The sequence below is a fragment of the Shewanella waksmanii genome, assembly GCF_043643685.1.
GTDB classification, from domain to species: Bacteria; Pseudomonadota; Gammaproteobacteria; order Enterobacterales; family Shewanellaceae; genus Shewanella; species Shewanella waksmanii_A.
The window spans coordinates 115,343-173,013 of record NZ_JBHZSN010000008.1; the positions used below are offsets into that span (position 1 = coordinate 115,343).

The 57,671-nt window shown below is 45.2% G+C and carries 51 protein-coding genes (2 of these 51 running past the window's edge); 28 read left to right on the forward strand and 23 right to left on the reverse strand.

Annotated elements, in window-relative coordinates; genetic code table 11:
• A protein-coding gene (locus ACHUFW_RS13730) for a metalloregulator ArsR/SmtB family transcription factor (RefSeq protein ID WP_394203909.1) crosses the window boundary here: on the forward strand, positions 1–265 show its 3' portion. The gene continues 92 nt to the left of window position 1, outside the view; the window shows 265 of its 357 coding nt (coding positions 93–357); its start codon lies off the left edge, out of view; it ends in the stop codon at positions 263–265.
• 97 nt (positions 266–362) lie between these two features.
• Here ACHUFW_RS13730 and arrB read toward each other — a convergent pair whose 3' ends face one another.
• The 3 genes from arrB to ACHUFW_RS13745 all read right to left on the reverse strand — a co-directional run bounded on the left by arrB (position 363) and on the right by ACHUFW_RS13745 (position 5,266).
• Positions 363–1,067 (reverse strand): arsenate respiratory reductase iron-sulfur subunit ArrB, encoded by a 705-nt coding sequence (gene arrB, locus ACHUFW_RS13735; RefSeq protein ID WP_394203910.1) that lies wholly within the window; start codon positions 1,065–1,067, stop codon positions 363–365.
• An 11-nt stretch (positions 1,068–1,078) separates the two neighbouring features.
• Positions 1,079–3,640: an arsenate respiratory reductase molybdopterin-containing subunit ArrA gene (gene arrA, locus ACHUFW_RS13740; protein WP_394203911.1), complete on the reverse strand. Its 2,562-nt coding sequence runs from the start codon at positions 3,638–3,640 to the stop codon at positions 1,079–1,081.
• Between the two features lie 708 nt (positions 3,641–4,348).
• Positions 4,349–5,266: an SMP-30/gluconolactonase/LRE family protein gene (locus ACHUFW_RS13745; RefSeq protein WP_394203912.1), complete on the reverse strand. Its 918-nt coding sequence runs from the start codon at positions 5,264–5,266 to the stop codon at positions 4,349–4,351.
• Between the two features lie 292 nt (positions 5,267–5,558).
• Between ACHUFW_RS13745 and ACHUFW_RS13750 the strand changes: the two genes are divergently transcribed.
• The 11 genes from ACHUFW_RS13750 (at position 5,559) to ACHUFW_RS13800 (ending at position 18,091) form a co-directional block, all read left to right on the forward strand.
• Positions 5,559–6,851 (forward strand): amino acid deaminase, encoded by a 1,293-nt coding sequence (locus ACHUFW_RS13750; RefSeq protein ID WP_394203913.1) that lies wholly within the window; start codon positions 5,559–5,561, stop codon positions 6,849–6,851.
• 11 nt (positions 6,852–6,862) lie between these two features.
• Positions 6,863–7,726, forward strand: a complete 864-nt coding sequence (locus tag ACHUFW_RS13755) for a MurR/RpiR family transcriptional regulator (RefSeq protein ID WP_394203914.1) — start codon at positions 6,863–6,865, stop codon at positions 7,724–7,726.
• Between the two features lie 4 nt (positions 7,727–7,730).
• The gene (locus tag ACHUFW_RS13760; RefSeq protein ID WP_394203915.1) at positions 7,731–9,269 is read left to right on the forward strand and encodes an N-acyl-D-amino-acid deacylase family protein; all 1,539 of its coding nucleotides are present in this window, start codon (positions 7,731–7,733) and stop codon (positions 9,267–9,269) included.
• Positions 9,269–9,655 (forward strand): RidA family protein, encoded by a 387-nt coding sequence (locus ACHUFW_RS13765; protein WP_394203916.1) that lies wholly within the window; start codon positions 9,269–9,271, stop codon positions 9,653–9,655. The genes ACHUFW_RS13760 and ACHUFW_RS13765 overlap by 1 nt, the downstream gene beginning before the upstream one ends.
• A 61-nt stretch (positions 9,656–9,716) precedes the next feature.
• Positions 9,717–11,171: a sodium:solute symporter family protein gene (locus ACHUFW_RS13770; protein ID WP_394203917.1), complete on the forward strand. Its 1,455-nt coding sequence runs from the start codon at positions 9,717–9,719 to the stop codon at positions 11,169–11,171.
• Positions 11,171–12,094, forward strand: coding sequence for a sugar kinase (locus tag ACHUFW_RS13775; RefSeq protein WP_394203918.1), 924 nt, complete (start codon positions 11,171–11,173; stop codon positions 12,092–12,094). The genes ACHUFW_RS13770 and ACHUFW_RS13775 overlap by 1 nt, the downstream gene beginning before the upstream one ends.
• Positions 12,095–12,165: 71 nt before the next feature.
• Entirely contained in the window at positions 12,166–14,598 is a 2,433-nt protein-coding gene (locus tag ACHUFW_RS13780; protein ID WP_394203919.1) for a family 20 glycosylhydrolase, read from the forward strand.
• Positions 14,599–14,919: 321 nt separating this feature from the next.
• Complete coding sequence (locus tag ACHUFW_RS13785; RefSeq protein ID WP_394203920.1) at positions 14,920–15,423, forward strand: DUF6795 domain-containing protein; 504 nt, start codon at positions 14,920–14,922, stop codon at positions 15,421–15,423.
• 275 nt (positions 15,424–15,698) lie between these two features.
• Positions 15,699–16,238, forward strand: a complete 540-nt coding sequence (locus ACHUFW_RS13790; RefSeq protein ID WP_394203921.1) for a DUF6795 domain-containing protein — start codon at positions 15,699–15,701, stop codon at positions 16,236–16,238.
• Between the two features lie 62 nt (positions 16,239–16,300).
• Positions 16,301–16,888 carry a DUF6795 domain-containing protein gene (locus tag ACHUFW_RS13795; protein WP_394203922.1) on the forward strand — a complete coding sequence of 196 codons (588 nt, stop codon included), beginning with the start codon at positions 16,301–16,303 and terminating at the stop codon, positions 16,886–16,888.
• A gap of 222 nt (positions 16,889–17,110) precedes the next feature.
• Positions 17,111–18,091: a lipase family protein gene (locus tag ACHUFW_RS13800; protein WP_394203923.1), complete on the forward strand. Its 981-nt coding sequence runs from the start codon at positions 17,111–17,113 to the stop codon at positions 18,089–18,091.
• Between the two features lie 73 nt (positions 18,092–18,164).
• On the opposite strand, the gene ubiA is transcribed toward ACHUFW_RS13800, so the two are convergent.
• A complete protein-coding gene (gene ubiA / locus ACHUFW_RS13805) occupies positions 18,165–19,025 on the reverse strand; it encodes a 4-hydroxybenzoate octaprenyltransferase (RefSeq protein WP_394203924.1) in 861 nt (286 codons plus the stop codon).
• Between the two features lie 111 nt (positions 19,026–19,136).
• Entirely contained in the window at positions 19,137–21,302 is a 2,166-nt protein-coding gene (gene uvrD / locus ACHUFW_RS13810; RefSeq protein WP_394203925.1) for a DNA helicase II, read from the reverse strand.
• Between the two features lie 299 nt (positions 21,303–21,601).
• Here uvrD and ACHUFW_RS13815 point away from each other — a divergent pair, with 299 nt between their 5' ends.
• Positions 21,602–22,033, forward strand: coding sequence for a hypothetical protein (locus ACHUFW_RS13815; RefSeq protein WP_394203926.1), 432 nt, complete (start codon positions 21,602–21,604; stop codon positions 22,031–22,033).
• Positions 22,034–22,603: 570 nt separating this feature from the next.
• On the opposite strand, the gene ACHUFW_RS13820 is transcribed toward ACHUFW_RS13815, so the two are convergent.
• Both ACHUFW_RS13820 and ACHUFW_RS13825 read right to left on the reverse strand, forming a co-directional pair.
• Positions 22,604–22,963, reverse strand: a complete 360-nt coding sequence (locus tag ACHUFW_RS13820) for a hypothetical protein (protein WP_394203927.1) — start codon at positions 22,961–22,963, stop codon at positions 22,604–22,606.
• The gene (locus ACHUFW_RS13825) at positions 22,963–23,985 is read right to left on the reverse strand and encodes a hypothetical protein (protein ID WP_394203928.1); all 1,023 of its coding nucleotides are present in this window, start codon (positions 23,983–23,985) and stop codon (positions 22,963–22,965) included. The genes ACHUFW_RS13820 and ACHUFW_RS13825 overlap by 1 nt, the downstream gene beginning before the upstream one ends.
• A 947-nt stretch (positions 23,986–24,932) precedes the next feature.
• Here ACHUFW_RS13825 and ACHUFW_RS13830 point away from each other — a divergent pair.
• Positions 24,933–25,766: a class I SAM-dependent methyltransferase gene (locus ACHUFW_RS13830; RefSeq protein ID WP_394203929.1), complete on the forward strand. Its 834-nt coding sequence runs from the start codon at positions 24,933–24,935 to the stop codon at positions 25,764–25,766.
• A 212-nt stretch (positions 25,767–25,978) separates the two neighbouring features.
• Here ACHUFW_RS13830 and ACHUFW_RS13835 read toward each other — a convergent pair whose 3' ends face one another.
• Both ACHUFW_RS13835 and ACHUFW_RS13840 read right to left on the reverse strand, forming a co-directional pair.
• Entirely contained in the window at positions 25,979–27,016 is a 1,038-nt protein-coding gene (locus tag ACHUFW_RS13835) for a DUF1214 domain-containing protein (protein WP_394203930.1), read from the reverse strand.
• A gap of 609 nt (positions 27,017–27,625) precedes the next feature.
• Entirely contained in the window at positions 27,626–28,759 is a 1,134-nt protein-coding gene (locus ACHUFW_RS13840; RefSeq protein ID WP_394203931.1) for a DUF1254 domain-containing protein, read from the reverse strand.
• A gap of 209 nt (positions 28,760–28,968) precedes the next feature.
• Between ACHUFW_RS13840 and ACHUFW_RS13845 the strand changes: the two genes are divergently transcribed.
• On the forward strand, positions 28,969–29,250 hold the full coding sequence (locus ACHUFW_RS13845; RefSeq protein ID WP_394203932.1) for a hypothetical protein: 282 nt from the start codon (positions 28,969–28,971) through the stop codon (positions 29,248–29,250).
• Between the two features lie 169 nt (positions 29,251–29,419).
• On the opposite strand, the gene ACHUFW_RS13850 is transcribed toward ACHUFW_RS13845, so the two are convergent.
• From ACHUFW_RS13850 to ACHUFW_RS13865, 4 genes are all read right to left on the reverse strand, one after another.
• Positions 29,420–29,731 (reverse strand): hypothetical protein, encoded by a 312-nt coding sequence (locus ACHUFW_RS13850; RefSeq protein WP_394203933.1) that lies wholly within the window; start codon positions 29,729–29,731, stop codon positions 29,420–29,422.
• Between the two features lie 125 nt (positions 29,732–29,856).
• Complete coding sequence (locus ACHUFW_RS13855; RefSeq protein ID WP_394203934.1) at positions 29,857–30,045, reverse strand: hypothetical protein; 189 nt, start codon at positions 30,043–30,045, stop codon at positions 29,857–29,859.
• Positions 30,046–30,723: 678 nt separating this feature from the next.
• Positions 30,724–31,725, reverse strand: a complete 1,002-nt coding sequence (locus ACHUFW_RS13860; RefSeq protein ID WP_394203935.1) for a DUF4382 domain-containing protein — start codon at positions 31,723–31,725, stop codon at positions 30,724–30,726.
• Positions 31,726–32,190: 465 nt separating this feature from the next.
• Entirely contained in the window at positions 32,191–32,541 is a 351-nt protein-coding gene (locus tag ACHUFW_RS13865) for a RidA family protein (RefSeq protein ID WP_394203936.1), read from the reverse strand.
• A gap of 177 nt (positions 32,542–32,718) precedes the next feature.
• On the opposite strand from ACHUFW_RS13865, the gene ACHUFW_RS13870 reads away from it, so the two are divergent.
• A complete protein-coding gene (locus ACHUFW_RS13870) occupies positions 32,719–33,627 on the forward strand; it encodes a LysR family transcriptional regulator (protein ID WP_394203937.1) in 909 nt (302 codons plus the stop codon).
• 46 nt (positions 33,628–33,673) lie between these two features.
• Here the strand turns inward: ACHUFW_RS13870 and ACHUFW_RS13875 are convergent, their stop codons facing one another.
• Positions 33,674–34,213, reverse strand: a complete 540-nt coding sequence (locus tag ACHUFW_RS13875) for an outer membrane beta-barrel protein (RefSeq protein ID WP_394203938.1) — start codon at positions 34,211–34,213, stop codon at positions 33,674–33,676.
• A 355-nt stretch (positions 34,214–34,568) separates the two neighbouring features.
• Here ACHUFW_RS13875 and ACHUFW_RS13880 point away from each other — a divergent pair, with 355 nt between their 5' ends.
• The 5 genes from ACHUFW_RS13880 (at position 34,569) to ACHUFW_RS13900 (ending at position 43,524) form a co-directional block, all read left to right on the forward strand.
• Positions 34,569–35,660, forward strand: coding sequence for an efflux RND transporter periplasmic adaptor subunit (locus ACHUFW_RS13880; RefSeq protein WP_394203939.1), 1,092 nt, complete (start codon positions 34,569–34,571; stop codon positions 35,658–35,660).
• Positions 35,660–38,713, forward strand: a complete 3,054-nt coding sequence (locus ACHUFW_RS13885; RefSeq protein WP_394203940.1) for an efflux RND transporter permease subunit — start codon at positions 35,660–35,662, stop codon at positions 38,711–38,713. Before ACHUFW_RS13880 ends, ACHUFW_RS13885 begins: the two co-directional genes overlap by 1 nt.
• A complete protein-coding gene (locus ACHUFW_RS13890; RefSeq protein WP_394203941.1) occupies positions 38,700–40,181 on the forward strand; it encodes an efflux transporter outer membrane subunit in 1,482 nt (493 codons plus the stop codon). The genes ACHUFW_RS13885 and ACHUFW_RS13890 overlap by 14 nt, the downstream gene beginning before the upstream one ends.
• 95 nt (positions 40,182–40,276) lie before the next feature.
• Entirely contained in the window at positions 40,277–41,233 is a 957-nt protein-coding gene (locus tag ACHUFW_RS13895) for a DUF3187 family protein (RefSeq protein ID WP_394203942.1), read from the forward strand.
• 122 nt (positions 41,234–41,355) lie between these two features.
• Positions 41,356–43,524, forward strand: a complete 2,169-nt coding sequence (locus ACHUFW_RS13900) for a patatin-like phospholipase family protein (protein ID WP_394203943.1) — start codon at positions 41,356–41,358, stop codon at positions 43,522–43,524.
• Between the two features lie 270 nt (positions 43,525–43,794).
• Here ACHUFW_RS13900 and ACHUFW_RS13905 read toward each other — a convergent pair whose 3' ends face one another.
• From ACHUFW_RS13905 to udp, 6 genes are all read right to left on the reverse strand, one after another.
• A complete protein-coding gene (locus ACHUFW_RS13905) occupies positions 43,795–44,199 on the reverse strand; it encodes an NUDIX hydrolase (RefSeq protein WP_394203944.1) in 405 nt (134 codons plus the stop codon).
• Positions 44,189–44,689, reverse strand: a complete 501-nt coding sequence (locus tag ACHUFW_RS13910; RefSeq protein WP_394203945.1) for an AraC family transcriptional regulator — start codon at positions 44,687–44,689, stop codon at positions 44,189–44,191. The genes ACHUFW_RS13905 and ACHUFW_RS13910 overlap by 11 nt, the downstream gene beginning before the upstream one ends.
• Before the next feature lie 187 nt (positions 44,690–44,876).
• Positions 44,877–45,818, reverse strand: a complete 942-nt coding sequence (locus ACHUFW_RS13915) for an SPFH domain-containing protein (protein WP_394203946.1) — start codon at positions 45,816–45,818, stop codon at positions 44,877–44,879.
• Positions 45,815–46,732: an SPFH domain-containing protein gene (locus tag ACHUFW_RS13920; RefSeq protein WP_394203947.1), complete on the reverse strand. Its 918-nt coding sequence runs from the start codon at positions 46,730–46,732 to the stop codon at positions 45,815–45,817. Before ACHUFW_RS13920 ends, ACHUFW_RS13915 begins: the two co-directional genes overlap by 4 nt.
• 21 nt (positions 46,733–46,753) lie before the next feature.
• Positions 46,754–47,218, reverse strand: coding sequence for an NfeD family protein (locus tag ACHUFW_RS13925; protein ID WP_394203948.1), 465 nt, complete (start codon positions 47,216–47,218; stop codon positions 46,754–46,756).
• 181 nt (positions 47,219–47,399) lie between these two features.
• Entirely contained in the window at positions 47,400–48,158 is a 759-nt protein-coding gene (udp, locus tag ACHUFW_RS13930) for a uridine phosphorylase (protein WP_394203949.1), read from the reverse strand.
• A gap of 426 nt (positions 48,159–48,584) precedes the next feature.
• Here udp and ACHUFW_RS13935 point away from each other — a divergent pair, with 426 nt between their 5' ends.
• Positions 48,585–48,809: a YdcH family protein gene (locus ACHUFW_RS13935; RefSeq protein WP_394203950.1), complete on the forward strand. Its 225-nt coding sequence runs from the start codon at positions 48,585–48,587 to the stop codon at positions 48,807–48,809.
• A gap of 95 nt (positions 48,810–48,904) precedes the next feature.
• Here ACHUFW_RS13935 and ACHUFW_RS13940 read toward each other — a convergent pair whose 3' ends face one another.
• Positions 48,905–49,360 carry a hypothetical protein gene (locus ACHUFW_RS13940; RefSeq protein ID WP_394203951.1) on the reverse strand — a complete coding sequence of 152 codons (456 nt, stop codon included), beginning with the start codon at positions 49,358–49,360 and terminating at the stop codon, positions 48,905–48,907.
• 204 nt (positions 49,361–49,564) lie between these two features.
• On the opposite strand from ACHUFW_RS13940, the gene ACHUFW_RS13945 reads away from it, so the two are divergent.
• The 4 genes from ACHUFW_RS13945 to ACHUFW_RS13960 all read left to right on the forward strand — a co-directional run bounded on the left by ACHUFW_RS13945 (position 49,565) and on the right by ACHUFW_RS13960 (position 53,781).
• A complete protein-coding gene (locus ACHUFW_RS13945) occupies positions 49,565–50,398 on the forward strand; it encodes a mechanosensitive ion channel family protein (RefSeq protein WP_394203952.1) in 834 nt (277 codons plus the stop codon).
• Positions 50,399–50,682: 284 nt separating this feature from the next.
• Entirely contained in the window at positions 50,683–51,708 is a 1,026-nt protein-coding gene (locus tag ACHUFW_RS13950; protein WP_394203953.1) for an outer membrane beta-barrel protein, read from the forward strand.
• A gap of 196 nt (positions 51,709–51,904) precedes the next feature.
• Complete coding sequence (locus ACHUFW_RS13955) at positions 51,905–52,840, forward strand: LysR family transcriptional regulator (protein ID WP_394203954.1); 936 nt, start codon at positions 51,905–51,907, stop codon at positions 52,838–52,840.
• Complete coding sequence (locus tag ACHUFW_RS13960) at positions 52,837–53,781, forward strand: LysR family transcriptional regulator (RefSeq protein WP_394203955.1); 945 nt, start codon at positions 52,837–52,839, stop codon at positions 53,779–53,781. The genes ACHUFW_RS13955 and ACHUFW_RS13960 overlap by 4 nt, the downstream gene beginning before the upstream one ends.
• Here the strand turns inward: ACHUFW_RS13960 and ACHUFW_RS13965 are convergent.
• Both ACHUFW_RS13965 and ACHUFW_RS13970 read right to left on the reverse strand, forming a co-directional pair.
• Positions 53,776–54,660, reverse strand: a complete 885-nt coding sequence (locus ACHUFW_RS13965) for a radical SAM protein (RefSeq protein ID WP_394203956.1) — start codon at positions 54,658–54,660, stop codon at positions 53,776–53,778. The genes ACHUFW_RS13960 and ACHUFW_RS13965 overlap by 6 nt on opposite strands.
• 455 nt (positions 54,661–55,115) lie before the next feature.
• The gene (locus ACHUFW_RS13970) at positions 55,116–55,577 is read right to left on the reverse strand and encodes a GNAT family N-acetyltransferase (protein WP_394203957.1); all 462 of its coding nucleotides are present in this window, start codon (positions 55,575–55,577) and stop codon (positions 55,116–55,118) included.
• A 198-nt stretch (positions 55,578–55,775) separates the two neighbouring features.
• Between ACHUFW_RS13970 and ACHUFW_RS13975 the strand changes: the two genes are divergently transcribed.
• Together ACHUFW_RS13975 and ACHUFW_RS13980 are read left to right on the forward strand one after the other, a co-directional pair.
• Entirely contained in the window at positions 55,776–56,504 is a 729-nt protein-coding gene (locus tag ACHUFW_RS13975) for a YebC/PmpR family DNA-binding transcriptional regulator (protein ID WP_394203958.1), read from the forward strand.
• A gap of 336 nt (positions 56,505–56,840) precedes the next feature.
• A protein-coding gene (locus ACHUFW_RS13980) for a DUF4382 domain-containing protein (RefSeq protein ID WP_394203959.1) crosses the window boundary here: on the forward strand, positions 56,841–57,671 show its 5' portion. Its footprint extends 204 nt past the window's final position; 831 of the gene's 1,035 nt are visible here — the first part of the coding sequence; it begins with the start codon at positions 56,841–56,843; the stop codon falls past the right edge of the window.

Below are 57,671 nucleotides of genomic sequence, written 5' to 3' on the forward strand. Positions count from 1 at the left end.
TGTGTGCGAATTTAGTGAAGCCCTCAACGAAATTCAACCTAAAATTTCCCGAAACCTTGCCTTGCTAAAAACCGCTGAAGTGGTGGTCAATCGTCGTCAAGGTCAATGGATTTATTACTCCATTAATCCCGACCTGCCGCAGTGGGCCGCGGAAATCATTGCGGAAACATTCAACGCAAATCAACAGCTAATCGCCCAGCCGCTAAGTATTCTTAAGGCTGTAGGTGATACTGAAGATCGCCCGACTATTTTGTGTAAAAAATAGCGCTGTCTGAAGTCGCTTTATGGCGGAAATCACGTTAGCCGCTGAACATTAAATAAGACCACGCGATGCCGGATTAGGGCATCGCGCTGAGTTGAGGTTAATAAATCGTTTTTACGTTGAAACTACGAATGTAGTAAACATTAGGTTTAGTGCCTGCTTCAACATTCATCTGCTTACCACCATGCATGCTGATCAAGCGTGACACTTCGCTACTAGGATCATCAAAGTCTCCCACTACGCGCGCGCCAGACGGACAAGCCGATACGCAAGCCGGCTGCAACCCGTGATCCAATCTATGGTCACACAAGGTGCACTTTTCAGTGGTTCGGCGTGGACGGGTTTCAGGGTAAGTATCGCCACGCTCAGGATTCACATAAGGCGTCGATTTACTGCCTGTTTGCTTAAGCAGTAAGTGTGGTGACGCAGTCCCTTTAGCAACCAGTTCACTATCATCTTGCCACTCGCGATGGGGAACCTGTCTGTTATAACTGATCACCCCATAAGGACAGGCACGTTGACACTTCATGCAGCCAATACACTTATCATTGTCCTGTAGAGTAAGGCCTCGTTCATCCTTGTACATTGCACCAGTTGGGCATACTTTAACGCACGCCGCATCGCTACAGTGGTTGCATAAGGTCGGTACATAGCTGTATTTCACATCAGGGAAGCGCCCTTCTGTTACATTGATATGATTTGACCACTTCACGCCATCTGGCGTGTTGTTTTCTGTTTTACACGCTAAATCACACCCGCCACAACCAACACATTTTTGAAGGTCGATAACCATTCCTAATCTCATAATTTACTCCTTCAAACTTTGCTAACTTGAACACGGATATGACCATAGAACGCGGATGCACCGCTGAGTCTGTCATATCTGTCGGCGATAATGTCGTTATTATTACCACCCCGAGCTTGGCGGCCAAACTCTGTACTGGCATGACGACCGTAAGCCCAATGGCCCTGACCAAAACACTTGGCTACAGTACCAGGACGCACCCCTTCCCAAAGTGCCGCTGTGCAGCTAATTTCTCCAACAGGGCTCGATACTAAAATCTTGTCGCCATCTTTAATGCCCAGTTGCTGCGCATCAATGGGGTTAAGCTTGGCCGTATCGGCTTCAACCTTGTCACCGGGATCGACATCTTTAAATTCGTAGTACCACGGCGTATTCGCCGAACGCCCCTCTTTGTTTAGGCGTGACTTTTGATCCACCAATAACAATGGGAATTGCTTGGCATCACCGAAACGGTAAGGCGTTTCGTAGTGAGGCACGAATGCCAACTTGCCGCGGGCTTCGTATTCACACGCCTGCATCACGTCATCAATGCCGACGCCATGTTTATCTGCGTGCTTATGCAGCGCTTTTTCTAAGGTTTTACTGTAAAACTCAAACTGCTTGGTTTCTGTTTTGAACTTTCCCCAGCGGCTCTTAATTTTATAAGGGTGACTATTCCAAACCCCAGCATCTACAAACTTGTCCCAAGAACCTAGGTCTTCACCATATTTATCGGCACCTTTTTGCCATAAAGGTGCCGTCACGTAACGAACCAGCAATTTGCCAAACTCTTGCTCGTTTTTAGCTGGCTGGTTCGTTTCTGGGTCTAACAGTTGCTCGTTAATATAGCGCCATGGTTTATCAAAACCTTTCTCGGCTAACTTCTTAGCCAACAAGTAAGGAATCTCTGATTCGTCATCTTTGCTGTTCCACAAACGATCAATCGAAGGTTGCTGTACTGACACCTGATGCACGCCATTACCAATAGAATCCAGTACCCCCCACTTCTCAAACATATGATGGTTGGCAGGTAAAATAATGTCAGCAAACCAGCTAAATTCAGAGATATTGGTGGTGATGTGTGCCATAAATTGCAACTGACTTAACGCCTCATTCCAGCGCTGCCCTTCAGGTGATGAGAAGTTAAAGTTGTTGAAATAAGCCAGCATGACTTTAATGTCATAAGGATCAGCACTGAGCATGCCATTTGGCGCATTACTGGTGATCACGCCGCCACCAGACTTGCCCTTTTTAAGCGCAGGGAATGCCAAAGTGCCGCGCTGATCAATCTTGGGCATTTTGACTGTCTTTTTAGCGATATCATCAAGATACGGCTTAGAATCTGGGAACTTCTTATTGAGCTTGATTTTATTACCTGGGAACACCCCCCCTTGGTTATCGATACCACCAAATAAGCCATTTAGTGCATGACATGCAAAAGAGGTATAAGTACCGCGGGTGTGCATAACCGCACCACGAGATGTCCATACTTGAACAGCCGGTGCAGCAGCGGCCATGTCTTTGGCAATACCGGTAATCACATCAGGATTAATATCGGTTTGCTTTGCTGCCCACTCTGGCGTGCAGTCTTTTAGCGTCAGGTTCCACCAGTCAATCAAGCCATGAGTATACTTTTCATCAAATTGGCTTGCATCAATGGTTTTACCAGCAACAAACTGATTTTTGCCATCTTTAAAATCACCGACAAACGGTTTGTGCCAGCCACCTTCAACTAGCGCAACATGGGCAATAGCCAAAGCCAATACGCTGTCTTTTGCCGGTTCAATTGGAATCCACTTATGGGCTTTACTTGCCGATGCTGACAATCTTGGATCCACCACCACAACTTTGGCTTGATCTAAGGCATCACCCCAAGTTTTTGAGTAGTAAGACACCTGACGGTTACTGGCAATTGGGTCAGCACCAAAAGAAAGAATGAACTTGGCATTTTCAACATCATATTGGTTATAACCCCAGTTACCATCTTGGTAATAGGGTCCCATTTTATGGGCTTCAGCACATATTGAGCTGTGTGAGATGTTATTTGGCGAACCAATCATATTGGTTAAATGCTTATAGACAAACTCATTGATATGGGAGTAACGGCCTCTCAATAAGGCATACTTATTGGCTTCACCGTTATTACGCAGATTAATGATTTTATCCGCCAATAAATCCAACGCCTCATCCCATGAAATAGGCTTAAACATCGGATCATGTTGTTGGCCTTTTTTAGGGTTGGTTCTGATAAGTGGCGTGCGCACACGGTCAGGATCGTATACTTGTTGCAAGCTAAGATGTTGTCTTGGACAACTCGATTCACCATGCACCTTTGAGTTAACGTTGCCACGGACCTTAGTTACGCGACCATCCATCACGTAAACTTGCTTAGCGCACCAAGAGGTACAGCCTTGGCAAGTGGTGCCGACCCATTTGCCCGTACCTGTCAGTGCATCCGATTTCGGTAACTCATTTTCAATGGCTTCAACCATTGGTTCAACAGAAGTCGTACTACAACCAGCTGCAGATAAAGCTGCTGTGGCTGCACTGGACTTCAATAATGCTCTACGGCTTATTTTTATTTTATTACTCATATCATCACCCTTGACGAACCCTATATACACAAAACTGCATATGCGATTTATCGTATGTATACACCTAAATAGGCAGGCCGAGTAGTTTACAAACGTGCTTTTGGTCACAATTAGACAATTTAGCGTTGGCTAATTAATTACCGCAGATAGTGGGTATATAGGGTAAAAGTAGGGGCTCATCCCATAGGAATTCTGGCAGCTTAAAATAACATTAAAACCAATATAAACAACAAATTAAAACAATAAGAAATGAAAGAAATATCGCGAAACCCTGTCAGTGACGTTGACCAGTTTGTAGAGAAAATAAACAGGTCTATTTTGTGCTGTCCGTCACTGTCAGTAGTTGAGTAAATTAATCAGAAATATGTCATTAAATGGTAATACCAATCGGCATAAGAAAGTGATCTACTCAGAGCTATTTTTGGCAAACTAGTTCGAGACGAATAACTTAAGTAATAGTGGTTCTATTGGGAAGTTATTCAACGAAGAAGTAGGCAGCCAAAAAAGCGCCCAAAGGGCGAGTTTTAGCACTTCTGATACTGTGTAAACGAACTTGAACGTAGAGTCACTATGCCCTTCATTCGTTGCCTTGTCTCACAAGCGCTAAACTCTCGCTGAGTGATCACATCTTTATGCCGATTGGTATAATACTTAAGTGATAGCGATCGCATTTACCATTCAGCCAATCAGCTACCACCTAACGAGATATTAGAAGTAACGCCCAGGCACTGCCACACGTACTTTCTCAATAGCACCTCGTTTTTGCATAGTAATAAATAAGGTTTTGCCATCGTCACCACCAAAAGCAACATTGGTGGGATGTTGCCCGATGAGCTTAATTGTGTGCAATAGCCTACCGGCTGGAGCCACCACAGCAATTTCACCTGCACCATAACGGGCGATGTATAAGTTGCCCTGATTATCAGTGCGCATCCCATCTAAACCATGATCATCAAAACTGATGAGTAAACGCTTGTTACTAATTTCACCGGTACGGCTTAAATCATATTGCCAGACTTTGCGCTGTACACTCTCATTCACATACAAGGTTTGGTTATCAGGGCTAACTTCTATACCGTTAGTGGTGCCCATTGCCGCTTCTAAACGATGAGTTTGACCTTGGGTATCGATTCGCCATAACTGCCCTGAGCTTTCAGCCCAATTAGGGTCGCTCGCAAACAGCACACCATTATCCATAATGGCAATATCATTAGGCTGGTTCATCTCGGCATTATGTGCAAATACCGACACTTGCTGACTATTGGCAGCGACTTTTAAAATGTTATGTCCGGTATAATCCGCGATATACATGTTTTGCTTGCTATCAAAACGAATACCGTTACCTATTGAGCCTTCAGGCAAAGTAATAAACAAGCTAGCATTCCCCTGCTTATCTACCTGGCCTAACGTGCCCTCTTTAGCAAAATTAACCGCGTACAAATTGCCTTGTTGATCAACCGCCGGCCCTTCAACACCCTGAGTAAAGGTCCCTTCAGCCACCCACTCCACACTATGTAATTGCTTAAGTTGATTAGCCTCTTTGCTATGCAGTGGCGCTTGTGCAGCCAAACCTGCAAACACGATGACGCTGAAAGCGAGTTTATTGATTGAAGCTGTTTTGATCATTTACTCACACCTTTTTCATGATTAGGCAATATTGTGTATCGGTAATGTCACTGTGATGACCCGGTCATCTGTGACGCATTAGCAATGAATTAGTCGCGTTATCGCTATTAACTAAAACTGCCCCTGAACACTAAACGCTGGCTACTATGAACACTAAAAACTGGCTACTAAATAGACTAAACCACTAGCCTAAAAGTTACATAGTAACATCAAATGTTATTGATTTGTGTTATTTTATAACATAGGATAAACCTAACTTGTTTCACCCGAAAACTCAATAAGCACAGATAAAATGTCTAATCTTTTCAATCAGTCAAACGCTACACTGCAAGCTGCCAATGGTGCCAAAAACCGCATCCACAAAGGGTTAGGGGATCTCGCAACGCTGGAAAAAGGCTGGCAAATATTGAAAGAACAGGTCAGCCTCCCCTGTGCCACCTTGGCGCGAAGTGCCATTGAAAACAATCTCAACTGGATGCAAAGATTTGCTGATAAAGCGAATGTAAAATTGGCTCCCCACGGTAAAACGTCGATGTCACCTGAACTGTTCAGCGCCCAAATCGCCAGTGGTGCTTGGGGGATGAGTGTGGCAAATGCACAGCAAGTAGTAACAGCTCACCACGCTGGTGTTAAGCAGATTATTCTTGCCAACCAATTAGTTGGACGACGTAACTTCGACATCGTTGCGACTGTACTCAAACAACATCAAGGTAAAATTTATGTTTTTGCCGATAGTCAGCAAAACTTAGCCGCCATCAATGATTTCTTCGCACCACTCAACCTTGATATCAACGTTCTTATTGAAATGGGTGTCGATAATGGCCGTTGTGGCGTGCGCACCCCACAGCAAGCTGAGCAATTAGCACAATATATTGCCAGTGCGCCGGCACTGAAATTGGCAGGATTAGCCTTCTATGAAGGGGTCATTCATGGTGACGATGCCGCGCAGAATATTGCCAAGTTTGTCGCGCAAAATGTTACCTTGGCCAAACAGCTCGCCAATGACCTGCTAAAAGACAAGCAAACTGATACCCAAGCAGAATTCCTTATCACTGGGGCAGGCTCTGCTTGGTACGACATTGTCAGCGAGCACATCAGCCTGGCTAACGCCCAAGAGATACTCACAGCAGTGATTCGCCCAGGATGTTACTTAATCCATGACACTGGCATCTATGAGCAAGCCCAACAACACGTTATCGAGCGCAGCCCGCTTGCTTGTGATATCGATAGCGAATTAATCAACAGTTTGCATATCTGGGCTTATGTTCAGTCAGTGCCGCAGCCTGGTATGGCGATTGTTGGGCTAGGTAAACGCGATGTGGCATTTGATGCCGGTCTGCCGACACCTGAACAACATTTTCGCCCTTCAGATACCGCGCCGACCAAAGTCACTGGTGATTGGCAAGTCACGCGAATAATGGATCAACACGCTATGCTCAGCGTCCCTGAAAATAGCGATATTCAACCGGGCGATATGATCTGCTTAAGCACTTCTCACCCCTGTTTAACGTTAGATAAATGGCGATTTGTTGGCATTGAAGATGACAACTATTGCATTAATCAAATTATCGAGACTCACTTTTAATGGCCACTGCAATGGATAATAGAATGGATATTGTTAGCTGCATCAAACAGCGCCTACCCGCTTTAAGGCCGTCAGAGCAAAAAGTGGCTGAATTTATTCTGGCAAACCTCAGTTATGCCGCCCATGCTCCTATCGGTGAGCTATCGGAAAAAATTCAAGTGAGCCATGCCAGCATCACCCGCTTAGCCAAGGCATTAGACTGCACCAATGTGCGCGATTTAAAGTTTAAATTAGCCCAGTCGAGCGCAGTGGGAGAACGCTTTACCTCCGACACTAAGGTTGAAAAAAAGGACATCCCAGCCATCTATCAATCGATTCATGATGCCCTATCACGCAACGCTGGAATGATTGATGAGCATAGTATTCAAGCTGCCTGTCAATTGGTCACCCAGGCAAGGCAGTTGCTGATCTTAGGTGTCGGCGGTGGTAGCAGCATTATGGCGCAAGAGTGTCACAACCGATTTTTTAGATTAGAAGTGATGAGCAACGCCTACAGCGACCCGATGCTAATGCGCATGGCGACTGCGACCGTCGACAAACAAGATGTGATTTTATGTTTATCCTTAGGTGGCGTAAGCCCCGATGTTCAGCACAGTGCCACGATTGCCAAAGAGTATGGCGCTAAGGTCATTGCAATTTGTCCGCCAGGGCCACTTGCAGAACTTGCCGATGTCCACCTTGTTATCGAAACCGATGAAAGTGACTACATTTTCAAACCCAGCGCCTCACGGTATGTGATGCTGGCAGCTATCGATATTTTAGCCAGTGAAGTCGCGGTGCTGAATCAGCGTAAATCACGAGAAAAATTACGCCGAATCAAACTACATCTTGATGATCATCGCCAAAACGATGGCCGACTGCCGTTAGGAGATTAACCCTGTGAGCCAAGCCGCCATCCTCCCCGAAATCACCCTGATCCAACATGCCACTGTCTACGATGGTGACAACAGCGTGGGACAACAAACTGACGTCGCCATAGAGGGCGATCGTATTATCTGTGTTGGGGATTGCAGTCACCTAAACCCAACCCAAATGATTGATGCCTCAGGCCTCGCGCTTGCACCGGGGTTCATTGATGTGCATACCCACGATGACTTGGTGGTTATGGATAACCAAGCCATGTTGAGCAAATTGTCTCAAGGTGTCACCACCGTTATCGTCGGTAACTGCGGTATTAGCGCAAGTCCTGCATTGGCCAATCAATCTCAGCTCCCCGATCCGGTGAATTTGCTCGGCGACAGTGATGCTTTTATTTACCCCAGTTTTGCCGATTATGCATTGGCCATAGAGCAGGCTAAACCAGCAGTCAATGTTGGCGCGCTCATCGGTCACACCACCCTACGCTGGCAAGCGATGGAAGATTTACAAACCGCTGCTAACCCCACACAGATGCAACAGATGCGCCAGCAGTTAAACCACGCCGTTGAACAAGGTGCACTAGGGCTTAGCACAGGACTGGCTTATCACAATGCCCAAGCCGCCACCGCTGCTGAAGTGGAATACATCAGCCAAGATTTGCATCAATATGGCGCCATCTATACCACCCATTTACGTACAGAGTTTGCAGGCATTCTTGATGCCATGACAGAAGCGTTCAAGCTTGGCCAAAAGGCGCAACTCCCCGTGGTTATTTCGCACCTCAAATGTGCTGGCGTAGAAAACTGGGGCCGAGCACCGGAGATCATTGCCCATTTAGAACAGGCACAACAGCATCAATCTGTGTGTTGCGACTGCTACCCCTATACCGCCAGCTCTAGCACCTTAGATCTTAATCAAGTCACCGATGATTTTGATATTTTCATTACGTGGTCAACCCCGCATCCGGAAATGGCCGGTAAAACCTTAGCGGAAATAGCCGCACTGTGGCAGCTGTCTTTAGTGCAAAGCGCGCAGAAACTACAACCTGCGGGCGCTGTGTATCATTGTATGAATGATGCTGATGTCGAGCATATTTTATCTCACCCCAGCGCCATGATCGGCTCTGACGGATTACCCTGTGACCCTCATCCACACCCCAGATTATGGGGCACCTTTCCCCGGGTTTTAGGCCATTATGTCAGACAACAACAATTACTGGGGTTAAGCCATGCGATACACAAGATGACAGGCTTGGCCGCCACACAATTTAAGCTCAAACAGCGTGGCAAAATTGCTAACGGTTATTACGCAGATTTGGTGTTATTTAGTCCAGAAACCGTCGCTGATACCGCCAGCTTTGAGCAGCCACAGCAACTCGCTGCTGGCATAGAAAAAGTATGGGTTAATGGTCAACTAAGCTACCAACAAGGTCAGCAAATCGTTGCTGTTGCCGCAGGCAAGCTCATCAAGCGCGACAGCTTGGCAAATCACCATTTATGTACGCACAAAAATGACAGCGCTGCCATTTTTACAGGCAGCCCAATATCAAGGAGTAAATAATGACAATTACACGTTTTGGCACCGAGGGCGGTGTCGGCACTGGTGGACAACATCTGCCCTTTTCTCGAGCGGTAGAAGCTGGCGGCTGGTTAATGGTTTCCGGCCAAACCCCAATGCGCGATGGTGAAGTCGTGGAAGGTGGCATTATTGAGCAATCGACCATCGCCATAGAAAACTGTTTCGAGATCATGAAAGAAGCAGGATATAGCGCTGAAGATGTAGTGCATGTCACTGTGGTGTTGACCGACGCACGCTACTTTCAATCGTTCAACAAAGTCTTTAAACAGTTCTTTGGCGATAATCCACCAGCGCGGATTTGCATGGTGGCTGACTTAGTCGTCGACTGTAAAGTTGAGGTTGATGTGCGCTGCTTTAAACAAAGCTAACAAGGTTTGTGTCTGACCAATAGTTTTACCAAAACAAAATAAAAACAAATAGGTATTCAGTATGGAAGCAATGTTTATCTGGTCATTTACCGCTTATATCGGCTTGATGATTTTCATCGGTTGGTTTGTGACGCGCAAACACAAAAGCGGTGAACAATTTCTGTTGGGCGGACGCAACTTACCTTTACTACTCACCCTAGGCACCACAGTCGCAACTATGGTGGGCACAGGCTCATCAATGGGCGCTGTAGGCTTTGCCTACAACAATGGCTGGGCAGGAACTCTCTACGGCTTGGGCGGCGCCGTAGGGATCCTGTTACTTGCCTGGCTATTTGCTCCTGTAAGACAGTTAAAATTCATGACCATGAGCGAAGAGCTGGCTTATTACGTCGGTGCAAAAGTACAGATTAAAAACCTGATTGCGGTGATTATCTTTATCGCCAGTATAGGCTGGTTAGGCGCACATATTATTGGTGGCGGCATGTACCTCGCTTGGTTAATGGACATTGATATCGTGTGGGCCAAAGTGATCGTGGCAGTGAGCTTCACCTTATACGTCATTATTGGCGGCTACACGGCGGTGGTGTGGACCGATGCGATTCAAGCACTGATTTTATTTTCTGGATTCATTTTAATGGCGCTGTTTTCGGTGCACTTCATTGGCGGTTGGCAACCGATGCTGGATGCACAGCCCATTGAAAACCTGTCGGTTTTTGCAACCGAAAAAATTGGTATCGTACCCGCATTGTCACTGGCGGCGGCAGTGATGGTAGGCGTATTGGCAACGCCATCTTTTCGCCAGCGAATCTATTCTGGCCGTGATGTCAGCTCTATCCGTAAATCGTTTACCTACTCAGGTATCCTGTATCTGTTTTTCTCTTTTATTCCAGCCATTATTGGTATGGCGGCATTTGCCACCAGCCCAGAGTTAAATAATGCCTCATTTGCTTTCCCCCATATTGCACTTAATATCATGCCACTATGGCTAGGCGCATTGATTGTCATCGCCGGGATTTCAGCCACTATGTCAAGTGCCAGTTCCGATGCGATTGCTGCAGTGAGTGTGGTACTTAGGGATCTTTATTTCCTCGTCAAAGGCAAGATGCCCTGTGCCACACAGGTGGTACTGTTATCTCGCCTCGCCCTTGCTATGACCATCAGTCTTGCACTGATTTTGGCGCTGAGTTCCGACAACATCATTAGCTATATCACCACCATGATTGCCGTGTTGATGTCAGGGCTTTGTAGCTGCTCTATTCTCGGGCGTTTTTGGCCTCGATTTAATTGGCAAGGCGCCATGGCCAGTCTTATCTGCGGCAGTGCCTGCGCGATTATTATCACCCAGATACCACAATGGCTCAGTTACTGGGGCAACCCCATTCTGCCCTCTTTGTTGTCAGCTAGTCTGGCGGGGATCATCGTCAGTTTAGCCACACCAGCTTGCAACATCACAAAGCAACAAGCACTGGAGATACTCAGTCAGCAGCGTGATCAGATGGAACAGGAGCCCAGCTGATGACGCAGATAGTTTTGTTTGGCGAATGCATGTTAGAAGGCGAGCAAACCTCGGGATTGTCCTTTGGTGGTGATACCCTTAATACCGCAATCTATTTACGGCGCACCACTGACAATACTGTCCATGTTTCCTATGCCACCGCTTTAGGTACCGATGACGACAGTCAGCGGCTCATTAACGCTTGGCGCCAAGAGCAGCTCGACACGCAACTGGTGACTCGAATCAGTGACAAATTACCTGGGCGTTACCACATCATCGTCGATACCCTTGGTGAACGCCGCTTCAGCTACCAAAGAGAAAACAGCGCCGCAACCGCTTACTTCGCGAAGGAGAAAACTCCCCTTGAAAGCAGGTTATTGCAAGGCGAAATCGACTATCTGTATTTAAGTGGTATTAGCCTAGCTATCTTGGATGATTTGGCCAAAAACCGCCTACTTGACTGTGTTCGCCAATTTAAGCACCAAGGTGGCAAAGTCATTTTTGACAACAATTACCGCCCAATACTTTGGCAAACCAGTCATGTGCTGCACTACTACCAACAGATCATGGCACTGACCGACATTGCGCTGTTAACCGATGAAGATGAGTACCTGCTGTATGATGAGCACGCCGTTGAGCAGATCATCGAGCGCACCCAACAATTGCAGATCCCAGAAGTAGTGATTAAGCAAGGCAAAGAGCCGTGTATTGTCATTACTAATAGCCAGCGCTACAGTATCGCTACCGAAAACATGGCCGATGTGGTCGACACCTGCGCCGCTGGTGATGCATTCGCCGCAGGCTATTTAAGCCGCCGTTTAACTGGTCAAGACGTAGTGGAAGCCGCCAAGTTCGGTCACAAGCTGGCCGCGCAGGTGATTCAATATCCAGGCGCAATTATCCCCAAAGCCGCCATGACTCATTTAATGACAAGGCGGCAATAACTATTTGCCCTTTAACCCTATTTTATCCATCGTCCAATAAGCACTGTCACATTGATCAAAGAGAGCAGTAGATGAACAGATTAATCACTCACCTTACTTTATTGATTATACTTTTCAGCGGGCCACTACAGGCCGTAGAGGCTAACTCGACCAAACAGACTACGGCCGTTCACAGCCTGATGCCGAAGCCGCAATCACTGCAGCTAAACCACACCAAGTTTGTTGTTAGCGATAACATGACAGTGGCCATTAGAGGCTATACGGTCGATGCCCGCGAGCAGCTGACCACGACATTAGCCCAAACACTCTCTAGCGCACTACAACGTCCTATTCAGTTAACCCATACGAGTCTAGAGCAAGCCCAAATTGTTATCACCATTGACAACAGTCTTGCTCATCGACCGATTTTATTAGGTGATGATGAGAGCTATCAACTTAATATAGATAAGCAAGCTATCCGGCTGCACGCCGCCAATGAATTAGGCATAAACCATGGTGTTACCACATTGAGCCAATGGCTCTATGGACAAAAACACCAAGCTGCAATTCAAGGGGTCATCATTAACGACCAACCCCGCTATCCCTGGCGTGGCTTACTCATCGACAGCTCACGCCACTTTATGCCTATCGACACAATTAAACGCCAAATTGACGGCATGGCTTCAGCCAAACTCAACGTGTTGCATTGGCATTTAACCGATGACCAAGGTTGGCGTTTTCAATCAAGCCACTACCCCAAGCTGACTCAACTAGCCTCGGACGGTGAGTTTTATACTCAACAACAACTACGAGATATTGTCAGCTATGCTGCTAAGCGTGGTATTAGGGTGGTGCCTGAAATGGATGTACCAGGCCATGCCTCGGCGATTGCGGTGGCCTACCCTGAATTGATGAGCCAACCCGGCCCCTATGAAATGGAGCGTCACTGGGGCGTATTCGACCCCATCCTTGACCCAACCAACCCCGAAGTCTATCAATTTGTCGATAAACTCGTCGGTGAGCTAGCGGCGATATTCCCAGATCCCTATCTGCACATTGGCGGCGATGAAGTGCCACCAACACAATGGTTGAACAACGCAGACATTGTGGCGTTTATGCAGCAGAATCAATTTAAAGATGGTGAAGACTTACACGCCTATTTCAATCAACGTGTTAGTGACATATTGCAAAAGCACCAACGCATCATGATGGGGTGGGATGAAGTGTTCCACCCTCAGCTGCCAAAACAAACCTTAGTCCAATCATGGCGCGGTTTAGACTCTTTAGCCCAAATCACCGCCGCAGGTCACCCTGGACTACTGTCAACCGGGTTTTATATCGACCAACCTCAATACGCTGAGTACCATTATCGCAATGAACTTACGCCACGTAAGAGTTTCACTAGCCCGCCGTTTTCAGCGGACGCCCAAGCCCAGCTTTGGCAGCTGCAAATACCTCGATTGAAAGGCAGTGCCGTTGCGGTTGAACTACTACTGACAGACGACTTAAACCATGGCTATGTTCGCCTCAATGATAAATTTAGTCGCCAAATCTCGCCGACGGTTCAAGGCAATATAGTTAGCTTCTCGCTCGATACCTGGATGGGACCACTTCGCGTTGAGCTGGATACGCGTCAACCAAACCAAGCAAGCCAAGCGAGTCAGCCGTCAGCATTTATCGGCAACAGTTATTATCCAATGTCGATAGTTAATGTAATCACTGGCAACGCCAATCAACTTGTCGAGCAAACACTGCAGCTTGCCCCACTTACCGACCCTAACAGTCTTAACAATATCTTAGGGGGTGAGGCCACCATTTGGGCAGAGTTAGTCACTGCGGACAATATCGACACTCGGATCTGGCCGCGTTTATATGTGATTGCTGAGCGCTTTTGGTCAGCAAAGTCTGCAACGGATACCGCTGATATGTACCAGCGCCTGAATCATATCCAGCACTACGCCGAAGAGGTAGTCAAACTGCAACATCAATCACAACAGCTCAAAGGTTGGCAGCAACTACTGACAACCAACAATGCCAACGTACAGCCGTTAACCATACTCGCTCAAGCACTTGAGCCGGCGCACTACTATACCCGTCATCATATCAAGTATCAGCAGCAGCTTTATCATCAGCAAGCCCCGTTAAACGCTTTTGTTGACTACTTAGCAGTAGAGAGTTTGCCATTAGCCTTATTTGCGCAACAGCTGCAAAGCGATCAGTATTCGCTCAGTGACAACTTAACCACACTATCGGGTTTACTGCAGCACTGGAAAACCCATCAATCAGTCATAAATGGGTTAATTGATGGCAACCCTCAGCTCAAAGAACTTGCGCCGTTTGCTGCCCAAGTGGAACAAGTCACCAATATTGGCCTTAAAGTCATCGCCCAATGTAAAACTGCGCCAATCACCGCACAAAAGGCCAGAGAGTTTGACCGGCAATTGCTTAAGATACTTGCTCAACAAACCGAACTCGTTGTGGCATCAGCCCACAGCGTAAGAGCACTTATTCCCCACTGCATTTAAACACCTAAGCCTCCCCCGCGATTATCGAGTTTGTCGCGGGGAGTTTGTCGCTGGGCATTAGTTGACTTCGACGTCAATCAATTCATCTACGCTCATTACATCTACAAGCATTTCACTAATGCTAATATCAAAGACCTTAACTACCTACTAAATAACTAATAAAAGTCATAAAACACCCCAATATACATCAACCAAAACGATGAGCTTAAATAGACTTAATCCTCATTTACTTTTTATTTATAGACTGCGATAAATAGCTGCCAATATATGATCCTGACCAAATCTATATTGCTTTATCTATAAATTACTGAAAAAGAACTTATGAGAAAGTTACTGAGTTTATTTAGCAAACGTACCAAGGTCGAAGTTTTTCCCGCCACCGCAGGACGCATCAGCCTGCATAACCAGCCGCTAAAAGGCCTACGTTTACGCCGTGGGTTTTATCATATTAGCGCCCCCAAAGAAGGGGTCTGGGATGAAACCACCACAGATATTAATGGACGCTTTTATTTTCAAGCACGCCACATTCACTCGGTCATACCCTCGGCTCAACTCGACCTAGAATCTACCCATCAAATTATTGAAGTGGCCGACAGTCGTTTCATCGAATATCAAAGTAAATACCTTTGGTCAGCCAAGTCGACAGGACGCTTCCATCAGTCGAGCTTCATACAACGATTAGGTATGTTAGATGGTGACTTAAATCAGCAACAACAACGACACAATATCCACGACGACAATGGACAAATACTGCAAATTGAAAGCCTTTGTGATTGGCCTATGCTGGCGATAAAACAGCAGCAAGATTTATCCAACGTTATTTAAAAGTACATCACAATTAAATAAATTAATTTTATACCAAAGAATTATTTACTATTACATTGGTCATCAGCAGAATATAGCAACATTCAACAGAGGTTAAATTTTAATTATTAAATCGCTCAATATAAATAATTAATCCACCATTTATAGCAATAATGACTCATTTTATTGTTGAACTGTTGCAGTGTTGAACTTTTGAAACAATGAGATATATAGGACTAATACTGCTTGCCTCGCTAGCCATCATGGTCGGGCAAGCATTCACGGAGGAAAAAACGGTGCTCTCAATAATACGGGTTGCAGCGGCCTTGCTGAAGCTAAAACCTGCAGTCAACGTCGAGGCATTTCCTGCGGTATCAGGTCAAGTCCTACATAATGGTGAGCCCATTAGCAATTTCAAGCTACGTCGAGGCTACATCTATATCGGTTCGAATAATGAAGAACCTGTCTGGGATGAAACCCATACCGATGCTCAAGGCCACTTCAACTTTGCAGAAATTATTATTCAGTCTAAAAATCCCAACATGCCCTACAGCACCAATAGGTTTGCCCAACTTATTGATATTCAAGATCCTCGATACCCAGAATATAAAGATGTTTACCTGTGGCGAACAACATCGCCGGGGATCAATCACATCCCGTTACTAGCTGAGCGGCTCGCCACACTCAACTGTGATTTAAATAGTAATGAAGTCTCACATCAAATGATTGATGAGAAATATGAAGGTGCCATTAGGCATGAAGTTCACAGCATTTGCCGCTGGCCTGCTCTTGAGGCTAATGAGATAAAGAAGCGTGCTTTATATGGTGAATGGTAGATGAGTATTCGGCAGCTGCCACAGGCCAAGCTCAAAAAGGCTGAAGAAAAAACGTGAGAAAAATGACGAAAGTTAACTTAATGATTGGGCTGATATTGGCCCTGTGTTTATTACTCATCACAAAATACACGGAGAGTGCCATGTTTGGCTTATTTGAAAAAGCTGTTGATGTCGAGGTGTTTCCTGCGGTATCAGGCAGAGTCACGCTGCACGGTAAACCTTTGGCAGGACTCAAGCTACGTCGTGGCTACCTTTACGTCAGTGTTACAGAAGAGGGGGTGTGGGATAAAACGGTAACAGATGAATCGGGCCAATTTAGCTTTCCAGAAATCAAAATTCAATCTAAGCACCCGACTCATGCTTTCAGCACCAATATTATTCAACAAGTAATTCAAGTTCATGATGATAAGTACCCTGAATATAATGAAATATACCTCTGGTCCACTAACTCAACAGGAATCAAACATAACAAATTTTTTATTCAGAGACTGTCACAATTAAATTGCGATTTATCTGATGAGGTCATTTACCACCAAATAATTGACGAACAGTATAAAGGTGCTATCAGGTTTGAAATTGACAGCATCTGTCGATGGCCAAGCCTCGAAGCTCTAGAAATCAAAAAACGTGAAAAATATGGTGAATTATAACCACTATTGCTTAATAACAAGGAATGTTCTATGTCAACCCTTTCACCAAGATTAGCTTCAGAGCTAGCACAAAGTGCGTATGTTTTTGTCAAACCCTCTACAGGCCTTTTAAATACTAAAGGGTTTGGAACTCGTTATATACAACAATTTTTTTCTTTCGAAAATAAGGTAGTTGGAAAAACAGGTGGTTATTTTATAAATAAAGAAACTGGATTTTCCGCAATGGGAGTAGGTAAAGGGAAGCACGAGGGGGACGCAATAATTACCATTCGTGGCACTCATCTACCTTCACTTGCAGATTGGGGCACCAACTTACAACTTGCTTTGCACACTGCCGATAATAACCAGCCGGTACATGGAGGATTTCAACGAGCTTTTTCATCACTTAAACCACAGTTCCAGCAATTCTTAAACCACTGGCAGTCCACTAGCCCAAATGGCACGGTCCACTGCGTAGGTCATAGCTTAGGCGGTGCTTTGGCAACCCTCACTGCAGACTGGGTATCTAGTCGGTACACTAAAAATGTTAACCTATATACTTTCGGTGCCCCACGGGTTGGTCAGCTCGGTTTCGCGCTAAAAAATACCACTAAAGTACCGAACATCTACCGCTGTACCCATGGCGCAGATTTCATCCCTAAAGTGCCACTGTGGCCGTTTTTCCACTCGCCCTACAAAGGCTTTGAATATAGGCTCGATCGCTCACAGGGTTTCAGTCGAGCCGCACATGGTATGAGCCCTGAAGAAGGCGGTAACCCTGGTTACCTTGTAAGCGCAAACAGTGAAGACTGGTCTAGCTTACACCGCAAATCGAGTGAGTACTTACAGCCGGTACGCTTAAAATATGAAGACCGCAATCAAGCGAGTTTTAGTGACTACTGGAGTGAACGATTAAGCGCTGCGTTAATCACTTTACTACGTGAAACTGGCTACTATGCCGCGGTAGCAGCTCAAGCCACTATTAGTGCTGGTGCAACATTTTACGATCTCGTCGCGCGTACATTAGAGACCATCGCCAAAACTGCCACAAAAGCCGCCAATCAAGTCAAAGGTTTGCTGGGGCACATGTTAGCGTTTGCAGGCTCTGCCGTTACTGTGGTCGCCGATCTGACCTACCACACCATTCGAGCTATTTTTAATAAGATGCTCAAACGCTTGTATGCGGGTGTACGTGAAGCGCTTAAGTGGGTGCATAAGCAGTAATCGTACTATTCGTATTAAATCGCTGCAATGAAAAACGCCTCACAATGAGGCGTTTTCTGTTGGATGCTGTCGATTACACTAGGTAGTCGGCACCTAAGGCGATAAATAGCGCCAAACCTGCCCAATTGTTGTTTAAAAATGCCTTAAAACATGGGGCACGTTCGCGCCCATGGATCAATCGCTGCTGGTAAACACTAAAGCCAACAAAGGTGATTATCCCTAAGCCATAGACTAAGCCGCGATCAGCCGCCCAACCTGCGGTGATAAAGCACCCAAGTGCCGCCAACTGAAATAGGCCAATGATATGGCGATCATACTCGCCAAACAAAATCGCAGTCGATTTTATGCCAACCTTTAGATCATCATCCCTATCCACCATGGCATACATGGTGTCGTACGCTACAGTCCAGCACCAGTTGGCCATAAATAACCACCAAGCTTCAGCCGGCACTTCACCGGTTTGCGCAGCATAGGCCATCGGTATAGACCAGCTCCAAACAATGCCTAAGAACATCTGCGGCATGTTGGTAAAGCGTTTGGTAAACGGATAAATAATCGTAAGGATGATCCCCACTACCGACAGCTTAACCACCAGTGGGTTAAGCATCAGCACTAAACCAAAGGCAAATAAAGCCAGCACAACAAACAGGGTTAACGCCTCTTTAACCGACACTTCACCACTGGCTAATGGCCGCGATTTGGTACGCTCGACGTGGGCATCAAGATTTCTATCGGCATAATCATTAATAATGCAGCCACAGGCACGCATCACCACCACACCGATAACAAAAATAACTAACACCTTGATATCAGGCATACCACCAGCTGCCAATACCAAGGCCATTAAACAGGGCCACATCAACAACAAGGTGCCAATTGGCCGATCCATACGCGCTAAACGCAGGTAAATATCAAACTTTGATTTGAGGTTCACTATAGGCTCTCCTAATACCGCAGCCTTTATTATCATTGTTATTAGCAGGCATTATGACTGACCTTGGCGGACATTCAACTGCTTTCATAGGACTACACAACGATTTGTCAGTTAACAGTTCTCTAGGCGAGCATATGCCACCACCAGCCACTTACTGCCAACATCTAAAAAGTCCACTTGCACCCGCGCTTGGGCACCACTGCCCTCAAAATTAGTGACCTTACCTTCACCAAATTTCGGATGCATTACCCGCTGGCCCAAACTAAAGCCTGTGTCATTGGCAGGCCCTTGGCTTTGACCAAAGCGCTGCGACTGCGATGGCGCTGACACACTGGCTTTCATGCGAATTTCTTGCACGTAGTCGCTAGGGATCTCATTGATAAAACGTGATGGCCTTGCAAAGTTCTCACGGCCATAAATACGGCGTGATTCAGCGTAAGTGATATAAAGCTGCTTCATCGCCCGGGTCATGCCTACATAACAAAGGCGTCTTTCTTCATCGAGCCTATCACCTTCATCCATGGCCATTTGGCTTGGGAAAATGCCCTCTTCAACGCCCGCCATAAACACCATTGGGAACTCTAGTCCCTTAGCTGAATGCAGCGTCATCAGTTGCACCGCGTCGGTAAAGGCATCCGCTTGGCCTTCGCCCGCTTCCAATGCCGCGTGGGACAAAAACGCATTAAGCTCGCCCATATCTTCTAAATCTTCTGGCATCACGAAGGTACGCGCAGCGGTTACCAGCTCGTCCAAGTTTTCCACTCGGGCGCGGGCTTTCTCGCCTTTTTCTGCTTCGTACATCGCCTTTAAGCCAGAGGTTTGAATCACATGATCTGTCATGCGATGCAGCGACTGATCTTCAGTTTCTTGCTGCAGGGTCACAATCAAATCCATAAAGCCGCGGATGGCATTAGCCGCACGGCCACTAAGCAGTTTTTCATCCAGGGCACGCAGACAGGTTTGCCACAATGTCAGCTCTTGCTGACGCGCGGTAGAGCGCAATATATCTAAAGTGCGACCACCAATACCACGGGCAGGCGTGTTGACCACCCGCTCAAAAGCGGCATCGTCATTTTTATTACTAATAAGCCGCATGTAGCCCATGGCATCTTTAATCTCTTGGCGCTCGAAGAAGCGCAAGCCACCATAGATACGATACGCTAAGCCCTTATGCAGCAAGGCTTCTTCCAACACACGGGACTGGGCGTTTGAGCGGTACAAGATGGCGCAATCACTTAAATCACCGCCCATATCTTGCCAGTCGGTAATACGACCAACAATAAAGCGCGCTTCATCCATCTCATTGAAAGCGCAATACAGGCCAATCTGTTCACCGTCTTTATCTTCGGTCCATAACTTCTTACCCATACGATCTGGGTTGTTGGCAATTAATTCATTGGACGCATTAAGGATGTTGCCACTTGAGCGATAATTTTGCTCCAAACGGATGGTTTCAGCGTGGGGGAAGTCTTCTAAAAACTTATGCAGGTTCTCGACCTGCGCGCCACGCCAACCATAAATGGACTGATCGTCATCACCGACAATCATCACGTTGGCACTATTGCCCGCTAGCACCCGAATCCAAGCATATTGAATCGCATTGGTGTCTTGAAACTCGTCCACCAAGATATTCTTAAATCGGTCTTGGTAGTGCTGCAATACATGGGGTTTGTTAAGCCACAACTCGTGGGCGCGCAGCAAGATTTCGGCAAAATCGACAAGACCGGCCCGATCGCACGACTCTTGATAAACCGTATAAATTTGCAATAGGTTTTGCTCAATGGGAAAGCCGCCCGCATCGATATGCTTTGGACGTAAACCTTGGTCTTTCTTGCCATTGATATAGCCTTGCGCCTGACGCGGAGGATACTGTTTTTCATCAAGGTTAAGGCTTTTTAGAATGCGCTTGATCAGACGTAATTGATCGTCTGAATCTAGAATTTGGAAGCTCTGTGGCAGGTTGGCATCTTGATAATGGGTGCGCAATAAACGATGGGCTAAACCGTGGAACGTGCCTATCCACATGCGTCCCATATTGCTGCCGCTAACCTTCTCTACCCGCTCACGCATTTCTGCCGCCGCTTTGTTGGTAAAGGTCACCGCTAAAATAGAATATGGACTTTGTTGCTCAACCTGCATCAACCACGCAATACGGTGGGTTAACACGCGGGTTTTACCACTACCTGCACCGGCCAATACCAGCATGCTAGATTGTGGTGCGCCAACGGCTTCGCGCTGTTTATCGTTTAAGCCGTCGAGTAAAGAAGATACGTCCATTCCTGCCTCCAAAAAATTCAGCGGGCAGTATAACAGGAGCGGTGGTTGAGATGATAGAGAGTTAGGTTATCCATAGGCTGATGGATGGTGGCAGGGATTGGTTATCCATGGCCTGATGGATGGTGGCAGGTTTTCGCCTGCCCGGCGAGGGATGTGCAGATACTACTGTGACTCGCTATGAATCCATCCATGGAGGCTCTACCGTGACATCCATGTCACGGAAGGTCACAGCCGCATCTGCACTGGGTTTATTATCTCTTCGAATATGCCGCGTTAGTTAATGATGGCTTATTCAGAGCATGTTTTCTTTGCTTAACGGATTTGGTTGCCATCTACCCGATGAGCTGGAGTTAGGCTTTCGCCTCCAGCGGGGGTTGTGCAGATGCTATTTCGGGACGCTGTGCGCCATCCATGGCCGCTTAACGAAAACATCTGATGTGAAGGGATTCACAAATGCCGCGGTGACATGGATGTCAAAGAGCGGCCATGTTTTCGATACCCTCAGCCGCATCTACACTGGGTTATTTGTCTCTTCGATTGAGCTGTATTTTTCACTTTTGAGTTACTTAGAGCAAAGTGGGTTATCCATAGCCTTATGGATGGTTGCAGGTTTTCGCCTGCTGAGCGGTTTGGTAGTCATCTGCGCGATGGATGGTTGCAGGTTTTCGCCTGCCGGCGGGGTATGTGCAGATGCTATTTCGGGACGCTATGCGCCATCCATAGCCGCTTAACGAAAACATCCATGTTTTCGATACCCTCAGCCGCATCTACACTGGATTATTTGTCTCTTCGATTGAGCTGTATTTTTCACTTTGGGGTTATTAAGAGCAAAGTAAATTTTCCATAGCCTGATGGGTGGTTGCAGGTTTTCGCCTGCCCAACGATGGGGATTAACCATAGCCTGATGGATGGTTGCAGGGTTTCGCCTCCAGCGGGGTGTGATTATCCATGGCCTGATGGATGGTTGCAGGTTTTCGCCTCCCGCGGGGGGGGTGGGACTATCCATGGCCTGATGGATGGTTGCAGAGTTTCGCCTCCCGCGGGGTTTGTGCAGATACTTGCTCGGCACGCTGTAAACCCATCCATGGGCGCTCTGCGACAGCATCCATGCTGTCAAAGGCCTCGACCGCATCTGCACTGGGTTAATTATCTCTTCGAAGTAGGCCTTATGATTGGAACGGTGCAAGGCATAAATTTAGTTTGCTCTGACCCCACATATCCAGACCCCACATATCCATAGTATTGAGTTAAAGCCACCTTCGGGTGGTTTTTTATCATAGTCATTAGCTAGCCATTATTAATCACCCATGAATAACAATACTTGTAGCCAGTGCAGCTAAAATAAACACGAAACACAGAAAGTAAAAGATAAACAGTTTCTGTATACGGTTAGATATATTCTTCCTTTTTTCTAACATTCCATAGCGTTTAGCATGAAATGAAGACAAAAAAATAGTTGCGTATTGCAACACGCCCAAACATGAGAAAAATATATTCAGCGTATAAAAACGAACTCCGTCATCAAGCACATCCTCTACTAAAGGCAACAATCTATACTGAAAATAAAATAAACCTATAATCCAAATAAACCCGAGTAAGCAGCCACCAAAAAACAGGTATGCAGAAACCAGTGATATAAACGACGGTTCAGTCAGTGACATTACTTGATTCCATGAGCTTCATACAAAACTTCCCCTTTAGATTCGCCAATTTTTCCACCATATTTTCCGCCCAAATAGCCTCCCCCGGCTCCCGCAACAACAGCACACCAAAAAGCACTAGTTCCACCAGATGGTAAACCAAACACTAATGTGCATGTAGCCCAACTCGCTGCGCCCCCAGTGAGAAATCCACCAACAATGCTACCAGTGGCCTTCCCTGTTTGAGTGTACCTTGACTTACTACACTGAGCTTCATTACCAACAGAGCAAGCTTTTTTGATATTGGCAACAGCATCAACACCTGTTAATGCAATACCGAGGTAGCCAACACGCTTTAAATTACGTGACATATCTGCGACTGCAGCATAATTTTTATGAAAATTGGGTATACTGGTTGCGTTACTTGGCGCTTTGTTCCACTGATGAATGATACTTTTACTGCTTAACCCTAAATTTCTACGAATATCGCCAGCAATAAGATTTCCACCTAACTTAGGCTGTGCAAGACGACTTAGGGCCGCATCCAACCTTGCAAATTGAATTTTACGTTGAGTAAGGAAGCCTCTGTTATTCAGGTTCCCATTCGATTTGTAACTTTTGACGTAGGTACGCTCTATGTCTTTAAGTATCGACTTAACTTGGCTAGTGTGCGCATTCCATGCCGTATTACTAACCCCTAACAATAAACCATTGTAACTAGCAACATTGGATAGAAACTCGTACCGTTTCACTAATAACTGCTTTTCTGAGTTACTCAGTTTTAATAGAGTTAAATCTACTGCTTCCGCAATTGCTAAGAACTCAGCCTCCTCAACAGTGCATTCATTGGCACCTTCAGGGGACAGCAATACAACTTGTCCCACTTGTACTATGCCATCCTTAATATGAGAATTAACCATTTTAAAGTGCTTATAGGTATTGTCGGAAGGAAAGTTGTACATAATCATGATAAGTTGATCTACAGGCATCTGTTTTTCAACTATATGTATCGCCTTGTTTCTCTCATACGGTAGTGCATCCATGACTTAGCCCTTAAAATTCCATTTTAAATTTTCTACACAAACTTTTTTTCGATGACTCACCACAATTAACTAACAACAAGAAAACAGATCTAAATGAGTTCAAATTTGTTGTAGATTCGCCCTTGTGTGGCACAAATATTAACAATTACCACTATCAAACCCCATGCATCAAAAGTCTCATTTAAAGCGTGTGGGCTAGTAATAAACAGGGGGGGATATACCCATCTTTGCCTGCAACGTCATTACGTGGGGAACCATTAAGCCAAATGGATAGCTCTGTATTTCCCAAGTTTGCCGGAAATAAGTTGGACCATAGTCAACTTAATTCATTGGAAACCCACTCCCGATTTCAAAACCCACTTCTCTCGCTTTCAACTTGCGCATTACTACCGACAAAAGTTAAATCGAAGAGACAATTAATCCGGTCTGGACGCGCGTTGACTCTCGGTGACAGGCCGCTCCTTGGCATCCCTGCCACCACGGCATTTGTAAATCCCTTCACATCAGACGTCACCGCGAAGCCTACATGGATGTATTCACGGCGTGTCATAAGTGAGTTCGCACATCACCCCGCTGGAGGCGAAAACCTGCTACGTCAATCAAGCATTGATAACATCCCCCCGCTGGAAGCGAAATCCTGCTACATCAATCAGGCATTGATAACTTCAACCCGCTGGAGGCAAACCCGTCCCATCTCGGCATTAGCAAATTATTCATCGCCTGCTGTACGAAAGTAAGCAAAATCTCGTTTTTAACCAAACAAAAGGATGATTGTAGCGGCTGACAGCCTCTGCTAGGTTGCTAATCATTATTAAATTAAACCGAGCGCGAACGGCGGTGACTGCGGACTTGCGGTTTAGATGTGACAGGGAATTGGCGGTAATACACTGTTATATGCACAGGTAAGCTTATCCGACATTTCGGGCGTAAATATAGGGAAATAGAAAATGGGTAAATATAATCTTATTGTAGGTATTGCACTTCTATTATGTGTAAATGATGCCGTTGGTGGCGCAAATGATAAAGATGCCATTTGGCATGCTGTTCACAATAATTCTTATCGTACAGCGGAAGAAATTAAACGAGATGAATTCCGTAACCCAGAACAGGTATTACGTTTTTTTGAAATTGATGAAACATCTTCTGTAGGTGAAGTCGCGCCTGGGCGTGGTTGGTATACCCATATACTTGCACCTTTATTAAAAGACAAAGGCACCTATGTGGGGTTACAACACAATCCTGCTTACTATGGAAAGTGGCCTGACTGGGCAAAAACGCTTGCTGCCTATCCAGAGACAATTAAAAATGAACAAAGCTTATATGGCAATAACGCGATTGGCACTTGGTTACCAGCGGTTGAAGGCTTACCTGTAGAAGCGGCGTCATTAGATGTTGTGTTTATCGTGCGTACAATGCATAACTGGCAAAATCAAGGAAGGCTGGAAAATGGGCTTAAGCAATCTTGGCAAATATTAAAAAACAATGGTGTTTTGGCCATCGTGCAGCACAGAGAAGATGAAAGCGCTAAAAGCGATCGTGAAGCTGCTGCTAAACGTGGGCGCTGGAAACAATCTGATCTTATCAGTGTGATTGAATCATTTGGGTTTAAATTAGTCGCTAGCTCAGAAATAAACGCCAATCTTAAAGACACAAAAAACTATGAGAAAGGCGTTTGGACATTACCGCCAAGCCTAGCGCTGAAAGAAAAGGATAAAGAGGTTTACACCAAAATCGGTGAATCTGATCGTATGACCCTTAAATTTGTTAAAGTTGCATTGTAGGGAAAAACATTGGCCAGCCATTATTAATCCGCCATTGACAATGTCTGTCTATACGCCACTTTACTGCGGCAGTTAAGTGAGAAAGTCTTCCCCCTTAACCGTTTGAATACGGTTAGCGTATGGTGACCAACCTTTCTTAACCGAAAGGTATGATCACCGAACGCGCTTTTAGAACCCATCTTTTTTATCCTGAGTTCAGGTTAGTTAAATAGCTATTGGATTAACTTTAATTCTGGCAACGTGTAAGCGTCAACTTTATCCATATCTGGTAGGTATATGCGCATATTAATTGAAATATTGTCCGTAGGAACGTGTAATAGATTGTCTACTTCACCACAAGAACTTGTTTCAGCATTACCGTAATAGATAGTGAAGGTTCCATCTTCGTTGAACTTAATATCTCGGTTAGACGTTGTCGAGTACTCGTCTGTTGCTAGGTACTGGTTTTCGTCGTACATAGTGATAGAGAAGAAGCCTAACTCAGTGTCTGTGATTGACGGGGTTTCGTACGTCGCTGCGTAACACTTGTTCTTATCGATGTTGTACTCTGCCACTTTGTAGCTTGCGTGTGCATCTGGTAGAAGACCTGTAGAGATAGCCACGCCACGGTTACGTGCGTCTTGGTCTACCACTATGCCAGCTTGTAGATCAGACATTGCGTTTGCAATCCCTTCACTTTGAGCGATTGCTATCCACTTCTGGTGGATTGGCATGAATGTGTCCATATCCCAGTTAGACACTTCAAATGGGATTGGCTGGTAGCTTGCGTCAACGTATTCAAACTTTAGTTGATCTTGAATTGCATTCGCTGCTGCAACGTCTTCTGGATTAGATGCATCAACTTGAATGCGAGCGAAAGCGTTCACGTAATCTGACGTGCTATCTGCTTTGATGATGTGCTCGCCTGCGCCGTAAAATACATGCGCCGTGTCGTGAATTTGGTTAATGACGTGAACAGATAGGTAACGACCATTTAGCTCGGGAACCGTCACTTTAAGGTCAGAACGTGTGTCTGCCATTACAAAAGAGTAAAGCGTATCACGGTTCATCATTGGTGCTGGCTGAGCATCAAGTGCGATAGGACTGCGGTGGTGGTTCCAGTTTTGTACTGCACCGTTAGATGCTTCCACACCCATTGCCATGTCATGCATTGCGAGAGAGTAATTCTCATCGGTCACGATTACTGGCTCTGCTGCAAGTGCAGCCACAGAGGTAACAGTGATCAAAGATGCCAGTAGTGTTTTTTTCATAAAAAGTACCTTAAATAAATAGAGATGAATGAATTGCTAACAAGAGAGATTATTGACTATTTCTTTGAAAGCATTAATAGCAATTAACAACTCATCCCAACCCATTATTCGACTTAATGTTACTGCTAGATACCGCTAATAATTGGTCAGATGGACTATCGAAATCATGTAAGGTGTAGCACGGTTGGTGGTAATGATATTTCGTTTTTTCATTATTGACGTAAGTAACATAGTCAAGATGATTAGCTACATGTGGGTTAGCCCCCATACCCCCCCAACTTGGCCGCTAATGTTTACCCAAAGCTAGTGTCACACCGAGTAAATCATGCTGTTCTAAAATGCTTCCTACATCGTCAGGATAAATAGGCTCATTACTGCCAGCAACAACCCAACCATAGCCAAAAAATTTCCTTTATCTAACTCAGCTGAGTAAACAGATAACAGGTTGTACGCTATTACCGGGTTGTGAAGGGTGTTCCTGATACTTTTATCTATCTCTATATTTCTATTTATTTTTTACGGAAATTCGCCAGACATAGCCCCTTTGTTACCAATAAACAAAAAAGCGAGCATTTAATTGCTCGCTTTTTAGTAACTATCGCGACGAGATTACTTCTCTACGCGCTGTAGTACTGGGACTTGGTACTGATACATAGCTTCAACATCAGGCTGGTATGCACGAACCATGAAGTGCCAGTTATCATCTGGCGTTGCCAGGAAGTTCATTCCTTCAACCGCACACTCAGGTGCACCAAACATGATTTCGAATGTACCGTCTTTGTTCTCAAGCCAGTTATGGTGATAGGTACCGACAGACGTTGCAGCATCAACATAGTTTGTCATTAGGTAACGATCGTGGCCGTAAACCGTTACAGAGCCAAATGCGCCATGTGGAATTGCCTCGAACTTACCGTAGTAACAGTCACCACCTTTCGCTTCAGGGAAACCATTGGTGTACATCGCTGTAGAGTGATGAGAAAGACCAAATGAATTAGCAATAACATAGGTTGTTGCTTCCCAGTTTTTGATGTCATCTAGCGAGTAACCTACCCAACCAAACGGAGTGTCAACATCTTGGAATGCTTCAACTAGCTCTCCACGCATCTCTAGCATGAGTGCAGAGTCAAACTCAACGATGTTAACTTCGCCTTCACCTTCAGTGTTAATTGCTAGCTGTGGTTGGTACTCTTCCACAATGTGGTTCGCATCTTCTGGTGTTGCTGTGGTACCAATACGGATACCTACGATAACGTAATCGGTGTTAATGTCTTCAGCTTTAAACTCATATTCGCCACCGCCTACTTGGTAGTCTACGTACGTGTGGTTAAAGTCTTGAACTTGAATAGAGATGAAGCGATCACCAGTATCTGGCACAGTTACTGAGAAATCATGACGCGCATCAACAACCGCTACAGAGTAAATCGTGTCTTGGTTTGGTGATACAACCCAAACCATGTCTTTCGTTGATAGCTCTTTAAAGTGAAAAAACTCATTCACACCAACGTGTTGTTGGAACAAGTTAGCAAAAAATTGGTGCTCCATGTGGATGTATTCAATTGGGCTAACGCCCCACTTTGCTTGAGTATCTACAGCCCAACCTTCAGAGCTAACCGTTGGAATGTTGTCACCTAACATAGGCACTGGTGACTGGTGAGGGCCATCAATGGTTTGCGCTACAGCAGTTGCGCTTAGCCCAAGTCCGATAGCAATGGCAATTGTGCTAAATGTATTAATCTTACTCATGATTGTATCCTCTAGTAATGAATGTCTGTGTTCAAATGTTGAGGCTATTATCAGGGAATAGTGAGGCTAGATTAATAGCTTGCTCCGACTAACCTCAAGTTGCATAGTGACTTGAGTTGTTCACTTACTAAGAAGAGATAGGGATGAAATTTGTAAAGCGGTAATCCAAATTAGTTTTGATGATATTGCTATTATTGGTTACAGGCAGCATGGCCAAAATTTTAGGTGTACAGGCTAAAACCCCCGCTGAAATGTTGGTGAGTTTTGCCAAAGTCTATTCAAGTAAATTAAGCTCAACGAGGCTGCAACCGCTAGAAATCGATACCGAGATCAAACTCATTTCACCGCGCTTCACCAATCACGCAATATTGAAATTCGGTGACCTTATGTTGCATACCACCACTAAGAGTATTCTGTCGCTGTTTATGGCAGTAGCAAATCAAGGTTTAAATATCGAGCTACTATTTGATAAACGCTTTTATGGTCAATAGGCGGACAAAATTGAAACCGTCTATTTTGACACTCACGCATTCGCTGTCACCATAAAAAAGCATGCATCTGAAAGCAATCTGATTAGTCGCGTGCAACTCAACACCCCCTTACCTGTGCAGCAGCAAATCACGGTGGCAGCCAATATGCTACCGCCCGCTCAACTGACAATCAATTAGTTGCCCAAATGCCACTTATGTTTGCCGCGTTGACTAACACTCCGGCTGCAAGCGGTACAGTAAACAGTACCATTAAACAACGAACTAGCAGTCGCTGTTTGGTGGTTAGTTGCTTTAATTGAGATTTTAAATTTTCGCTACGCAACCGTAGAATGCTGGTACCAACAATTAGTGCAAATACAAGCCACCAAAAGTGCTGAGTGATTAACGGTACATGGTAAGCCACACCATAAACGCCAGCACAGCTAATCAGTGCAAGCAACCATTCACCAAACCAGCTCCATTGAAAATAGCGATCTTTCATTAGCCAAATTAACCTTAGGGCTAATGCAAAAAAAAGGTAGCTCACCAGAGCCCAAACTATGTACTTGAATACGTCCATGCATCACCTTTCGATAAAGGGTTTCCTTTAAAAGCTGTTGATATCTGCTAACTCTCTACCGACTCCACCAATAGCGTAAAAGAGGTAATTCCCCCGAAAAAGTGGGTATTAGCTGTAACGGATACAAGCGCCCAACCCTCTTTTTCCATTTCGGTTATTTGCATGTTTAGCAAATCCAGATCTACCTCTCCAAATAACCCGTGTTTTACTTTGTCAAACACAACAACCTTACGCATTCTTAAAGTCCTTTTTAATTAACATGCCACATTAGTTTACGCTGAATGATAATTATCAACGAGTTGAATAAAACACTGTCGGTCATGAAACACAGCGATACAAGTAATCCAAATTAGCAGCAAAGCAGATTCACATCAATAACTTAACATTACTTATCACAGCGTTAAATGGCTAAATCGAATAGATAACTAATCCAGTTTAGATACGGCTGAGGGTATAGACTGCACCGCAGCCTGCTGCAGGCTATAGTTACCAATGAAGGGAGCCAGCTTCAAACATATCACCCAGCTTGCGGCGAAGGTAAATTGATACCTTAAAACTGAAGATATCGAAAACATCGCCGCTCTTTGAGTAGTTTAATCACAGCGAGCTACCTCGACGCACTCGGCAAACAAATCAAATCATTGTGGCGCGATCGGAACGCTACTCATCGATAATCGTGTGAGATCGAATGGACTCTATGTCGGCGTTCAAAAAGCACAACGATGTTATGCCATCGATGAACAGTTAGGAAATTCTTCTATGGTGATGGCCACCATACCTTAGCTGGCGCTGAGTATTTAGGTGGCCGTGTTGATAGTGCTAATTGGCTTAAAAAATGCTAAACCCGAACCGCGAACGACCCCAATGAACAGTATCCTAAGCGCAGCTCTAGCAACTTTCCAATAAGGCTAGCCTTACCCTTGGTGCCCGTGATGTCCTCCACCATGATGTCCACCGTTACCTTCGCCACAAACATGAACATTCTCTTTGCCGCCATGATCACCTGCTTCGACGCTGGCTTGGCCAGCATCTTGGAACATCTTAAACTCACCTTGGCTAAGATCTTCTGTTATTGGGTCATCAAGATGCCCTAAGCAGCTATAACCCACACGATAATTACCTTCAGGTAAGTGGCCCATGGCAAAATACCAATTGGACTCGCTGTCCTGCATCATAGGAGCAACGGCCACGGGAGCGACTTTGCCACTTTGAGGAGATGCCGTCATATCACTCATCTGTTCAAGATGGGTAACCTCACTGGGATAGAGGTAGGCTAGGTGGTTAAACTGGCCATTAATGGCTGCTTTATCAGCATGCTCAGTTTCACAGCTGGCGATCCACTGCGGATCCACCTCGCCATAGAGGTGACCCATATAACGATTATCCACTGACCACATCCCACTATGATCGAGATGATATTCACCATGACGATGACTCAAGCCCCGATAGAGGTCAACTTCTAATGTAATCGAGTGATGCTGACCTACCCCAACTTCAAAGTCGGCAACAGGGAGCAAGCCATCAGTCACCTGTAACCCATGTCGGCCTTGGCCATCTTCGACAAAGCAGCCCTGATTACCATCCCCCTGAATAACTGTTAGTCTGACATCGTGATAACGACCTACTGGAAGCTCAATACCGGAGATAACCAGATGACTTTTAGAACCTTGATAATCGAGTAGATTAAAGGTGTGACCATAGAGATCATGCCTTATCTGTGCGCCTGATTGATCAAGCATAACAAGCTCACTCAGCACTAAGCTGACATCTGAAATCCCCATCATAGGGGAGTCTGATACAGCTAAAGAGAACTGGCCTGCTGGCTCTTCAGGTACATTCTCCTTACTATTACTATCACTACCGCAGCCACCTACTAACATGGCCGCTGCTATGGCGCCAATTATTGATACTCTCATCATGCCCCCAACTCAATCGCATTTTTCTAATACTAAGTAATTATAGGTAGGAATTACTTTGATCTGTGACAACAGTTTTGGACTTAATTGGGGCAGAGTTAACTTAATTTATTGAGAAGACACTCCCGATTTCAAAACCCATTCCCCGCTCTTTAAACGAACTTATTACAGTGTACAAAAGCTCAATCGAAGCAAGCTAATCACCCAGTGTAGATGCGGCTGAGGGTATAGATAGCATGGTCGCTCTTTGACATTCATGCCACCGCGACATTTGTGAGTCCATTCACATCAGATGTTTTCGCTAAGCGGCCATGGATGGGCTAAAACAACATCCCTGTTTAAGCACCAATTCGGCATCCTTACCTCTCGTTCATAAGCTCAGTTGCTATGGCGACTATACACCGTGTCGAAAAAGCATCTGCACATCAGCCTGCCGCAGGCAATAGCTGACCATGAAGGAACGTTTTACTTCTCGGCTGCTACCACAGAAATCTCAACCAACAAGGCCTCACGAGCCATTTTGGCTTCAACACAAGCACGTGCAGGCGCATGGCCTTCAGGTACCCACGCATCCCACACCGCATTCATTTCAGCAAAATACTGCATGTCTTTAATATAAATCGTCGCTGACAACATATGCTCTCTATCACTGCCCGCTTGCAGCAACAGTGCATCGACTTTATCTAACATGGTTTGGGTTTGCTCGGTAATGCCCTGCTCGGCGTCAGCACACACTTGGCCACACAAATAAATGGTGCCGTTGTGCTTCACAATTCGGCTCATTCGCTTACCGGTTTCTAATCTTTCAATACTCATAACAACTCACCTATTAATCAATGTGGCGGTCATCTTACTACCGAGCTTGCGTATATGCGAGTGAGATGAGGTCAGTATCCATCAATTGTGTTTTTTGATTGTGGGCGCACTGAATTTAAAGCAAAAGTTAGTTATCATTTAAGGTATTGTTTCAACATTTTAATTGGCGAACTCGATTTGAATACCCATGATCTAGAACTGTTTGTGGCCGTTGCCAAACTCGGTAGTTTTTCAAAAGCAGCGGAGTCATTCGATACACGCCGTGCTTTAGTCAGTCGCCGCATCGGCGAGCTAGAAAGCCAGCTCGGCACGCCACTATTTGTGCGCACTACCCGCGCAATGTCATTAACGCCCAGTGGTGAGCAGTTTCTTGAGCAAATTGAACCTATTCTCAACCAATTACACAATGCGACCCATGCGATAAAAAACCGTACTGAAGTACAAGGAAAGCTGCGTATTGGCCTGCTGCCTTTTGCAGATAGATTGCTGGCGGAGCAAATCGCAGATTTTAGCTTTGTCTATCCCAAGGTACAGCTGGATGTGTTTACCTTAGGGAGCGGCTACCGAGATATCACTCGGCTAGGGCTGGATTTTGCCTTAGAAGTGGGCCAGCTCGATGACAGTAGTTTTATCGCTAAAAAGCTCATCTCTTTTACCCAAAAGCTGTATGCCTCACCTGCCTATTTAAAGCGTAACCCGCCGATAAACAGCATTGATGACTTGGCAGAGCATCGACTACTAGGTTTGCGATTGGGGACCGGAATTGTCGAGCCCCAATGGCAGTTTTCCACCGCCAAAACCGATGTTAAATATAAGATTACTAGCGACTTCGGCTCGCTTTACAATTTCTGTTTAGCCGGTGCAGGGGTGGCATTGCTGCCCTATGGCATTGTGTCAAACGACTTAAAAACGGGGCAATTAGTGAATATTTTACCAGAGCTTGAAACAGAAGTGACCGATGTCTATTTAGTGTACGCCAGTCGTAAACATATGACCTCATCGGCCAAGCTGTTTATTGACCATATTCAGCAAGCCTTGATGGACCTGCAACGCCTTAATGAGATTGCAAAAAAGAAAGAGTGCTAAGACACGCTAGCACTCTTTTTTAAAAACAACGGGGTTAGGCGGTGTTTTAAAACTTGTAATCTAAGGTTAGATAAACTTGTTGGCTGTTACTGATCTCAATGCCGTTATTGTCATAGTCCTGTTCCAAATAACGGTATCCTAGATCGGAAGAAAAATGCTTGCTCCACTTAAACTGCACACCCGCTTGGCCACCCCAAACAAAGTCAGTTGAAGCTTTTCCTGCTATCTTGTTGTCATTTGCACCCATAGTCACACCAGCGAAAAGATTGATATCTTTATGTACTGGCATGAGGTAATCGTAGGACAGTAACCAGCTATATTGCTCTTGTTTGTATTGACTATCACCACGGCTAAATTTATCTTCCATATAGCCGAAGGTACCAGTGATACGGTGTTGTTGCTCGATGATCATCCCCAGACGTGCTTGGTACGATAAATCTTCAGTATCTTTATTTAACGCACCTTCAATTTTGTCGGTTTGGTAGCCCAGACCCGCACCGGCAAAATAATCAATTTCTACCGCTTGAGCACTACTACACAATAACGTCGTCCCTGCTGCCATCATCATTATTTTGTTCAGTTTCATCATAGACTCCTAAGTCACTTCATCATTATCCAATTGAGTTGATAGGGTTACTTTACGTCAGGAGAGTCACCACCAGAAGTCCCTATTGGGGAGCAACTTTGTACCTTAAATCGAGACAATGACAGATTTTTTTACAGCTAAAAATCAATGAGTTAACAATTTTACATCAATACTGAACCTTAGCTGAACTATCCTGCTATATCTTGATTTTTTTAAGTTGTTGACGATGATTCACGGCCACAGCAAAAAACTCGATTGTCTCGAAAAATGAGTCAATGAAACTACTCATATACCGCTACTCTCCTAAACGCAAACTGCCTAATATTGCCGCAATTCAATTTGGAGATATCGAACGATGAGACTTGCACATTATTCACCCCTTTTTATTGCCATGTTAGTCGCCACAGGCTGTAGTCAAGACCCGATAGTAGAAACCAAACCTTCACAACCGGTTGCAGTGATGAAAGTTAATGCATCTCATCTTAATCATGATTTGCGCTTCTCTGGAGTATTAGAATCTAAACAACAGGCAAGACTCGCCTTTCGCGTTGCTGGTACATTAGAGGCGATTTTGGTTGATACAGGCGACACGGTAACCAAAGGTCAGCTATTAGCCCAACTTGATCCCCATGACTATCAGGTTCGTGTGGCAGAACTCAAGGCCCGTCTTCGCGAAGCGCAAGCAAGCTACCGCCAAGCAGTCAATGAGCTTGAACGCACCCAGTTTGCCCGCGAAGGCAATGCCATCTCTTCTGTCAGTTTAGATAGAGCAAAAACCTCAGTCGCACGTGCTAAAGCCGGCATTGAGGTCACTCAGCAAAACCTCAACCAAGCCAAAGATGCGCTCAAGTACACCCGCTTGGTCGCCCCCTTTGATGGGGTTGTTGGTCAACGTAACTTTGAAGCTTTCGAGCAGGTCAGCCCTGGGCTGCCCATGTTTGTGCTGCATCAACCAAACACCCTTCAAGCGGTGATTGATGTGCCTGAGCCATTACTGCAACACTTCTATCAAGGTAAACGCAGCCGCATTTATACCACGACCGATCCTATGCCGATATTAGGCACCGTGACCGAAATATCTACCATTCCTGACACCTTAAAACGAACCTTCAGTGCCACTATCTTACTGGATGACGGCTTACGCGAAAGTCGCGATCGCGCTATCTATCCTGGCATGGTGATCTCCGCCCGTATTAGCGACAAAGATAGCCAGCACGCCAGTTGCATTCCTGCCACTGCGCTTTATACCGTTCAAAACAAGCCTTACATCACTAAGCTGATTGGCAACACCAGTGAGCGAGTTGAAGTTAACGTGCTACGCCAAGGTCGTAAAATTAGCTGTGTCGAGGGCGACATAAAACTCGGCGACCGCCTGATTGTTTCAGGGGCAGCCTTCATTGAAGATGGCACTGAAATCGCTAACATTCTGGATGCAGGAGCGCTGTAATGAACTTAGCTGCTTTTGCGATTAAACAACGCACATTTATGTGCTTCTTTACCGTGCTGTGTGTGATTGCCGGCATCTATTCCTACTTCGACTTGGGCAAGTTAGAGGATCCCTCTTTTACGGTAAAAACCGCTGTAGTGGTAACCCTTTACCCTGGTGCATCGGCTGAAGAGGTCGAGCTATTAGTTACCGATACGGTTGAAACCAAACTGCAAGAGATGGGATCGCTGAAAACCCTGCGCTCATTGTCACGCCCTGGCATGTCGATGATCTTTGTTGATCTTAATGCCAACGTGAGCTCTAAAGACTTGCCGCAAGAGTGGGATTTACTGCGCCGCAAGGTGAATGACATCAAACTGGCCTTGCCTTTAGAAGCGCAAATCAGTTTAGTTGAAGATGAGTTTTCTGAAGTTTACGGCATGCTATTTGCCATCCATAGCCAAGAAGCTGAGCCCTATCAATTAAAGGAATATGCAGAAACCTTGCAGCGTAAGCTCAAGGAGGTCAAAGGCATCAAAAAAGTTGAGCTTCATGGGGTGCAACAACGGGTAGTCTACGTGGATATCGACGATGCGCGGATTGCCAACTCAGGCTTATCTACGTCGCAAGTTTTCAACCAAATTAATAGCCAAAACATTACCTTAGATGCGGGAAGCTTTGAATCGGGTATAGAACGAATTCGGGTAGCGCAAACCGGTAGCTTTACCTCTATTGAAGATATCAAAAATATCACCATTCGCTCAGGTGTAGGCGAGCTCAGCAGTGGCCTAATTCGACTAGGTAACATTGCCGATATCTATTATGACTACAAGGCACCTGCAGTATCGCAAAGCCGCTTCAACGGCGAAACTGCGGTTACTGTTGCCGTCAGCCCAGTCAATGGTATCAACGTCGTGTCACTGGGGGATACCATTAAGCAAGTGATAGACGATCTGCAAGTGCAGCTGCCACAAGGCGTCAATATCAGCACCATCGCTTTTCAGCCCGATGAAGTACATAAGTCCATCACAGGATTTATTAACAACTTATTGGAAAGTATCGCTATTGTCGTAGTGATCTTGATGATTTTCATGGGCTGGCGCAGTGCTTCTGTGGTTGGAGTCAGCCTATTATTAACCATCTTATTTACCCTAATCTTTATGAACTTTGCCAATATCGACTTACAACGTGTGTCGGTCGGCTCGTTCATTTTGGCACTGGGCATGTTGGTGGATAACGCGATTGTGATCACCGATATGTTTGTCAGTAAGCTCAAAGCAGGTCGCAATAGATTACAAGCTGCCACCGAAAGTGTTGGTGAAACCGCATTGCCACTATTAGGGGCTACGGTGATCGCTATTATGGGTGCAACCCCAGTGATCTTCTCACAAACCGATGCTGCCGAATTCTCTATCTCAGTAGTGCAAATTCTCGCTAGCTCATTGATGCTATCTTGGGTAGTGGCAATGACCATCACGCCACTGATGTGCTGGGCGTTTATTCGCGCCGATGTTACCGCTAGTGATGCTGAAACAGGTAAAGCAACGGCCAAGTTTACCCAACTGCTGCGTGCAACGGTTAATCACCCAAAAACCACCATTGCAATTTTAATCCCGGCAATGTTGATCACCTTTGCGGCGATGCCACTGATTAAAGTTAACTTTATCCCCACTTCTGACCGGGCGATGTTGTTCGTGGATTATTGGCTACCAAACGGCAGTCGTATTGAAGATGTTTCAACCGACATGGCCAAGATTGAGCAGTGGCTGTTAGCTAGACCTGAAGTGGTCAATATCTCCACCTCTATTGGTGCCAGCGCCCCGCGTTTTTCCGTTACCGTTGAACCAGAGCCTCTGGATAATAGTTATGGTCAAATCTTGATCAACGCCCGAGAATACGAAGATATCGATACCTTAATTCGCGAAGGTAACGAGTGGATTGCTAAGACTTTCCCACAAGCTCAACCAAGATTTAGATCGTTGAAGTTGGCGACCAAAGACAAATTCAGCATTGAAGCACGCTTTTCAGGCAGCGATCCTTTAGTACTACAGCAACTTTCAGCCAAAGCACAAGCGATCGTAGACGCTCACCCACATACGCGCTATGTACGTGATGATTGGCGTCAAGAAAGCAAAGTCCTTGTTCCTGTGATCAATCAGGAAAAAGCTCGCCTTGCCGGCGTCAACCGCGCGGATATTTCACTGGCGATTAAACGCGCCAGTGATGGACTCACCCTAGGTCAGCTACGCCAACAAGGGGAGCAAATTCCCATTATCTTCAACAGTGCCAGTACCGAGCTGGATGATATTGGCAATATCCCCGTACGATCTATCGCCGGGGTACACAGTGTCCCCTTATCCCATGTCGTAGATGAGTTTATTGTCAGTGGCGAGCAGAGCATGCGCTGGCGTCGCGATCGCGTGCCAACAATTACCGTTCAAGTCGGCGTATATGGAGATTCTATCGGTAATGTGCGTAATGAAATTGCAGCAGATATCGAAGCTATTGAATTACCACCTGGCTACAAAATGGAGTGGGGTGGCGAGTACGCTGATGAGCGCGAAGCCATTGATGACATTATGACTCAAACACCTAAGTCATTTTTGATCATGGTGATCATCTTGGTGATGCTGTTTAATGCCTTTAAGCAACCGGCCATCATTCTTATTACCTTGCCTTTGGCCTTTATTGGGGTTTGCTGGAGTCTAATCTTATTGGGTAAGCCATTTGGTTTCATGGCCTTAGTGGGTGCTATCGCCCTATCAGGGATGATCATCAAAAATGGCATTGTGTTGCTTGATCAAATCGAGCTGGAGCGTAAGAACGGCGCCAAGTTAGATGATGCCATCGTTAACGCCACGCTTAACCGTACTATGGCGATCTCAATGGGCGCACTGACCACGGCGTTAGGTATGGTGCCACTGTTAAGCGATCTGTTATTTGATCAAATGGCGGCCACCATCATTGGCGGGCTGGCGGTAGCAACCTTGCTTTCACTATTTATCACCCCTGCTTTGTACAAACTGTTTTTCCAATCAAGTGCAACCAATGAGGCGCAACATGAAAAAATCTAGTCTACCTATCATTATTGCCTTATTGCTAAGCGGGTGCTCAGTCACTCCCGAATACCAAGCACCGGATACCATCAGTAGTGATGCGGTGTTCATGAACCAAGGCGACCATGAAAACACCCTAAATGAGAGCCATTGGTGGAAGCAGTTTAATGATCCCCAATTGGATAAGCTGATTGGCGACATGCAAGCGCAAAATATCAGCTTGCAGATCGCTGCCGAGCGGGTCAAAGCAGCTGCGGCTTACCAACAAGCAATCGCTTCACTAAAAATCCCCACTATCAGTGCGGGGCTTGGTGGTGGTTCCTACGGTATCTCTGAAAAAGATCCTTTATTAGGTGCTGCAGTAGCTGGCATAAGCCTGCCCATCAGTGACCAAAAAATTGAATTGATAGATAAATCACAGCAGGTCTATGCCGTCGGTGCTAACGTCAGTTGGAAAGCTGATCTGTTCGGCCAACTTGATGCCCTAGATCAAGCGGCACAAATACGCCAAGAGCAAGCGGCCATACTTCGTCAGGGGGTGACCACTTTGGTTACCGCGGATTTAATTCACAACTATTTGCAGTATCGCGGCGCCCAAGCACGTTTACAGATCGCCGATAAAAACATCGCTGATCAGCAGGCAAGTTTAGACATGGTAGTGACCTTAGTAGACAGTGGCTATAGCTCAGATCTGGATCTCGCCAAAGCTCGTGCAGCATTGGCCGCTATGAATGCCAGTAAAACAGCCCTGCAAACAGCGGAAAAAGTGCACTTGTATCGTATTGCCACCTTACTGGGTGAGCACCCGAGAGAAACTGCGCAGCGATTTAATGCCGCGCCTTTACCTCAGGTCACAGGCAAAATTCCAGTTGGTCTTCCTTCATCGCTGCTGAAGCGAAGAACCGACATTGCGCTGGCTGAACGGGAAATGGCCGCCATTAATCAAGAATTAGGCGCAAGCATGGCCAAACGCTACCCCGACGTGTACCTCACTGCCAGCCCGACTACCTTAGCGGGTAATGTTGATGAACTGTTTAGCTCCGGCAGTAGCAGCTGGCTAGCAGGCGCTGGCCTCAACTGGACGCTGTTTGATGGGGGGCGTACAGAAGCGATGATCGAACTACAACAGGTGCGTTTTAAGCAGGCAAGTTTGCGTTACCAACATGCCGTCAATAGCGCCTTTAATGAAGTGGAAACCAGCTTGATGAGCTACGGTAATAGCTTAACTTTCCACCAGCAACTGCAGCAAGCAGCCGAGCAATCACACATTGCCGTTGATAAAGCGAAACACCTTTATCAGGCTGGCTTAATCGATTACCTACAGGTACTTGATGCCCAGCGACAGCAGCACCAACTAGACGATGCCGCCGTGATTGCCAAGCTGAATATTGCTGCCAATTTAGTGATGGTAAATAAAGCCTTAGGTGGCGATTGGCAAGTCCAAACCAGTGAACTGACCTCCTGTGTAGACTGCGGTAAACCATAGGCTCTATTCACCTTTAGCCTGTTGACCACAGGCTAAAGGTCTAAATAGCAAGAAGTACAGTCAGTTTTGACTGGTTTAGAGTGTGACACAAAAACATGAAACCAAAATACCTTGTAATCGCATTGCCGCTATATCTATCAATGCAATCCCACGGCCTAGCAAACAGCGATCCTATGCAGGTTGGCGCCCAAGCCCCAATGCAGGCAAGCTCACTGACCCCTAATTTACAAAATGCATTTAGCCAGCCATTAGGGCAAAGCAAGGTGAATATGGGTTTCACAGCCGGCAGTGTGTGGGCTCACACCGAAGATTACACCGCTGACTATTACTACAATACGGTGAATGTAAACTACCAAAAGCAGCAAAGCCAACGCTTTAGCTGGCAAGCCAATTGGCAATATCAATACAGTGGTAATAATCACTTAGATACACTGACTATCTGGTTTCACGATGCATTCGGCTTTGATCAAAATGGCCGAGACCAAACTGCCAAGCATCAAAATCGCATCATCGCAGCGCAACACGGTGTTGATTTAGTTGGGTTTGACGGCGCAACGTTAAACAACGCACTCACCCTAAGTGGTCAATATCAACTGTGGCAAACTGCCCATCACGCAGTGGCAGTACAGGCTTCGCTTTATTACAACTATGTGCCATCGGGTGATTTCAAAAAAGGTAATTTTGAACAGGCCGTACAGGTCAATTACAGCTACCAATATCAACAGCACAGCATCAATACCATGGTGGGAGTCAGCTACAGAGATGACTCAGAAGTCTTTGCTGGCCTCAACTATAGTCACACCGCTTACGCTTTTGCAGTGGGATACAATTACGCCTTGTCGGAGCATCATAGTTTAGCCATTGAATATAAGTTTTTCTCAGGTGCCTCTGATGGCGATACCGATCTGGCTGAAAACGCCAATGAGGTGGTCATTGGCTATCGCTACCAAAACAAACGCTGGCAATTTGAATTGGTGTCGATTGAAAACATTCGCAATATGGATAACAGCACCGACATCGCCTTTGCGCTTAACGCGAGTTATCTATTTTGATTGTACGGCTTCAGGCAGCAATCTGCACGCTGGTATGGCTGACTCTATTTAACCTAATATTCAGCTCACAAAGCTTGGCCGATACAGGCCTAGCTATCGCAAAGACGGACCAAACACACCAGATGGATTATCAGCGTCCGAAAATTGGTTTAGCTCTCAGCGGTGGCGGCGCCAAAGGTGCCGCCCATGTTGGCGTATTAAAATACCTAGAGCAGCATCAAATAGGCATCGACTATATTGCTGGTACAAGCATAGGTGCTTATGTGGGCGGCTTATACGCGCTGGGCTATTCGGCCGCTGACATTGAGCAAGTCATGCTATCACTGGATTGGCAAAGCGGCTTTTTTGATGAAGCCCCCAGGCACGCACTAAGCTATCGTGATAAACAGCATAAAGACAGGTTTAACATTCCCCTCAATATAGGCATTAGTCAGGGGGAAGTTGTCATGCCTAAAGGCCTACTTAGCGGTCAATCAATGAGTAAGCTTTATCTACAATCTGTTGGTATTACCGAAAATTATGCCAGCTTTGATCAACTGGCGATCCCCTACCGAGCACTAGCAACCAATATCGCCACAGGCAAAGCGCTAGTCATTGCTAGCGGCAATATGATTGATGCCATGCAAGCCTCAGCTTCTGTGCCAGGCATTCTGCAGCCGATTGAAATTGACGGCAAGTATTTAGTTGACGGTGGCATAAGCAGCAATTTGCCCATTGATGTTGTTAGGCAAATGGGCGCTGATATTGTTATCGCAGTAGATATCGGCTCAAAACTAAGTGATGAATCACAACTAAAAACGGGCATCGCCATTGTCAGCCAACTTTCCACTATCTTGACGCGAACCAACACCCTTGAAGAAATTAACCACTTATCGAGCAAAGATACATTAATCCGCCCTGATATCGATAATATCGATACCACTGACTTTAGCGCAATTCCGAAAGGGTTTACCTTAGGTTACCAAGCAGCAAAACAGCATGCTAAATCGCTGTCTGCATTGTCCTTAGGTGAGCAAAGCTACCAGCAATACCTCACTGGTAAAAAGCGCTTTCGAAATCATACACAAGCAATTGCCGAGCATCCCGTCGCGGGGATCACGGTTCACTGCCAGCAAAGCCACTTAATCCCACTCATCGACAGCCAAATGCCTGACCAACAGCAACCACTATCGGTTACAGAGATATTGTCTGTGGTTGATAAAGTCTACGCCATCAATGAGTTTGAACGGGTCCATGTTGAGTTTGAAACGATAGCGGATCCCGCGCTTGGCCAAAACACAAAGCAAATGCACCTCTACGCAAAACCGAAAAAATGGCAAAGCAACTTCTTTGATTTAGGCATCGCTTGGGAAGGCGACAGCGAACACGCCTCTAAACTCTACTTCGATCTGGCTTACACAATGCGCCAACTCAACAGCGACAGCGATGAGCTGCGAGTAGAAATTCAGTCAGGTAATCAACAGCAGTTAGCGATTAACTACTATCGGCCACTTAGCGCGACGCACAAATGGTACAGTGAAAGCCGCTTTGAATTAGCTAAACAACAGCAAAACTATCGCACTGATGAAACACTATGGTTTGCTGACAATAAGTACCACGCCTTTTCCACAGAGCTGGGATACAGCCCAGTAAATAACAGCCAGATGGCCATAGGCATGGCTTATGATAAAGGAAAATTGGATGTGGCTAACCTAAGCAGCTATGACCATGATTATGAAAATGTAGGTGGATATATAAGCCTGAGATATGACTCCCTTGATAGCTACCTATTTCCGTCGACAGGACTAAAGCTCGATGCCACTGTGCATTATTATCGCGACCAGCGAAGCCAAGATAATGTATCAGAGGATGAGCACCACACCGCGGCATCGCTCAACATTAAATATGCCAAAAGCTGGCAACAACACGCCTTAGTCAGCCACCTTAATATCGGCACTAATAACAGTGATCATCTCGACCCTGCCCATGCCTATACATTAGGTGGATTATTTCATTTATCGGGCAGCGAACAAGATGCATTATTTGGCAATGAGGTGCTGTTGGCCTCTTTGATGTATCACTACCGATTTGATTGGCAAGGTTTTGGTATTACCACCCCCATCTTTGTCGGCGCGTCCTATGAAGTAGGTAATATTTGGCAAACTCATGCACAGCGGGACTGGCAAGATTTAATCAAGGCAGGCAGTGTATTTATCGGCACAGAAACCTCGTTTGGCCCTGCAATATTGGCTGTTGGCCATAATGAGTTGTCGCAAAGCACCTGGTACTTATCATTAGGCAAGCGCTTCTAGGGTCTGTTGATCTTTGCCGTTCGAATTTTGTTCAATCCAGCGCGTTTTGATCGCGGCAGACGAGATGTAGCCTAGTTATTCTAGGCAAATTTTGTCTAACAAAGAGCATAACGCGCAGGGTTGAACCCGAAAGGCAGCATTTGTTGACTATTTCTCCTGCGTTTTCGCTTATTTATGTAGAATAACTACACCACATAAACTCAGCCTTGTATAAATAGCCAACAAATTGCTGCAAAAACGAACTCGAAAGATCAACAGACCCTAGTAAAATCAAAACTTACCGCTCGTCACCACGCCTTGGTATTGCAAACAATCTTCAACCCGTTGCCGCTGCACAGTGGATAAATCCTCTAGTTCAAAATAGCGATACTCACTGTGCTCAGCACTTAACGCAATAACTGCGTTTTTAGATAGGGTACAGCGGAAAATGAAAGCTTGTGATTCATAAGCAGCGTGATAGTACACACCAGAGAGATGCTGAACCTCGACATCGACGCCTAGCTCTTCACGGCACTCTCTGTGTAGTGCCTGATGAATCGTCTCCCCCAGTTCCAACGCACCGCCAGGCAGGCCCCAACTTTGTTGGCCATAGGTGGCTTTTAGTTGCAGCACTTGGCCAAGCTCATTAACTATCACCGCATGACTACTCATGCGAAAGCGATCGTTAAAGGCCACGTTCTTGGCTACGGTAGGAGATAGGTAAATAGATATCAGTAACCATTTTGTGAGGCGGCACTTCACCGGTCAAGGTGACACGATGGAAAAACAGAGGATAGGAGCGCAGATTCACATCATTATCCTGCAACCACTTTTGATATAAATATTGCACCGGTGCCGACAAGTTATCATCGGTGCCTGTGTAGCGTATTTTGGCACACGGCCCTTCAGGAATAACGCTGCTATAGACACCAAACTCATTGTCTTCAACGGCTTGGCTAACGGAAACCGCTAAATCTAGTCGATAATCTTCAGCTTCAACTTTGGCGGGATCGGTATAGATAATATTAAAGGTTTTACTGACTTTCGGTGAAGGCCCATACGCTTGACGCCACTCGATAAAGTTCTTAATCGATTTACCCAGTAAAATAGGCGCACCCCGATGACTTAACACGGCAATGCGGGTTTTCGGGAACTGCACTATTTCGACGAGGGGTTGTGCCGCCATTACATCTATCCTTATTTCAGCTCAGTACCTAACGGGCTTTACGCGAGTAGCTTGCCTTTCCATCAGTACCTTACGCCTTTTTATTGTTGTCATTATAGCATTGGCTGAGCCAAGCTTTCCCATAAAAAAAGCACTAAACTGATTAAGTCTAGCGCTTTTTACTGAGTCAAGTCACCTAACAAAAGGCTTATTTTTCAGGTTTTTCTTCGGTTAACCCTATGCTGTCCATCCAGTGGTCAAAGTCCATCATATTTCCTGGCAGTACCACTTTGCTGGCATTGTCACTTAAACCATCAAACTGCTTTAAGTACTGCGAGCCTAATTGCAAGCGCACCACATTTTTACCGCCAGGTGCTGAGATAACCTCGGCCATACGCTCAATCGACTCGGCGGTGGCTTTGGCAATGGTGAGAATCTCCTCCGCTTTACCTTCCGCTTCATTAATCCGGCGCTGCATTTCACCTTCAGAGTGGTTGATTGTTTCGGTTTTTATCCCCTCTGAGCGATTAATCTTACTTTGCTTGTCACCTTCACTTTTGGCCAATAAGGCGCGACGTTCTCGCTCTGCATTCACCTGCATTTCCATGGCGTTTTTTACCGTTTCTGGCGGTGTAATGTTTTTAATTTCGTAACGATGAACGCGAATACCCCACATAGCGCCAGCCTGATCGAGCACTTCAACCACTTTGGCACTGATCAAATCCCGTTCTTCAAATGTGCGGTCTAAATCTAGGGTTCCGATCACTGAGCGTGTGGTGGTTTGCGCCAATTGAATGGCTGCATAACGGTAGTCCGTCACGCCATAGCTAGCTTTAACAGGGTCAACCACAGAGATATAAATCACCCCATCCACTTCAACATTGACTTCATCGCTTGAAAAACACTCTTGCGGCGGCACATCAATGGTCTCTTCTTTCAGATCATGAATGTACGCCACTTTATCGACAAAAGGCACTAGGGCATGGAAGCCGGCATCGAGTGTCGAGTGATACTTACCTAAGCGTTCAACAATGTAAGCTGATTTGGTCGGCACTAAGCGAATCGACTGAAACAACTTAACAATGAATACCGCAAAAATCAGTCCCCAAATTCCCATTACAATGAGATCAGTATCTACACCTGCTATCATGAGCGACCTCCTTTAACCGTATTGGTTACCTGCTCCATCCCTTCAAAGAAACCTTCTAACTTGGCAAGCTCTGCCGGTACCACTGAAATATCAGCTTCATTAAGTACCTTGCCAACTTGACCAATAAATTGCTCTTTGAGTTGCATATTCATCGCTTCATTACCGCCATTAACCGCCAGTGCTGACGAAACGAGCGCCATCGCTTCAGCTTTGGCTTTGGCCACAATGGCAATTTCTGCCGCGGTGCCTTTTGCTTCATTAATGCGTTTTACTTTTTCACCCTCTGAAAGGTTAATCGCCTCTTGTCGCTCACCCTCTGACAAATTAATCATGGCCGCCTTTTCTGCGTTAGCTAAGGTGATTTCCGCGCGCTTACTCCGCTCAGCTTCCATCTGTTTTTCTAGCGTGTGAATCACTTTTCTTGACGGAGTGATGTTCTTAATCTCGTAGCGCAGCACTTTGATCCCCCAAGGATCCGATGCTTTATCAATCTCGCGCACAATTGACTCATTTAGGCTATCTCGCTCTGAGAAGGTTTGTGACAAACTCAGCTTACCAATCTCTGAACGCATCGTTGTTTGCGCTAAGTTCACCGCTGCTAACCGGTAATTTTCAATACCGTAGCTAGCAAGGCGACCATCCATGACTTTTAGGTACACTAAACCATCAACTTCAAGCTGAGTATTATCCTTTGAAATACAGCTTTGTGGCGGAACATCTAACACCTCTTCACGGGTATCGTGTCGGTAAGCGACACGGTCAATGAAGGGCACAAGAAAATGAAATCCTGGCTGTAACACCACCCGAAACTTGCCTAAACGCTCAATGACGTTGACTTCGCGCATCGGCACAATTAACAATAATTTGTACAGGATAAACAATACAAACAGTACAACTAAGGTAAACACAAACATAGATATCCTCCCTTTCTATGATTAAGCCTTAGGCTCTAAAATGGGTTCTACCACTAAGGCAATATTTTCTCGGCAAATCACTTTCACTTGCGTACCAGCTTCGATTTCACTGCCATCTCCCAATGCACTCCATTCTGTGCCCTGAAATTCCACTCTGCCCTGCTTCTGTCCCGGGCCTATTGTTTGTTTAACGATGGCGGGTTGGTTATAAAGATCGAGTTCTTCATCAGTATTATCAACATGGGCATCACCGCCGATAAGCCTTTGGGTCACATGTCGAAAAGCCAGCAGAAGCACCATCGAAGTAATGAACCAGAGTGTTAGGGCTTGCACAAATCCTTCGACAATACCAAAGGTCAACGCGCCAGCGACAATAAGACAGGCGGCACCAATTAAAATCACAATACCACCAGGCACAATGATCTCAGCCAGCATTAATATAACGCCAATTACCGCCCAAATTAGAATGGGATTAGTTAGCTCCATATTTCCCCCTTTAAGAGCATTGCTACTACTATCCACTGTATCAACTAAGCCACCACCTTACGACATAATATGTCAAAAAGCCATAGTATCGGTTTTGTTCAAGCAAATAAAAAAGGTGCGCTAGGCACCTTTTATATCATACTGAGCATGCAGTAGTGTGTTGATTATCAAAACGTTACATTTAGCTCAATAATTTCTTAGCCGCGGCCACAACAATCGATACAGCACTGGTTTCAGTCTGCTTCATGGTCACTTCATCAGGGATCTCTTGCTGGGTACGATTAACAATAACACCGGCAACACAAGCCGCTCGCCACCCTTGGGATGCACACATGGTAAACAGCGTCGCTGACTCCATTTCATAATTGAGCACTCCCATCGCCTGCCATTCACTCATTGAACCTTTAAATCGGCTTGTGACGCGGCCCGAGACTGTGTCATAACGCTCTTGGCCAGGGTAGAAAGTATCTGACGATGCGGTAATACCAATGTGCGGCTCAAGACCCGCTTCGCGAGTCGCAGCCACCATCGCAGTGGTACAATCAAAGTCGGCAACGGCGGGGAATTCCATTGGTGCAAAATGCAAACTTGCCCCATCTAAACGAACGGAAGCTTGCGTAACAATCACATCACCGACATTAACTTGAGGTTGAATCGCCCCAGTTGTGCCTACTCGCAAGAAAGTGTTAACGCCTAATTGAGCCAACTCTTCAACCGCTATTGAGGTTGATGGCCCACCAATACCAGTGGAGCATACCACGACAGGTTTTCCGTCAATATAAGCCAAATAGCTGGTGTATTCGCGGTGGCTAGCTAAAAACTTAGCATTGTCCATCAACTCGGCAATCCGTTTAACTCGCTCTGGATCACCTGGAACAATTGCAATCGTGGCGCCATCGAGCATTTGCTTGGTTAAGCCTAGATGAAATACGTCTGACATTTTGAAAACCCCTTTCAATTTTGAATTTAAAATTCTTCTAATTTCGACTGTAACCTACTATCGAGGCAGATAAGGTTAACCTGATCACACTTTTACTGCCAGTAGTGAGATATTTGGTTGTAATAGAGTTACCAAACCGTTTCTACTAATGATGGGATATTGAACAATCAACTATAGCAAACTCGTTGCACCTCATGGGGAATTTACACTCAATGTGATCCAGCTCAATAAAATGATGATTTACCTAACGCATAAAACAAATAATTCACTAATAAACAATAAGTTATTTTTACTGGGATGATTTTTTTTGATTAATTAACCATCAAGTGACCTACATCACGATTTTTAACGCCAAAGCGCGCTAGTTTGAAGCTAGAAGCAATGAGAAATCACACTGTAAACAATAAATAGAGAGGGACTAACATTATGTTTCCAGAGTACCGAGACCTGATCCGCCGCCTTAAAACTGAAGACGCGCACTTTCTAAAAACATTCAACAAGCACAATGAATTGGATGATGAGATAAAAGAACTAGAACTTCATCCATCCAGCGAATTTACTAATGAAGTCCATGAGCTGAAAAAGCGTAAACTGCTATTAAAAGAAGAGATTTTTTTGATGCTCAAAAAAGCGCCACAGCGGCCAAATTAATCTTCATTGTTGCCAATAAGCAACATTGGCTCCAAAACGAACAATACAAAAAAGGCACCGCTAAAGGTGCCTTTTACATCTTAACTAACCCAAAGTTAGTTCAACGCCTTAGCCAATTCATCTGCATCTTCAAAGATTTGAATATCGACAATTTTTAAGTTGTCGAGCGTGATCAAGCTGGCTTTATCTTTCTCGCCCGGCAAAGATTTAGTCACTTCGCCTTCGCGATCCAGCGCCATCTTAAATGGCAGATCTTTCATTCTAGGTACTGCAACAAACTTAGCGATAAGTGATGGCATACCACTGATATCGGCGACATAAACGGTAGTGGCTGGGGTGTTGTCACCATTTGCCTCTAAGGCTGCTTGGATGATCTCACCACCTTTCATATTTCGGCTAAATAGTAGCTGTTGAGTTTGGCTATCAACACCAATTTGCTGGTCAAACTGATCTTGGAACTCCATTGAATCAATGGTTGCACCTTGTTCTAAAATAGCAGCATTAGCCATGCTAAACCATAAGCTACACACAACGACAATAAGCGCTCTCATCCAAACTCCCAAATTTCAGTAAATAGTGATTAAGATTAACGGATAAGCACATTAAGCTCACGGGAAACATAGTTTAATCATGATCTAGTTCACGGCAATTATCCTAGCCGTTACATAATCATCGACTTAGCTAAAAATTATTATCAAGCGCTTTAATTTTGAGTAAGCTTACTGTTAACAGTTTGCTTGATTCAGGTCGTAAAAATGGATGAACTCGGATTAGAACAAGAACTACAACACCTCAAAGGAACCTATCAGTTCGTTGCCGATTTATTAGTGCAATACAGCTTTAAGTTAGTCGGTGCCATCATCATCTTTTTGCTTGGCCTTTGGCTAGCAAGCAAAGTATCAAAGCTTGTATCACGTCAATTTGAAAAACACCAAATAGACATTACCTTAAGTAACTTTGTCAGTAATTTCGTCCGTATACTAGTCATCATCATGGTGGCGATTGTCGCCCTAGGCCAATTGGGCATTAGTGTCACGCCTATGGTGGCAGCTATCGGTGCCGCCTCTTTGGGTGCAGGCTTAGCGATTCAAGGCATGCTGTCTAACTACGCCGCGGGCATCACTATCATCGTCACTCGCCCCTTTGTCGTGGGTAATACCATCACAGTGAAAGAAGTGACTGGCGTTGTGCAAGATATCTTTCTTGGCAAAACGGTACTCACCAATGAAGAAGGCGAACACATCAGTGTTCCCAACAAGCATATTGTTGGCGAAGTGCTGTATAACTCGTTTGAAAATAAACTGGTAGAAACCCAGTTTACCCTAAGCTACGATTGCGACCCACAGCAGGCAATATCCAGTATTGAAGCGGTGTTAAAAGCCAGCCCTCAGGTCTATCAAGAAAAAGCCTGCCATGTCGGTATCAATGACTTTGCCAGCGTCGGCTTTGAAGTTGGAGTACGTTATTGGGTGGCCACTCAACGTTATTACCAAGACAAATACCAAACCAACATGGCTATTTACAGCTCACTAAAGCAGCAAGGGATAAACATCGCTTGCCCAGTGAAAGAGATTCATCTCAACCATTAAATGCTATCACTTGCTCATCTCCACACTGCATAAGGAACTCTTTTAACCACTACGGTTAAAAGAGTTCCTTCATTGTCACGCGTAAAGACATATTAACTGTATATGTCAATGTCAGTAAGGTCTTTTAAGTACCTTACTGCCGCTGTCACCCACCCGCTATTCATAAGTGAAACAAATAATACCTATAAGTATCACTCTATCGCTTCCAAGCCTAAAAATCCCCACAATGGCCCCACTAAATCGAAATACATAATAATTTTAATTTTCCATTCGGGAGCACAAAGATGAAAAAAAACATACTATCTACAGCATTAATTGCAATTTTTTCAAATACATCTGCACTAGCTGCAGATATTGACAATACATGGTACTTGGGCGCAGGAATTGGCCAGAGTAACTACGAAAATGTCAGCAGCACAGGCAATGGCTACCTCAGTGATGACAGTGACCTTGCTTGGAATGCACTTGTTGGTTACCAGTTAAACAAATACTTTGCGATTGAAGCGGGCTGGCAAGACCTGGGAACTTTAGACGACAGTCATATGCGCACAGACCTAGGCCAAAACATTGAAGCAAAAGGCTTCACATTAGGCTTAGTCGGTACATTACCTTTAAGTGGTAAGTGGTTCCTTACTGGTGAAGCCGGTGCGATGCAGTACCACCTAGGACATCAAATGGATCGTAGTCATTATGTCAGTGCGACGGACACAGCGCCTTACTTTGGTGCGGGCCTTGGTTACCAATTTACCGATGCACTATCTATTGCTGCCAAATACCGTCGCTATAGCGGTATCGACGAAACCGCATGGAATACAGCCAATATGGATGCCCAAACAATCGGCATTCAAATGACCTATCGTTTTGGCGTCAAACCAACACAAACTGCGGTCGTTTTACCAGCAGTAATAAAAGAAACTAAACCTATGCCTCGTCCAGAGCCTAAATTTGAAACCAAAGTTGAAAAACACAGCATCGCACTATTATTTGGATTTGATTCAGCAGAGCTAACACAAGCTGCACAAGCTAAGCTCGATGAAGTAGTACGTCTTTCTAAACAACAGGATACTGACGTTATCATGCTAGAAGGCCAAGCAGATAATCAAGGGGATGCTACCTATAACCTGATGCTGTCTGAACAGCGTGTTCAGCAAGTTGAAAGCTACCTAACGGCCAAAGGTGTACAAGTTAACAAAATTGAAAAGCACGCATCAGGAGAGCAGGAAGCTCACGCTAATTCCCTTAAGGAACGCGCCCTTGAACGTCGTGTCATACTCACCTTAACCAGTGAAACTAAAGTTCGTGTTTCTTAATCAGTGCAAACCCCAGTTGACCGTGTTAATGCTGAGCTGTATCTGTTTGTTATAATTTAAACAGTACCTTAGCAGTTGTTTGTGGTCCCTAAGGCCAAGGACTGGCCTTTTTTACCTTCCTTGAGCAAGTCACTTTGCTAGTGTAAAAGTTTCAATTATAGTCAATCGGTTACCTTTATTTTATAGAGCCAGCCGCATGCCATTAAAACACCATTTTGATCAGCTCAAAAATTGTGATCTTAATTTACTCATTGCACTTTCAGTGCTGTTAAAGCTGGCGCACGTATCAAAGGCGGCTGCAGAGTTAGGGTTATCCCAATCAGCCATGAGCCAAGTACTTAAACGGTTAAGAGTCATGTTTGACGATCCCTTGCTGGTTAAAAGTCACCAAGGGATGACCTTAACCAACAAAGCACTGGAAATATCAGGCGAACTAGCACCTCTACTTAATAATGTCTTGGAGATAATTGAAGGTGACGATTTCCACCCTGCAACCGCCAAAGGACGTATTCGTTTTATTATGAACGATGCCAGTATGCAGCTTTGTATCGAACCGTTGCTGGTAAAGATGCAACGATTAGCTCCCAGCATTGAGCTTGAATATATCACCCAACGTCGAGATGGCTTTCAACTGCTAAGGCGAGGCCAAGTGGATCTCATTGTGGGTTTCTACGATATTGTACCAAAGCCATTATCCAGTGAAGTAATTGGTACTAGCCCCTGGCAACTATTAAGTTTATCTCAACCGATGCAAAAGCAGCAAAACAGGCAAACAGCGCATTTAAAATTACTGCGCTACCAATATCAAGAACAAAACCAAAACCATTTAATTAATGCTTTAAAAGGGATCAGTGCCGAAGATGCTAGTTATGTGCTTACTTCTGGCTCACTCGCAACCATGGTACAAGCATTAAGTTGCCACAATACTGCCACACTGCTCCCCCACTACATCACCCAAGTGTTAAGCGAAAAACACGCGGCCCACACATGCTGGCTAGGGGATGCTATCAATTTGGATCTTAAACTGTGCTGGAATCAGCATAGCCGACATAGCCAGCTTCATTATTGGTTTAGACAAGTATTAAAACAAGTGTTGATTGAAAACCTCAGCATTCAAGGTCAGGTAAAATGAACCACTCAGATCTTAAGATAATCCAACAATGTGACTTGAACCTGCTGCTGAGTTTAGCGGTATTAATTGAAGAACAAAGCGTCTCAAAAAGTGCAGAACGCCTGTCTATTTCTCAGCCTGCAATGAGTCAGAATCTAAAAAAACTGCGAGTTTTGTTCAATGAGCCACTATTTGTGAAATCAGGTCAAGGCATTAAAGCAACCGAAAAAGCCGTAGCCTTACTCCCCAAGCTAAGAGAATGGCTGCAAATGAGCAGTAGATTGATATTACAACAACCATTCGAACCTGCAGAAATTCATGGTGTTATACGCATTGCCTTTATGGACGATCTAACCCAGAAAATGGTACCAATGATGATAGAAAAACTATTGTCTGACGCGCCACATATTGAATTGGAGTTTATTCATAAACCCAAAGATCTATTTACCATGCTAGAGTCTGGCGAACTTGATATTGCAGCGGGAGGCAAAGAAAATCCGCCAGCTAATATTTATGGCCGGCAAATAAATACCGATATCTATTGCGCTGCCTATGCAAAGCATCACCCACTAGCCCAAATAGCTAGCCCCAGCCTACAACAGATTTTTAGTCATAATACTGCAGAGTATTCCGCTTCAAATCTAGTTGAAGATGAGATTAATTCGTTGGCTCTGCGCCATGGTTTAACACGAAAAGTCACCTTTTCTAGTGCATCGATGACCGTCATGATGCATGGCCTGTTAGCAGGCCAACACGTGGGGTTTATCCCCCAAAGAGCACTCAATTATCCCGATTGGAAACACAAGCTCAATGGCATCGCTTTACCCCAGCTACCGCAACTCAATAGCACCTTATATTGGCATGCAAGAGTGCACAAGGATCCGTTAATTCAGTGGTTCAAAAACAGTATCCTAGACATGGTGTCCAATCTAAAAGCCCAAGGCACTTTACCCAAATTATAAGCCGCGTTGCCACTCTTGCCGCAGCGAAATGCTGCTGGGTTGTTCAATTGCTTGGTCAATTTCGGCGAGTAATCTGCTTTTGTCTTTGCCAAGAGTACCTTTTAGCACGAGATAATTTGAAGCATGATCTGAGCGAAATACGGTGCGCTGTAGATCGAGATTATCCATCAATAAACGCATTTCATTAAACAAGCCCTGCTGATCTGGCAGTTGAAATTGGCCATCAAAGCCATCATCCATACGCTGCTGGCCTAAAGGAAATGACACCACTAATGTTGAAAGATATTCAGGCTGGGCTTGATTCATCAACTTGGCCGAATTAATGGCATGCTGCTCAGAAAGTTGCGTGCCGCCTAAGCCATTAAGGATCATTACCGAGGCCTTTATTCCCGCAGCTTTTATCTTCTGCAATGCCACTAATGAAGAGGCATAAGTTTCACCTTTATCGATCCGTGCCAGTACTTCATCATCGCCACTTTCACAACCAACATATAGCAGGCTTAATCCCAACTCGCGCAGCCTTTCAAGCTGCTGGGGGGTCTTATTGTTCAAATTTCGTGGCAAGCAATAACTGCTAATTCGAGTGACTCTTGGCAGCTTTTGCTTGATCAGTAAACATAACTCCTCTAGGCGCTTAAATGGCAAACTCATCGCGTCACCATCGGCTAGAAACACCCGAGTGATAGGCACGCCTAACATCAATGTTTTATCAATTTCAGCGCTTACGATTTCAATTTTTTGCGCTCTAAAGCGTTTCTGTGGCTGCGTATACATGTCGCAAAACCGGCATTTATTCCAGCTACAACCATTGGTCACTTGCAATATCAGTGACTTCCACTCAGATGGGGGACGAAATACCGGTTCAATGTAACTTAACATGGGAAACACCTTTGTTGATAAACACGACACCAATAGTGAGCAAGCTCATAAAAGACGAAGTTAAAATCTAAAAAACCAGCAATTAATAGTCCATTAATCTTTTATTCAGCTTGTTATCGATAAAATACCACTGCCAATTACGCCTACATAATTTGGCTGATGCTATATTTTTAGCAATGACATATAAGCTGCATTAGCTTACATACGCAAAATAATAACGAGAGTCTAATGACTTTTGGAGCTGACTTTTTTGTTCCATAACCGCAAGATAGATACGCGCAGATACGAGCAGTTACCGTAGGCTAGTGCTTTATCATATTGTGTTAATATCTACATCGAAATATTCGACTGTTATGTGGATAAATCATCAGCAGAACCTTGCTATCACTGGTAGCAAGATTCATTTGGAGCTAACAGCATTTAGCTCAAACTAAGGAGCACACGCGTGTGCTCCTTTATTTTGCTTGGCGCTTTAATAGCATATCGATATGTGGGATACCGTCTTCCAAATACCCAGCTGAACATGCCTCAAAGCCTTGCTGACGATAAAAGGCTTGTAGATGTTGCTGTGCGCCAATTTTAATATCATGTTGTGGCCAATGCTCGCTAGCTATGGCAATCGCCCTTTGCATCAGTTCATGAGCAACCCCCTGACCTCGCACCGATTGCGCCACAATGACTCGGCCAATACTGGCTTCTTTATAGCTAACTTCAGGAGCTAACACACGCGCATAAGCGACCATTTGCCCCTGTTCACTATAGGCAAACAAATGCTGAGTAGACGGAATACGGTCTTTGTCATCGAGCTCAGGATAAGGACAAGTTTGCTCTACAACAAACACATCTACCCGCAATTTTATCAGCTCATATAATTGATCGAGATTGAGGGCGTGAAAACTATGTTGATGCCAAATCATCTTTGTACCTAGTACAGTTATTTTGTCTGTTGCCACTATAGTTGTGATGACTTAACAGAGGCAATCACCTTTGAATAAAAACTTAAAAATAAGCCATCTCAGCATGATTTTACGATAAACCAACACCAGCCCTGCAAAAACGCGATTAAAGCTGCTAACATTGCTAGCAATTTTTTAAGCCAACGAGATTTAGCAAAGATGGGAAGAGCATACCAAAACCGCAAAGAATCTATGGCGAAAACCGCAGGCCAAAAAACTCGCCTCTATTCGCGTTATGGAAAAGAGCTATACGTTTGTGCCAAAAATGGCGGTTTCGATCCAGATGGAAACCTTGCACTGCGCCAAATGATCAGCAAAGCCAAAAAAGACCAAGTCCCTGCACACGTTATCGAACGTGCGATTGAAAAAGCCAAGGGCGGTGGCGGTGAAGATTATGAAACTGCGCGCTATGAAGGTTTTGGCCCAGGTGGTTGCATGGTCATTGTTGATTGCCTAACGGATAACGGCAAGCGTACTTTCACTGAAGTGCGCCAAGCATTCGTTAAGAATGACGCTAAACTTGGCGGTCCGGGTACCGTAGGTCATATGTTTGATCATCAAGCCGTATTTGCATTTAAAGGCGATGACGAAGAAGCAGTACTCGAAACCCTAATGATGGCAGATGTTGATGTCACCGACATTGAAGTTGAAGACGGCATAGTGAGTGTATTTGCACCGCACACTGAGTTCTTCAAAGTCAAAACCGCACTGACTGATGAAAACGCAGAATTAGAGTTCGAAGTAGAAGAGATCTCTTTTATTCCACAAACCATGACTGACGTGACCGATCCAGAAGTGATCGAGCAGCTAGAGAAGTTTCTTGCCGCACTAGAAGATTGTGATGATGTTCAGAACGTTTATCACAATGCGGAGTTACCTGCTGCATAGCAATCAGCTTTATGATTTAAAAAGGGCCTTATTGGCCCTTTTTAAATGCCTCCGCTATTGGTAAATCGCTAAAAACCTAGCTCAATTTTCTGACACCTGTCACTGTCTTGACGAACTCACCATACTTTCAAACATCAGCCCAACCTTAATTAAACGAGTTATTATCAAATCAACCTAAAACTCAGTCATATCGAGGGTTTGAGCTAGATTTATTGCGGAATTAGTCTATGCTTTAACCAGCAAAAATATCGATAAAGTCAACAAATATCGTAACCTGGAACGGCAAGGTTCACCGCGCCGCCATTGATTCCATACGCTTAATAAATGGTAGTAAAGATGACATATTCAAAAACTCTCTTAGCACTGTCAATTAGTGCCCTTCTAGCAGGCTGCGGCAGCAGTGATGATGATAACTCCTCTCCAGAACCAGAAATGGGAACTTTTAATTTGGCAGTATCTGACAATCCTGCGGATGCCAGTGTGGTAAACATTGCTTTTAAACAAGTGGTTTTAAAGAGCAGTGACGGCTCAACATCTTTCGATGTTTCTGAAAACGGTGAGTCGAAACATGTAAATTTACTTGAGTTTCAAGGCCAAGAGGTAGAAACCTTAGTCAGCGGTCAAACGCTGCCAACGGGTGAATACCAGATGTGCATCTACATGGAAAATAGCGAAGTTGCTAATACAGATAGTTCCTACGTACAAACCATGGATGAAACCATTGCCGGCTTAACCACCAACAGTAACGGAAGCTGTGGCGGTGTTGGCGCCGATGATGAAAATACCGGACGCCTTTTCTTCAATAAATCTTTTACCATTGCTGCGGGTAATAATAGTTTTGTTGCTGAGTTCAATTTAGCCAAGGGCTTGCAAGCACCGCACGGCAACAAAGATTATTGGACCTTAAAACCCACATCCGTGCAGTTAGTCAATGTATCAGAAGTGGGAGCGATTAATGGCCAAATAAGTCCAGACACCATAGCAGCCTGTGAAGCTGCAGCAGGAGGGTCAGAGTTTAGTACTGCTGTCTACCTTTACCCAGTAGATACTGCCTTGGAAAATATGGCAGATTTTCGCGCCGACGCTGATCTACTAACGCAAGTCGCCCCTATCACCTCTGCGCGCGTTAATGAGATAGTCGATGAAAATGAAGCGGTTATCGGTCAC

What these genes read in the sequence shown, in the direction of transcription:
- arrB (WP_394203910.1), bottom strand. Translation starts at nt 1,067, where the DNA reads ATGAGATTAGGAATGGTTATCGACCTTCAAAAATGTGTTGGTTGTGGC.
- arrA (WP_394203911.1), bottom strand. Translation starts at nt 3,640, where the DNA reads ATGAGTAATAAAATAAAAATAAGCCGTAGAGCATTATTGAAGTCCAGT.
- ACHUFW_RS13745 (WP_394203912.1), bottom strand. Translation starts at nt 5,266, where the DNA reads ATGATCAAAACAGCTTCAATCAATAAACTCGCTTTCAGCGTCATCGTG.
- ACHUFW_RS13750 (WP_394203913.1), top strand. Translation starts at nt 5,559, where the DNA reads ATGTCTAATCTTTTCAATCAGTCAAACGCTACACTGCAAGCTGCCAAT.
- ACHUFW_RS13755 (WP_394203914.1), top strand. Translation starts at nt 6,863, where the DNA reads ATGGATAATAGAATGGATATTGTTAGCTGCATCAAACAGCGCCTACCC.
- ACHUFW_RS13765 (WP_394203916.1), top strand. Translation starts at nt 9,269, where the DNA reads ATGACAATTACACGTTTTGGCACCGAGGGCGGTGTCGGCACTGGTGGA.
- ACHUFW_RS13770 (WP_394203917.1), top strand. Translation starts at nt 9,717, where the DNA reads ATGGAAGCAATGTTTATCTGGTCATTTACCGCTTATATCGGCTTGATG.
- ACHUFW_RS13775 (WP_394203918.1), top strand. Translation starts at nt 11,171, where the DNA reads ATGACGCAGATAGTTTTGTTTGGCGAATGCATGTTAGAAGGCGAGCAA.
- ACHUFW_RS13780 (WP_394203919.1), top strand. Translation starts at nt 12,166, where the DNA reads ATGAACAGATTAATCACTCACCTTACTTTATTGATTATACTTTTCAGC.
- ACHUFW_RS13785 (WP_394203920.1), top strand. Translation starts at nt 14,920, where the DNA reads ATGAGAAAGTTACTGAGTTTATTTAGCAAACGTACCAAGGTCGAAGTT.
- ACHUFW_RS13795 (WP_394203922.1), top strand. Translation starts at nt 16,301, where the DNA reads ATGACGAAAGTTAACTTAATGATTGGGCTGATATTGGCCCTGTGTTTA.
- ACHUFW_RS13800 (WP_394203923.1), top strand. Translation starts at nt 17,111, where the DNA reads ATGGGAGTAGGTAAAGGGAAGCACGAGGGGGACGCAATAATTACCATT.
- uvrD (WP_394203925.1), bottom strand. Translation starts at nt 21,302, where the DNA reads ATGGACGTATCTTCTTTACTCGACGGCTTAAACGATAAACAGCGCGAA.
- ACHUFW_RS13815 (WP_394203926.1), top strand. Translation starts at nt 21,602, where the DNA reads ATGTTTTCTTTGCTTAACGGATTTGGTTGCCATCTACCCGATGAGCTG.
- ACHUFW_RS13820 (WP_394203927.1), bottom strand. Translation starts at nt 22,963, where the DNA reads ATGTCACTGACTGAACCGTCGTTTATATCACTGGTTTCTGCATACCTG.
- ACHUFW_RS13825 (WP_394203928.1), bottom strand. Translation starts at nt 23,985, where the DNA reads ATGGATGCACTACCGTATGAGAGAAACAAGGCGATACATATAGTTGAA.
- ACHUFW_RS13830 (WP_394203929.1), top strand. Translation starts at nt 24,933, where the DNA reads ATGGGTAAATATAATCTTATTGTAGGTATTGCACTTCTATTATGTGTA.
- ACHUFW_RS13835 (WP_394203930.1), bottom strand. Translation starts at nt 27,016, where the DNA reads ATGAAAAAAACACTACTGGCATCTTTGATCACTGTTACCTCTGTGGCT.
- ACHUFW_RS13840 (WP_394203931.1), bottom strand. Translation starts at nt 28,759, where the DNA reads ATGAGTAAGATTAATACATTTAGCACAATTGCCATTGCTATCGGACTT.
- ACHUFW_RS13845 (WP_394203932.1), top strand. Translation starts at nt 28,969, where the DNA reads ATGGCCAAAATTTTAGGTGTACAGGCTAAAACCCCCGCTGAAATGTTG.
- ACHUFW_RS13850 (WP_394203933.1), bottom strand. Translation starts at nt 29,731, where the DNA reads ATGAAAGATCGCTATTTTCAATGGAGCTGGTTTGGTGAATGGTTGCTT.
- ACHUFW_RS13855 (WP_394203934.1), bottom strand. Translation starts at nt 30,045, where the DNA reads ATGCGTAAGGTTGTTGTGTTTGACAAAGTAAAACACGGGTTATTTGGA.
- ACHUFW_RS13860 (WP_394203935.1), bottom strand. Translation starts at nt 31,725, where the DNA reads ATGAGAGTATCAATAATTGGCGCCATAGCAGCGGCCATGTTAGTAGGT.
- ACHUFW_RS13865 (WP_394203936.1), bottom strand. Translation starts at nt 32,541, where the DNA reads ATGAGTATTGAAAGATTAGAAACCGGTAAGCGAATGAGCCGAATTGTG.
- ACHUFW_RS13875 (WP_394203938.1), bottom strand. Translation starts at nt 34,213, where the DNA reads ATGAAACTGAACAAAATAATGATGATGGCAGCAGGGACGACGTTATTG.
- ACHUFW_RS13880 (WP_394203939.1), top strand. Translation starts at nt 34,569, where the DNA reads ATGAGACTTGCACATTATTCACCCCTTTTTATTGCCATGTTAGTCGCC.
- ACHUFW_RS13885 (WP_394203940.1), top strand. Translation starts at nt 35,660, where the DNA reads ATGAACTTAGCTGCTTTTGCGATTAAACAACGCACATTTATGTGCTTC.
- ACHUFW_RS13890 (WP_394203941.1), top strand. Translation starts at nt 38,700, where the DNA reads ATGAAAAAATCTAGTCTACCTATCATTATTGCCTTATTGCTAAGCGGG.
- ACHUFW_RS13895 (WP_394203942.1), top strand. Translation starts at nt 40,277, where the DNA reads ATGAAACCAAAATACCTTGTAATCGCATTGCCGCTATATCTATCAATG.
- ACHUFW_RS13900 (WP_394203943.1), top strand. Translation starts at nt 41,356, where the DNA reads ATGGATTATCAGCGTCCGAAAATTGGTTTAGCTCTCAGCGGTGGCGGC.
- ACHUFW_RS13910 (WP_394203945.1), bottom strand. Translation starts at nt 44,689, where the DNA reads ATGGCGGCACAACCCCTCGTCGAAATAGTGCAGTTCCCGAAAACCCGC.
- ACHUFW_RS13915 (WP_394203946.1), bottom strand. Translation starts at nt 45,818, where the DNA reads ATGATAGCAGGTGTAGATACTGATCTCATTGTAATGGGAATTTGGGGA.
- ACHUFW_RS13920 (WP_394203947.1), bottom strand. Translation starts at nt 46,732, where the DNA reads ATGTTTGTGTTTACCTTAGTTGTACTGTTTGTATTGTTTATCCTGTAC.
- ACHUFW_RS13925 (WP_394203948.1), bottom strand. Translation starts at nt 47,218, where the DNA reads ATGGAGCTAACTAATCCCATTCTAATTTGGGCGGTAATTGGCGTTATA.
- udp (WP_394203949.1), bottom strand. Translation starts at nt 48,158, where the DNA reads ATGTCAGACGTATTTCATCTAGGCTTAACCAAGCAAATGCTCGATGGC.
- ACHUFW_RS13935 (WP_394203950.1), top strand. Translation starts at nt 48,585, where the DNA reads ATGTTTCCAGAGTACCGAGACCTGATCCGCCGCCTTAAAACTGAAGAC.
- ACHUFW_RS13940 (WP_394203951.1), bottom strand. Translation starts at nt 49,360, where the DNA reads ATGAGAGCGCTTATTGTCGTTGTGTGTAGCTTATGGTTTAGCATGGCT.
- ACHUFW_RS13945 (WP_394203952.1), top strand. Translation starts at nt 49,565, where the DNA reads ATGGATGAACTCGGATTAGAACAAGAACTACAACACCTCAAAGGAACC.
- ACHUFW_RS13950 (WP_394203953.1), top strand. Translation starts at nt 50,683, where the DNA reads ATGAAAAAAAACATACTATCTACAGCATTAATTGCAATTTTTTCAAAT.
- ACHUFW_RS13955 (WP_394203954.1), top strand. Translation starts at nt 51,905, where the DNA reads ATGCCATTAAAACACCATTTTGATCAGCTCAAAAATTGTGATCTTAAT.
- ACHUFW_RS13960 (WP_394203955.1), top strand. Translation starts at nt 52,837, where the DNA reads ATGAACCACTCAGATCTTAAGATAATCCAACAATGTGACTTGAACCTG.
- ACHUFW_RS13965 (WP_394203956.1), bottom strand. Translation starts at nt 54,660, where the DNA reads ATGTTAAGTTACATTGAACCGGTATTTCGTCCCCCATCTGAGTGGAAG.
- ACHUFW_RS13970 (WP_394203957.1), bottom strand. Translation starts at nt 55,577, where the DNA reads ATGATTTGGCATCAACATAGTTTTCACGCCCTCAATCTCGATCAATTA.
- ACHUFW_RS13975 (WP_394203958.1), top strand. Translation starts at nt 55,776, where the DNA reads ATGGGAAGAGCATACCAAAACCGCAAAGAATCTATGGCGAAAACCGCA.